This is a genomic window from Legionella nigrisilvae (assembly GCF_977063395.2).
The window spans coordinates 115344-173014 of record NZ_CDRUGZ020000020.1 but is presented as its reverse complement, the minus strand read 5'-3'; the positions used below and the strand labels follow the sequence as shown (position 1 = coordinate 173014).

The following is a 57671-nucleotide window of genomic DNA, read 5'->3' as shown; positions in this document are numbered from 1 at the left end:
TTGTTTTTTTTTAAAATCCGAAAAAGAGTACCATTTGATCTCCTAATTTACAATGGACACGTTTGGATTTAATAATGGACATCAAGGGGTCAATTTGAACATAAATTGATTTGATTTTTATATATCAAGTAATAATTTGGTTTTATAATCCAAAATTGAGTCAGCAAAGTATTGAGAAAAATCATGTCTTGTTTGGTGATTGGTACGTACGTTTAAGAATGTACTATTCTTGTCCGCAGCCTGTTTTAAGGCTAATGTTTCGTTAAGAGGGTTATAAATTTCTAAAATCGTGTCATACCATGGTTTGTCTTTTTTAAAGCTTAAAATTTGAGGCAAAGAAGGGACTGCAAATTGTGGTAGACTTAACCCCGCGATGTGGTGCAAAGCCGAACTAACCATTGCAACTGCAGCATATTTCGCCTCCAGGCTATGACCTGCAATATGGGGTGTACAGATAGTCGATTTATCGATAATTCGTTTGTTAATCTTCGGTTCATTAAGGTATACATCAGTGCAATAAATAAATGGTTTTGTAGAATGGAGAAGTTCTTCCTCATTAACAATTCCGCCTCGTGCCGCATTAATAATAACGCAACCTGATTTTAATTGATTGAGAAAATTCTGATTTATTAAATTAGTACTAGGATAGGGATGAGTATTATGTAATTCAGCGTGGATACATAGCAGATCCACTTGGTACAATTCCTCCAAACTGCAACTTTGAAAAGCAGCAGGTTCACGCTCTGCTTTGAGAGGATCATAAGTGATGGTTTTAAAATCGGCTGCTTGTAAACGTGCGGCGACTTTGGTTCCCACTTTCCCAAGTCCAATAATGCCTGCTTTATCCCCATGCATAAGATGCTGTTGTTCCAACAAAGCAAGACAGGCTACCACATAATCAGCAACCGCTTGGGCATTGGAGCCTTTTGCATCAATTATTTTGATATTTTGAGAATCTAACCAAATATGATCCAGGTGATCAGTACCACTACTGGCAGTAGCAACATATTGTAAACAATGATTTTTTAATAAAGATTGATTGACTTTGAGAGTAGAACGACACAGGAGAACATCTTGTCCGGGAAGTAACTTAGTTATTTCATCGTGGTGATGATATTTCGTTAAGTTGAACGGATTAGGGAAAGCCTGGTCCAATCCAGGAAGTGAGGCATCAGCAAGAATATTCATAGTGATATTTTTTCCACATCAAAATAGGCACTAAAATTTTGTGTTGAACGATCAAAACGTCACCATTCATATTTTAAAAATGGAGCTTAGTGCAATAAGCCCTAGATTGATTAACGGGGTCAGTATCATGCCTAGAACACCTGTGAATACTAAAATAAGTAAAATAAAAAAGCCATAGGGTTCTATTTTTTCGTAGGCCATAGCTTGTTTAGGGGGTAAAAGGCTACTGACTACTCGACTTCCATCTAGAGGGGGAATTGGGAGTAAATTTAATGCGGCCAAAATTAAATTAATAAATATACCTGCTTGAGCTGTCGCGTAAAGAAAAAGCACCGCCATGGAAGTATTAGGATTTAAGATGAGTGCAATTTTATCACAGGCAGCCCATATAAACGCCATAATAATATTTGCAAAGGGTCCAGCAAGGGTTACCAAAATCATATCACGTCGGGGGTGTCGAAATTGGTTCCAGTTAATAGGGACAGGTTTTGCATAGCCAATGACAAAATTAAATTGAGTTAAAACACCAACTAATAAAGGAATGAGGACAGTACCAATCGGATCAATATGACGTAGAGGATTTAAACTTAATCGGCCAAACATTTTGGCGGTGGTATCGCCGCAACGATATGCAACGTAGGCATGCGCTGCTTCATGTAAGGTGATGGCAAATAATATGGGGATGGCCCAAATACATATTTTTTGAATTAAAGTAAATTCTATCATTAAAAAACTGACCCCTAATCAATGTATTCTGATTCTATCGAATAGTGGCTTCTAATAACAAGTAAAAAGGAGCTAAAGTATCCTTTCCTCATGAGGTCTTTCAATTTTAAAACTATTTTTTTTTTATATATGCAAAATGAACTTCAAGCTATTGATTAAATTGAAGGCACTAAGTTGATTGGTTGATCTATGCGTGATACTATTCTGGCCGAAAATTAACTAGTCTAGGAGACAAAATGCCAATATTAAAAAAATTAGAGCCGGAACTTGTTAAGGCATTGGGCAAAACAAAAAATCTTGAAGAGCAATACGAAACATTGCGTGTTAAGGGCAAAGATGAGTCGCTTAGAGATAATCAAGACGCTATTAAATACGTTGATGACGTAATTAAAAGATATAAATTAATCAAAGGCACATCTCCTAGCTCTTTAGATTTACAAGTACAAAGAGAATCTTATCTTAAGTTATTGAAAGAACATGCCGCTGAAGTCACCGTGCTCTCCTTCTCTAAGCCAGAAGAGGTGGCTTCTCGACTCAAAGAACTAGATTTTGCTCCCGAAACAATTGACTCAATGATTAAAGGTATGGAACAAGCGGGAACTAATGAGGATACATGCATAGCAATTTTGGTATCAATAATCACAAGTGAAATTACACTCGAAAGCTGCGGAAGAAATGAACATGGACATCCTAGCGTAATTCATTTCTAATTTAGGCTTTAGGAATCCGTTATGTTAGTGATGAAGGATTGTGCTATTGAACCAGGGGATATTTTATTTGTAGTCTCAAATAGCGGTAAACCTTGGGTGCGCTTAAAACAGGCGGCCCAATCACTAACTACGGCGGGCAATAAACATGGACATAAAGAAGTAGTTACGGTTTTTGTTTGTACCGGTAAAAATAAATATGGAGTCATCTGTCATAATTATGAACGACAGCTTACCGTATCAACAGCAGAATTCATTAAAAATCTTAAAGAAAGCACTATAGAAGAACTGACCTCATTACTTCTACATTACTGCCAAAAAGAATTCAATGAACCTCAAATAAAGAGAGCCTTAGAACATGGTGCTCAGTGGATGAAGCGATTAGCTGCTTCAATGACTGGAAATGAGGATTCAGAGGAATTAATTGAGCGATTTCTTACTGCAACAAAAGAGCGAAAAGCAAAACTAATTCAGTTACTCGTTACCTTCTGGCGGGCTTCAGGAGAAGCTGAAGTTCTTCCCGCGGTTCATTCAAGCCTATTGGTGTTTAAACATACGGATAGTAAACAAAGAGAGAAATTTCTTAAAGCCTATCTACAGCAAGTTGAAGTGACTGCACAATTACGTAAACAAGGAAAAAGTCGAACCAGTTTTTGGGCTGTGATTAAATCTCTTTTTCAATGGTCGAATCAGCAGGATAAAAAAGACAGAGACAGAATTGCTCCCTCTGATGCAACATTTTGTTCAAAGAACGTGATGCAAGTTTTAAATCAAGTGGACCCTAATCTCGTAAACAGAGGAAGATATGTGCTTCCTAAAACCCTGGAGGCAGGTCTTCGTGAAGCAACACAAAGTAAAAAACAATCAGCAGTAAATCAGGAACAGTTTGACGATTTTGAAGCGATGATTACAGCGCAAGAGCAACTTCTTCCTCCCTTTAGACTGCAAATTTTACCTGCAACTGGGACAGAGCTAATGAGTACATTATTAGCAGTGGTTGATAATGAAATTGAGCGTATTGAAAATAAACGCTGGGGTAATGAAGAGGATAGAAAAAAAGCAACTGAGTTGAAACAATATCTTTTGCCCTTTCGAGCCTCAAAATATCAAAAGTATCCCATAAATTTGCAGGTTGATACTGCTTTAAAGCTTATAGCAACCTTATTACCCATCCTAAAGAGGAAAACAGGTTGGTTGGGCGAGTGGTTTCCCGCAACTTCCTACGCCAATGTGAGGGCATTTGCCCGCACCCAAGGTATTTTTGACGGAGACATTCGTCAAGCTTTAGAAAAGTTAAAGAGCGATGCTTCAATTGAAGGGGATATGCAAGAAGGGGTTGATGATCTTGAACAAACCTCTACGCTTGATCTACAAGGGGACGTGCAAGACGAAGAGATTGACAATGATCTTGAACAAACCCCTACGGGTCAAATTTATATTCTTTCTGATTGGTCATTTTCGAGTTGGTCAACGAATAAACGTAAGCTGATTTTAGAGCATATGCTTGGATTGCTTGCTGAAGGACATCAATTATATACCTGGGAAAATGGACAACTAATCCAAAAGAATAAACAGTCTCTAAAAAATGCCATCAATGGAAATGATTTTAATGATTTGCTGGCTCCCAAATTAAAACCCGCAAATCAGGGTACAATACTTGCGCAAGCTCAATATCAACACTTCGATACAACAAAAATCCATTTTCTTGATTATAAAGTCTGTCGAGAGTTAGCAGATGATCGGGAATCTTTTGAGACACATCTAGATCAGGTTGCTGCAATATTTTCACCAAAACTGGATGTGAATAATTTAAATCAGACCAAAGAAACAATTATCGATGTAGAGCTTGCAAATTCTGCATATGATCAAAAAGTACGATTAGAAATGCTGATCTTAAAAAAAGAAATCGCTACTCGAAACGCAATAAAACAAAAAACATACCAAAGTGGTATTGATACCCGGGCTTTCGTGTCCCAATCCTCCTATAGAGCACCTATATTTAAACCTGTTGATTTACTGACTAAAACCCCATCCCCCAAATACTACCGAAATGAAGTATATTCTGAGCTAGTAATTCATAAAGATCCCTCATCTCCATTCCAATATTTTGAGTTAGTGGGAATGAATGCCACCGAAAATTTGGTAAATATTAAATATGAGTTTCATCCTGAAGGAATAACAGAAAAGCTAATTAATAAAAGAAAAAAAGAATCAAAACTAATTTTATTTGAAGGCCAGAAAAAATTAAGTTTGACAGAAAATTGGCAGGCCTTGCCCTCTTTACATCCAGGCGAGATCTTATTGGATATCGCAATTAAAGGATTAAAAAAAGACGATTTTGAAATAAAGTACTCTAAGGAAAATCGGTTGCATTATATTCGCTTACTTAAACCCACGGCTGAGCCGCAAGAAGTTCTTACAAATTTATTGCTTCGCATGCCCAAGCAGTATCGAGTAAATCCTATTTTTAATACGCTATCTAACTTATCTTCTGAGCATCAACAGATTCATCGCTTACTTATGAAATATCTTAAGTTTGGTAGAGATCATGGAAAACTACGTAATGCCATTGGCGTCACGGTACATAACGGTAATGAATATCTTGAGGAAGCAAGAAAATTAGGTGTGGCAAGTTGCCGGTTGAGAGCTATTGCTTTTAAGGAAGAAATGCAACGTTTATATCCCGAGATTCCTGTATGTATTGACGCTAATCCTGATCATTGTTTTATTGAGATGGAGATTGATGGTCAATGGGAGAGATATTGCCTGGGAGGGTATAGAGACACTCCAAGTTTAGTGGACTCAGCTATGGAGGATACTTTTGCCTCGCTACACTTTAATCCTAAACCACAATATTTCTTTACCCAAAAAACGAAGCGGCAACCACAAATTGTGGATGATGAGATGTTTATTAACAATTTTGCTTAGTAAGAACAGCCTAGGTTAATATTTTCAATGAAGTAAAAGTGTCAACAACCAAGAGAAGGATATCTAATAAAGTGGGGTATAATGAGTAACCTATTCGATGCGCATTTACATATTATTGATTTTCGTTTTCCTTTAGTTGCAAATCAATCGTATTTACCTAATGAGTTTACAGTTGATGATTATCTCAATATGGTAAAACCATTGCGCATTATAGGTGGAGCAGTGGTTTCAGGATCTTTTCAAGCATTTGATCAAACGTATTTGATAAATGCTTTAAACGCATTGGGCCCAAACTTTGTTGGAGTAACTCAATTACCTGCCACAGTAAGTGATAAAAAAATCATTGAATTGAATTCTCAAGGTATACGAGGTATTCGGTTTAATCTGAAAAGAGGTGGTTCAGAACAATTAATCCATTTAAGTGCAATGGCACACCGAGTATATGAGATCGCCAAATGGCATGTAGAGTTGTATGTTGATCCTTCGGAATATATTGAGTTAGCCGATTTATTGCTGAGCTTACCTGCTGTGAGCATAGACCATCTGGGGTTATCTAAAAATGGGCTTTCAATATTGTTCAATCTCGTTGAACACGGAGTAAAGGTCAAGGCATCAGGATTTGGCAGGGTTGATTTTGATGTAGCAAAGGCACTCAAAACAATCGCCTCAATTAATCCCGATGCTTTAATGTTCGGAACAGATCTTCCTTCAACACGCGCGCCATACCCTTTCAAAAAAGAAGACATTACTCTTATTAGGGATAGTTTTGATCCGTGGATGGCAAACAAAATTCTATTGACGAATGCAGTTAATTTTTATCGTTTACAGCTTAAATATTAAAATGTTCCTGGGCTACCGTTGCCCCTTCACCCAGGTTCTATTTGTAGCATTTCTCACCTGCTTTTACCCTATATTAAATTTCGTCTTTATTAAGATTTATTGAATGGTTACAATGGTTAAAAATTTTTAGGTATAGGGACATGCCATTATTAGATAGAATTTTGGGAAAACCTCTTTCTTTAAGATCCAAGAAAAAACAAGCATTGTCTATAGCAACTGGAGTTCCTGCGCTTGGATTAGACTCCTTATCTTCAACGGCTTATGGCCCAGAGGCTATGCTAACTGCATTACTACCCGCAGGACTCATAGGATTACATTATTTTTTTACACTGAGTTTATTAGTAGTTTTTGTTCTTATGTTTTTGTATTTTTCCTATTTACAAACCGCCGCAGCGTATCCAGAAAAAGGGGGGGCATATGTAGTTGCAAGCGATAATTTAGGAAAGAAATATGGTTTAGGTGCAGCAATTTCGTTAATATTGGATTATCTATTGAACGTAACCGTAGGAATCTCAGCTGGAGTAGCGGCTATATTATCAGCTATTCCTTCATTACATCCTTACACACTTACTTTATGTCTTGTTATTTTACTGATGATTACCCTATTTAATTTGCGAGGTATTCGGGAAACAGGAACGCTTTTTTTGATCCCTGTCGTTATTTTTATCTTAAGCCTTTTCACTGCTTTGGCCATTGGTTTAGGAGATGTCTGGATTAGTGGAGCACAACCTCAGCCTCTACATCACCTAGAAAAATTACAAACGAGCTCTAATGAAACAATATCGTTTTGGATGTTATTAACTGCTTTTGCTTATGGATTGACTGCAATGACGGGCGTAGAAGCCGTGAGTAATGCAGTATCTTTATTTCGCAAACCCACAGTTCGAAATGCACAATGGACATTGACTATTATTGTAGGTGCCCTTGCTCTATTTTTAATACTCATTGGTTATCTTTGTCCCGCATATCATATTTTAGCGATGAATCAGAATGAGTCAGGCTATCAAACTATACTGTCCCAAATAGTTGAAGCAACCACTGGGAAAGGTGTTTTTTATTATATTTCCATTACTAGTATTTTTTTTGTCCTTGCCTATTCGGCACAAACTAGTTTCTCGGGTTTCCCTAGAATCTGTCGTTTACTAGCTGAAGATAATTATTTACCTCATTTTTTTGCTGAACGTGGACGACGCTTAGTCTTCTCAGCTGGAATAATTATCTTGGCCCTTTTTTCTGCCGTCATCCTGATTGTTTTTAAAGGAATCACGAATAATTTGATTCCTTTATTCGCTGTGGGTTCGTTTAGTGCCTTTCTCTTTTCTCAAGTCGGCATGGTCGTATATTGGTTTCGTAAGGAAAACCGACATGTTCGATATAAATTAATAATCAATGCAGTGGGCGCAGTGGTAACTGGAATTGCACTTGTTCTTGTTATTATTACAAAATTTATTGAAGGAGCCTGGATAATCGTTATTCTTGCACCCACATTAGCATTTTTAATGCATCGTATTAAACATCACTACGAACGAATTGCTCAGGAAATTGAAAATCCCATACAAATTGACCCTTTGAAACTGACACCCCCGATAGTCATTATTCCAATACATGGTTTGGATTTGATTGCCGAAAAAGCAGTTCAATTTGGAATGCTTCTTTCTGATGATATAACGGCCGTTTTTATTGATGCAGGATATGGAGGTGTTGAGGGCTTGCAGGAACTTTGGCATGAAAAAATTGAAATACCCGCCAAAAAAGCAGGTAAAGAAATTCCTAGACTGGAAATTATTAAATCCCCCTATCGTCGTATTTATAGACCTTTATTAAATTTTGTAAGTAAAGTGAGAAAAGAGAAGAAAAATCGCCTCGTTGCTCTTATTATACCTGAGTTAGTAGAACCAAAATGGTATGAGTATTTGTTACACAACATTCATGCTCCAGGTCTACGCGCTTTGCTTTTTTTAGAAAGAGACCCCCGTACGATTGTTATTACCATTCCATGGTATTTACGTGAGAACTAAAGAGAAGGACTTAATTGATGACACAATTTGAAAAGTTGTTTAATTTTATGAAAAAACCTTGGGTTATTATTTTTTATGCAATTTTGGTTTTTTTAGCCTATTATTTTGTAGATCGGTCTGTGGCAACTTATTTCCACCAATTGGATTTAGAAACCAAGTTACCCATTTTGGGGATACTTACTGCCTTAGGCAAATGGGTTGCTTATATTGTTTTGTTTTTTGTTGCAGGATTATATTTTCGATACATACAAGTTAATCCTGTTTATGAACAACGATCGTGGTATTTGCTCGGTTGTGTACTTTTAGCTAATTTAGTTTGTTTGATTTTGAAAGTTGTTTTGAGCCGTGCTCGTCCTGAATTATTGTTTGCAAGTAATGAATTTGGCTTTTATTGGTTTCAACTGAGTTCCAAGTACTGGTCTTTTCCTTCAGGGCATACCACAACAGTCATCAGTTTGGCTGCAGGGTTTGGAGCACTTTTTCCTCGATATTTTTATAGTTTACTTGTTATTGCCCTATTAGTTGCTGCATCAAGAATCTTATTATGCTTTCATTATTTGAGTGATGTGATGAGTGCATTTTATATTAGCTTATTAGTTGTTGGCTTTTTTACTGAATATGTTAAACGGAAGAATTGGTTCAAGAAAATCGCTGGTACTGTGCAATAACTAGGTCAGGGAGTGTACCAGAGTAGCAGTATCGATTTATTGCCAATCTAGGGAGGGATTTATGATTGAATTAAAAACTCTGGTTACTATCTATGCGAGTTACGACGAAGAAAAAAAATGTTATACCAGCGAGTTGAATCAAGAAGCGCTTTTAAGGCTGGATGCAGATTTCATTAAATTAATTAATCAATTGTTGCTTAAAGACGGTCCAGATAAAGATAGAATTAAAAAAAATTATAAGAGGTTATCTTTAAATTTTCATCCAGACCTCTTCGAGAAATTTTCTCCAGAAGCTAAATGGATTGAGAAAAATTTATCTGAAGCCCGCAATGATGGAGCTTGTTTTAAAACGTTAAGCCTGTGTTATGAAAAACTAACTTCACCTCAGGATTTTAAACCCATTAAATTTGATGAGATTAATAGTCGGGAAGATTTGAAAAAATGGATGGAAAACCTAAGAAATAGCTCTCGAACCTTTACTGAACGCCATTTTTATACAAGCCTATTAAGATTACTCGATGAATCAACGGGTTACTTAGACGAAGTTGGAAAAATAAAACCGAAGGGAATTCGCGCTTTAATTTCATTTCTTCCAATGGTTTTTATTAGTTTCGGTACTTTTGTTTTTGCAGAAGAATTATTTGCCGTTTATGCGCTTTATTTCGCTTTATTAAAAAGTGGGCAATACATTGAATCGAGTAATTCGAAAGAACTACAGAAACTTGGCAGCACCTTGCAAAAAATTACAATGGTTTCTGCGATCGCAACCACTACTTTATTGGTTCGTTTACTTGAAATGACGTTTTGGGCATCAAGACATTGTTATGATATGAGTCTTCAAATTGGTTCAACTATTTTAACGCCATTAATTTCTTCCTCTCCTGAAAAGTTTGATGACGGAACATCCGAGGAAAATTTATGCCGCGAATTAATTCTTGCAAGTCAAAATCCAAGTATTAGTGAAAATTTTAAAACTCCACAATTAAAGATGATTGCGGCACCAATCGAATCATATCTTGGATTATTAGAACAGCAGTTTTTCAGAAACTGGCGTGCTGGAGGGGGAAAGTATCGTGCGTTAGACGCATTTTTATTAAGAATGCGTGTAATAGATAAAGATGATGAACTTAAAGTTGAAGAGAAAATTGATCAAGCTTTTGAGGCGTTAAAATTAGTGAAAAAGAATTCCAATGTGTATACTGAGGGAGGAAAAACCGCCTTAGCCGTTGATCGCGCTGAACGAGTAATAAATCTCCTAAAAGATGAGTCCGATATGCAACTTTCTTTATTAGGTAAATCTTAGTTTTTGGAAAAAAAAAGGGGGATATTGAAGCAAGATAACTTGTTTCATACTCAATTTAAGGCATTATATCTAGTGAAGATACCGGCGGTAAATTCAGGCTAAATAAAAAGAAACCCTTGAATTCGGCACGGTATCTCTGGCAAGATGCGTTTGTTTTGATTATCCAGTGAGGAATTATGAAAATTCTCGTGGCAGTGAAGCGTGTAATCGATCCCTATGTCAAAATTCGGGTCAAATCGGACCATTCCGGAGTTGAAACACAAAATATTAAGATGGCAATGAATCCGTTTGATGAAATTGCTGTAGAAGAAGCATTACGTTTACGCGAAAATAATTGGGCTACTGAAGTAATTGCTGTCAGCATTGGCGGAGAAAGTTCGCAAGAAACATTACGGCATGCTTTGGCATTAGGTGCTGATAGAGCAATTTTGGTACAAACTGAAGAAGCATTAGAAAGTCTAAATATCGCTAAAATATTAAAAAAGATTATTGATGATGAAAAGCCAGATTTAGTATTAATGGGCAAACAAGCTATTGATGGAGATAATAATCAAACGCCACAAATGTTGGCTTCTATATTGAATTGGCCGCAAGCTACTTATGCTTCCAAAATAGATGCAACCCCAGAACATTTTCAAGTTACTCGTGAAATTGATGGAGGCCTTGAAACAATAAGTGTGAATTTGCCAGCGGTAATAAGTACTGATTTACGATTAAATGAGCCACGATACGCAAGTCTGCCCAATATCATGAAAGCCAAAAAGAAACCTTTGGATATCAGGCCACTTGATAGCCTGGGATTGGAACTAAAAAAACATATTGAGGTATTGCAGGTTACTGCTCCTCCCACCCGTAGTGGGGGAGTGAAGGTTGACTCAGTAACTGAATTATTGGATAAATTACAGCATGAAGCCAAAGTGCTTTGATAAGGGGGAGTGATGAGCACTTTAGTACTCGTTGAACATAATAATCAAACCTTACACCCATCTACTCGTAATGCTTTAGCTGCAGCATTGGAGTTAGATAATCAACCGACTTTACTGGTTGTAGGTCATCAATGCAAGGCGGTTGCAGAACAGGCTGCGACTCTTGCAGGAGCACATGCTGTTTGGTACATTGATAAACCTTGTTATGAACATCCTTTAGCAGAGCAAATAACCGATTTGATCCTTTCTTTTGCGCATTCTTTTCAAGCATTCATCGCACCTGCGAGCACTTTTGGTAAAAACATTGCTCCACGTATTGCGGCGCGGTTAGATGTAGCTCAAGTGTCCGATGTCAGTAAAATTATTGATAAAGATACATTCGAACATCCAATATACGCGGGTAATGCAATTGAAACGGTACGAGTTCTTGATTCTATAAAAGTGTTAACCATTAGAGCAACAGCTTTTAATCCAATAACTGCAAGTCAGACTAGTTGTTTAATCGAGCAAATTGACAAAGAGTTTATCGCAAAAGAGAGTCAATTTATTAAGCATGAATTAAGTAAGTCTGAACGACCTGATTTAGGAAGTGCTAAAATAGTTGTTTCTGGTGGAAGAGGATTGCAAAGTGCTGAGAAGTTTCAGTTGATCGAAGAGTTAGCTGATGAACTTGGTGCTGCTGTAGGGGCGTCCCGTGCTGCTGTGGATGCAGGGTTTGTTCCTAATGATTATCAAGTGGGGCAAACCGGAAGGATAGTTGCACCAATGCTTTATATTGCTGTGGGAATTTCTGGAGCAGTACAGCATTTGGCAGGGATGAAAGATTCCAAGATTATTGTTGCAATTAATAAGGATGAAGATGCCCCTATTTTTCAAATCGCCGACTATGGTTTGGTTGGTGATTTATTTGAGCTTGTGCCACAGTTAATCGCACAATTAAAAAACCGTTAGGGGAGAAAGTATGTTAGTAGGCGTTCCAAAAGAAATTAAACCTCAAGAAAATCGTGTGGGTCTTGTTCCTTCTAGTATCAGGGAAATTATTAGAGTAGGAAGTTCTGTTATAGTAGAGAGGGGTGCTGGATTAGGAATCGGTATTTCTGATGAAGATTATCAACATGCAGGTGCTGAGGTTGTTGACAGTGCTGATGAAGTATTTTCAAGAGCAGATCTCATTGTAAAGGTTAAAGAGCCACAACCGATTGAGTGCAAGCGTCTTCGCGAAGGCCAGACTTTATTTACCTATTTGCATTTGGCCCCAGATCCTCACCAAGCTCGTATGCTTAAAGAATCTGGAGTTACCGCTATTGCTTATGAAACAGTAACGGAAGAAGGCGGTGGTTTACCCTTATTGGCTCCTATGTCCCAAGTGGCAGGACGTATGTCTATTCAGGCCGGGGCTCATTGTCTGGAAATGGCTCAAGGTGGCAGTGGTATTTTACTAGGTGGAGTGCCTGGGGTCGCTGCGGCAAATGTCGTAGTTATTGGTGGAGGAGTAGTTGGTACTAATGCAGTGCGTATGGCGATGGGGATGGAAGCGCGAGTGACCGTACTGGATCGTTCTTTGCAACGTTTGAATGAATTGGATTTCCAATTTGGTTCTAAGATCAATACGGTTTATTCCACCGCTGATGCGATAGAACGATATGCTGCTAGTGCTGATTTGGTAATTGGTGCCGTTTTAGTACCCGGTGCAGCAGCTCCAAAATTAGTAACTCGGGCCATGCTTAAATCAATGCGTCCTGGCTCAGTACTCGTCGATGTAGCTATCGATCAAGGGGGATGTTTTGAAACTAGTCGTCCCACAACACACCAAGAACCCACATATGTTGTTGACAATGTCGTTCATTATTGTGTTGCGAATATGCCTGGTGCTGTCCCAAGAACATCAACTTTTGCTTTAAATAATGCAACCCTACCTTTTGTTTTAAGTATTGTAACTAAAGGTGTTAAGCTGGCTTTATTAAATGATAAACATTTACTTAATGGCTTAAACGTTCATGAAGGCAAGATTACCTTTGAGGCAGTTGCACGTGATTTAGGATATGAGTTCACACCTGCAGCTATAGCATTGGCTGGTCGATAGCATTTTGTTGTTTCTGATTTAAGTTGTACCCCGGGTTTATGGTGGATCCGTAGCCCGGGATTTAAGATACTTATTTATGCAGTAAATTCGTTTTCACAGCATTTCTGCCTTTTGCACTACAATTATTTTCTTTATTACACTAATATTCAATTCAAATTCAGATTCTTTTCTATCCATGAGGGCGATGTGAGAGTACTTATTTCCGGAGCAGGGGTGGCAGGATTGACTGTTGCGTATTGGTTGAGGCGCTATGGTTTTACCACGACAATCGTAGAGCGTGCAAACTCCTTGCTGACGGGGGGTTATAAAATCGATGTACGAGGTTCGGCCTTACACGTTCTGCGGAGGATGGGTATTTATGAAACCATTGCCAACGCAAGTACTGATATGCAAGGTGCCTTGCTTGTCGATAAAAATGGAAAAGTGATTCAACAAATGAGCGGTGATGAATTCGGCCATCGTGTTGGTGATGATGTAGAAATTATTCGCGGTGTTTTGTGTCAAATTCTAATGGATCAAGTCCATGGTGCAGAGTTCATTTTTGGAGATAGCATTGAAGGGATATCCCAAAATTCTGATCGAGTAGAGGTCAAGTTTCAAAGTACTAAAGTTCGAGAATTCGATCTGGTAATAGGTGCGGATGGGCTTCATTCAAATGTAAGACAAATTGTGTTTGGTGATGAGTCACTTTTTTCTCAGCACTTGGGCTTATATCTCTGTGTGTTTACAGTTCCAAACTATTTGAATTTAGATCGAATGGAGATGCAATACTCGGAATTAGGTAGAGTTGCATCGGTGTGGAGCGCTTCAGGAGAACCTCAGGCTAAAGCATGTTTTGGATTTACAACGCCACTACCCATTGATTTACGAGATGTAGAACAACAACAGCAAATAGTGAAGAGAGTCTATGAAGGGATTGGTTGGGAGATCCCCAAATTTTTGCAAATGATGCCTAATTCTCCTGACTTTTATTTTGATACTGCTGCTCAGATTCATATGGATCATTGGTCGCAGGGGAGAGTGATTTTATTAGGGGATGCTGCCTATTGTGCTTCGCCCATGTCAGGCCAAGGTACTAGTCTTGCTATCATAGGTGCTTATGTACTTGCTGGAGAGCTAGCTTCAGCCAATGCAAACCATAAGATTGCTTTCAAGGAATATGAACAACAAATGCGCCCTTTTGTTCGACTCAATCAGGAGTTAGGAATTAAAGCAGCGCAAGTGATGCGCTCTCAGGAGAAGAATAATGTACTTTCCTGGGTGCTTCAAAAGCTCATGGAAATGGCACCAAGTTATCTAATCAAATTTTTTATTAATCGCTCCACGAGACGTATTAATAAAGCAGCGCATTCGATTAAACTAAAGGATTATTAATATTCTTTGGATATCGCACCAAAAGCGCGAGACAAAAGGTTTATAATTATCGCTTGGGTATTAGGAGACGGGACACAAGGAATTAGAACAGTTCACCGCATCGCGGCAGCAGATAAGTTATTTTATCTTGAGTAGGGCAATCCCTAGTCGTGCAGCGGAATCTACTAGTTTTGATATCAGATTTTTTCCGCTGCATTTTAGTACGCTATATTTGATTCTAAAATAAACTATCTACGCTTGTTGAAAGTTGTTGTTGATCATTACTCGCATTATAAATGGGCGTGGGATCTTCTTCCGATGGAACTTCTTTATTGCGAAAATACTCGATAATGCCATTGGCCTGATTCGGATGCGCCAATAAACCGCTGTGAGGATCAATGCGGACAGCAACTATATCGTCAGGTTGTTTTATTTCCCCCTCAGGTTTTCCTTTTAACGCAACTTTCATAAAGTCGATCCATAAGGGCAAGGCGAGTCCTGCAGCATATTCATGTAAGGATTTAGGATTATCAAAACCAACCCAGGTTGTTACTACCAGGTCAGAGTTAAAACCAGCAAACCAGGAATCTACTTGATCATTAGTTGTTCCGGTTTTACCTGCTATATCCTGACGATTAAGCACTCTAGCTGCACGAGCAGTACCATGTTGAATCACATCTTTTAAAGCGGTATACATTAAAAAGTTAATATCTTCAGGAATAACTCGGGGTGCTAAAGTTGAATGATCGACATTATTGTCACAATTGTTACACACAACAGTGGGTTTGGCTTGTAATAAAATCTTTCCATCTTTGTCAGTAATATGGTCGATGAGATAAGGTTCGATTTTATAACCACCATTAGCGAAGACAGCATAAGCTGCAGCCAGATCCATAGGACTAACTGACAAACTGCCTAAAGCCAAAGATAAACCTCTAGGAAGCGTTTTCTTATTAAATCCAAAACGAGTTAGGAAATCGATAGTATAATTAATACCAATATCATCAAGGATACGTATAGAGACTAGGTTTTTAGATTGGACCAGAGCTTGTTTTAAACGTGTGGGCCCATTGAATTTAAGATTCACATTATGAGGACGCCATAAGTTTGGTTGACTTGGATCATCAACGACTATAGGCGCATCATTAATTAATGTTGCCAAGGTATAACCATTGTTTAAGGCTGCGGCATAGACAAAAGGTTTAAAACTGGACCCCGGTTGTCTACTGGATTGAGTTGCACGATTAAATTTGCTTTTTTGGAAATTGAATCCACCAACCAGGACTTCTATAGCACCGTTTTTAGGATTGAGTGCTACCATTGCGGACTCAGCTTCCGGAATTTGTGCTAACTCCCAATGATCCTTGGTTGAATGAACATAAATAATATCTCCAACGGCAACCACTTGCATGGCTTTTGATGGAGACTTTCCTACCCAGCCATTTTTAAGTGCTGGTCTAGCCCAGGATAAACCCGCCCAAGGAATAATAACAGTGCGACCACTCTGTAACGTGGCTGTAGCCTCCTTTTCTCGGACTTCGGTAACGACTGCTGGAGTAAGATGATTCAGTTGAGGATATTTTTCCAGATTTTTTTGAATGGAATGTAAGGATTTGCTGTCCTGTTCACCAATAGTAGCAACAGGTCCTCGATAACCATGTCGGTGGTCATAGGCTATTAAATTTTTTTCGACGACATCATTGGCGGTATTTTGTAATTTCCCATCAATAGTTGTATACACTTTGTAGCCCTTCGTGTAAGCATCAGGGCCGAAATTGTCATATAACGATTGACGAATCATTTCCGCAACGTAGGGCGCCTTGACTTCAATAGGAGTACCATGATACTTAGCTGTAATGGGCTGATTGATAGCATTTTGATACTGTTCTTCATTGATATAATGTTCTTCGAGTAAGCGTTCCAATACATGATCCCGACGTTTTTTAGCTGCAAGGGGATTTGCAATGGGGTTTTGTGTTGAAGGGGCTTGTGGAAGTCCTGCAATCATTGCCAATTCGGATAGATTTAGTTCTTTGAGCGGCTTTCCAAAATAAACCATTGCTGCTGCACCAACTCCATAAGCGCGGTTACCTAAATAGATTCGATTAAGATATAGTTCGAGAATTTTTTCCTTGCTCAACTCTCTGTCTATCTTTATGGCGAGCATAATTTCATTAAATTTACGCAAAAAGGTTTTTTTACGACTTAAGAAAAAATTACGCGCAACCTGCATGGTAATGGTACTACCACCTTGAGATTTTGTCCCGGTTTTTACCATACGAACTGCCGCACGGCCCAGGCCTAGTACATCTACACCAGGGTGTTCAAAAAAGCGTTGATCCTCAGTGGCAATTAAAGCATGGATCAGCATAGGGGGTATTTCATCATAAGTAACGGGAATTCGTTTTTTCTCGCCATACTCCTGAATAAGCAGACCTTCCTTGCTGAAAATTTGTAAAGGTACTTGTAATTGTACAGTTTTCAACGAGTCTACGTTGGGAAGTTGACTTTCAAGATAGAGGTACAACAGACAGCCTGCTACTATTAAAACAAAAGACAGGCTCATCAGCGCCCATAGACCTTTACGCCAGAAGTATGCCATTTTCATAGAGTCATGTGATTTTAATGAAATTTGGCGGGTATTATACAGTGATTCTCAATAAGATTGCGAGTTTTGTGCAAAAAAGAGGGTAATTTTATACTAATTTTTAATGTTTCATTGAATTTTGCAAGAAAACTCAATGAAACATAATGAGGGTAGTTAATAAATGTCGAGCTTTACTCAATCGTTACCCTGGGAAGACTTTCTTCAAAATCATCTAGTGTTGGTAAAGTTTGCGATGATGTGGGCGGGGTTTGCATTGTTGGAGAAAAAAATCGAGAAGAATTTCCTCCTTGTCTTTGCAGCATAGGAAGTCCAGCGAGACCATACCCATATAAAGGAGGGTATACCTGAAAACGTCTGGTTGGTGCTTCTTCGGTTTGTTTCTTTAAGCTCTCGTACTCTGCCTGAATTTTTTCTAATTTTAATGTTAATTCATCGATAGTAGTAAGTTGTTGTTTCTCTTTTTCGCTTAACTCAACTATCTTGTTCTCAAACTCGGATTGTTGGGTTGCCATTAATAATTTTAGTTGTTCTAGCTCTAATTTTTCCGCTTCTCTATCTGATTCTTTTGTTGATTTTTTTGATGCTTCACTTTGCCATTGTAATAAAGTTTGCTGTTCTAAACATATGTTTGCAGCAATATCTTTAAGTTCTTCATTAGAATCATCAGGCGTCATATGAAGTACGAAAAGAACTTCTTCGATAAGTAGTTGTCCTGAATTACAGTATTTACTTCCTATGTATCGATCATTCAATAGGCCAGCTAATTCTTTGACTCGAGAGTCTTGGAGTGTTACCGGATGCTTTACTCCTTTTTTTATATTTAATAATTTTCGAAAATCAATGAATAGTTGAGTTAATTGTTCTTGAAATGCCCTTAACTCATGCTCCTTAAATGGAGTTTTAATATCGAGCTGCTCTTTTAAAAAACAAATTTTATTTAAAAGGAACAAAAGGAATTCTTCCCTTCCATGGTAACCTTTTGTACATGCGATAATCTTTCCTTCCAAGTACGAAGCAAAACTAACGTTTTGAATTATTTCTACTGCACGGTCATGAGATTTTTTTCTGTGTATTGTAGGATCAACTGCAGTAACTAGTTTATCTTTAGCCTCGATATTGTCTTGGCTGTCATGATAACGAACTATAACGGTTGCCAATGCATAAATTAACTCTTCTAACCTAGTCATGAAAATCTCCTTTTTCAAAGCATAATTGCGAAATCCCATTACAAGTTGGTCTTTCACTATATTAAATGTTTTTGGGGAGTGCAAGTTGTTTTAACTTAATGGCAAAAATGCCAACAGGTCCACCTTGACTGAATTTCATGAGATAGAAAACAGTGTAATTTTTTAATAGGTTACGTTAACATCATCATATAAACCCAAAGGAGTATTTTTTGAATGCATGGAAGACTCAAGGGAATAGGAAGTATGCTCAGACTGTTTCAACCCAAGCATCGTTCCATTCTCGGAATCGATATAACATCAACAGCTGTTAAAATCTTAGAAATTTCAGGCCAGGGCGATGAGTTGGTTGTCGAACACTATGGCCGTGAAGTGCTGCCTGCAAATGCAATGGATGGGAACACTATTAAAGATATTGATGCAGTCTCTCAGTGCATAAAAAAAATAATTGACCGTCTAAATACCTCATGTAAGCAAGCTGCTCTAGCGGTTCCTGATTCCTCAATCATTAACAAAGTAATCCAAATTAATGAGGGTTTAAGTGACGCAGAGATGGAGGAGTTGATTGTTACAGAAGCAGATAAATATATTCCTTATCCGATAGATGAAATCAATCTTGACTTTGAAATTTTAGGTCACTCTGAAAAAAATCAGAATATGCTTGACGTGCTAATTGTTGCTTCACGAGCAGAAATTGTGAATCAACGTGTAGATATTGCCGTCCACTCGGGTTTGGAGGTAACAGTGGTTGACGTCGAATCTTATGCCGTAGAACGCGCAGCGCAGCAACTTGCTAAAGATTTACCTGCCTCTGGACAAGATAAAACCATTGCCATCATCGATATTGGTGCAAGTTACACGCATTTGTTTGTATTACAAGGAATGAAATTAGTTTACTCAAGAGAAGAAAAATTTGGCGGAAAGCAATTAATAGACTCGACTGCGGAACACTATAAAATGACTTTAGAACAAGTCATGTTGGCTAAGGATAATGGGACATTACCTGAGGATTATGAAAAGGAAGTATTAGAACCGTTTAAAGAGGATATTTTGTTGCAAATCAAGCGTACCTTGCAGTTTTTTTATTCCACAAGTCAGGATGGCGATGTAGATCATATTTTATTGGCAGGAGGATTAGCCAAGTTGCCAGGTTTGGTGGCGTTGGTTCAAGAGCGATTGGGGATGAGTACGACAATTGCCAATCCATTGTCACATATGACTCCAGGTAAGATGGTGAATTTAGATTCTATAAATAATGATGCTCCAGGACTAATGGTAGCTTGTGGATTGGCTCTAAGGGAAGTTAAGTGAGAGTATATGACGCAAATTAATCTTCTTCCATGGCGAGAGCTCAAGCGGGAGCAGGAGAAAAAGTTGTTCATGACTATGCTGCTTTCATGCATTGTGCTCGCGGCGTTTATTGTTTTTTTAATTAATTCTTATGCATCAGGGTTGGTAAGTAATCAAACCACACGCAACGAAATGCTCCAGAAAGAAATTAATGATATGGATGCGCAAATAAAGGAAATAAAAAATTTAAAAAAAACAAAAGAATTGCTGATTTCCAGAATGTCTATAGTACAGCATTTACAATCTACGCGAACACTAATGGTTCATTTATTTGATGAATTGATTAATGTAATCCCGGCTGGTGTCTATTTTACTCAGATAAATGGAAAAAATGATGTTATAACCGTTATTGGCTATGCGGAATCGAATACTTTTGTTTCAATATTAATGAGGAATATAGAAAATAATGAGTGGCTCCATGATCCTGTCCTAAGTCAAATTAAAAGAGAGGATCAAGATAATGATAAAAATAAAGACAATAACAAACAAGAATCTGCAGAGAATGAGTTTAAGTTAACTTTTGTGCTTGCGCCTCAGTTCCAGATCGGGATAAGACTATGAACGGTATTAACCTGAATGAATTGAAAATGGAAAATTTGGGACAATGGCCGTTAGTGGTTAAGATTTGTGTTCTTGCTGGGGTTAGTATTTTGATTATTGCTCTGGGGTATTGGTTAATCATACAAGATAATTTTACCCAATATGATCAACTTCAAGCTCAGGAGGTTACATTAAAAACAGATTTTGAAGGTAAGCAACGTCAGTTAATTAATTTGCCAGCTTATCGCCAACAACTGCAGATTATGACGGAGCGTTTTACCCAAATGCTGAAACAGCTTCCAGAAAAAAATCAGATGCCCGGTTTATTGGAATCCATTTCCAAAACAGGTGTTGCATCAGGCTTAAGATTTGAGTTATTTGCGCCCCAAGCTGAAGTAATGCACGATTTCTACATTGAGTTACCTATAAAAATTTCAGTAGTAGGTACTTATTTTCAGCTCGCCATGTTTATAAGTCGTGTTGCAGAAATGGATCGTATTGTAACATTACATGACTTTAGTATTGAAAGGGTGTCTTCCAAAGATAAAGATAAAGATAAAGTAGTTTCGGGAGATGAATTGATAATGAGCATAACTGCCAAAATATATCGATATCGCACACAATGATGAGACGAAAACTAGAGATTAGTTCTATCTTTTTTTTATCGTTACTATTGGTTGCTTGTTCCAATAGTAACGATGATTTGGTGCGATACATTCATGATGTAAAATTAAGAAAAACACGGGATATTGAACCAATTCCTTCATTTGCACCTTTACCAACTTTTAAATTTCCTGATAATAGTAATAGACGAAACCCATTTATGCCAACGACTCAAAAAAAGACAGAAGTTGATGTAAATGCTCCCGATAAAAATAGGCCCAAGGAACCCTTGGAAGCTTATCCTTTAGACGCATTAAAATTTGTAGGTACTTTAACGCAAGGAAATGAAATATGGGCATTGATTAAACTACCTAATAAAGATATTACTCATGTCCGGGTAGGTAATTATATGGGACAAAATTATGGCCGTATTGTTTCAATTAAGAATGGCGCAATTGAATTACTAGAAACAACACAAACTTCAGGAAAGTGGGAAAAGCACTCTACCACGCTTGAATTAAATACTGGGAAGTAGGAGTAAAAGTGCGGAAAATAGCTACTTTATTCATTTTATTTTGCATGAGCGTGGGTATGACTTTTGCCCAGAATAATCCTTTGATATCCGTCAAAGTAATTCCTTTGCCAGAGGAAAAGTTACGTATGGATTTCGAATTTGCAAACCCCATAAAACAAGAACCTGCAAGTTTTGTTACTCAAAGCCCAGCACGCATAGTCCTTGATTTTATTGACTCCAATTTGCAGTTGCCTCGAAAACAAAAAGCCAATGTAATTAAATTGGGCTCGCTGAATCGGTACTCGGTTGTTGCGGTGGGTTCACGTGTTCGGGCTGTTTTGGAGTTAAATTATTCAGTGCCTTATTCAGGAACAATATCTGGAAGGGTTTATACTGTTATTTTGAATGGCAAAAGTAATGAATTATTCCAACCCCCTCAAGCACTGATAATTACCAATCGCCCTGCCAAGACAAATTATGTAATCAATCATTTTGATTTTCGAGGAATTGAACGACAGGGTGGTCGAGCAATAGTGAATGTTTCTAGTACGAGTGTTCCCACCGAAGTTGAGGAGCATGGGAAAGAAATTCTAATTAAATTTTTAAATACTAAAGTTCCATCGAACTTACGGAAGCGATTCGATGTTTCGGATTTCCACAGCCCAGTGCAAATGGTTACTTTTCAGCAAGTGGGAAAAAATACCCATATGACTCTATTCAACAAAGGAGGATTTGGCCAAAATGTCTATCAGGTTAATCAACAATTTATGATTGACGTAATTCCTTTAACACCAGAAGAGGAACAACAGGCCAAATTGAAAAAGAAAGTATTTTCGGGGAAAAGACTTTCCTTAAATTTCCAAAGCATCAGTATTCGAGCCGTATTACAGTTACTTGCTGATTTTACGGGGATTAATATCGTAGTGAATGATCAGGTTCAAGGTGATATTACACTAAGATTAAATAATGTTCCTTGGGATCAAGCATTAGATATTATTTTAACCACTCAAGGACTTGACAAGCGGCAATCAGGTAATGTGATTTTAGTTGATAAAAAAGGTGTCTTTGAAAAAATGGAGGCAGAACAACTCAAAAATCAACAAACCATCCAAAAAAATGAGCCTGTACGTTCTGAGTTAATACAAATTAATTATGCCAAAGCAACCGAACTCGCAGTTTTGATTAAAGACAAACAAAACTCCCTTTTATCAGAAAAAGGTAGCGTGAGTGTTGATACACGTACCAATACCATCTGGATTCAAGATATTGGGGGCAGAATTGATGAAGTTAGAGAGTTGATTAAACAGTTGGATGTACCTGTCAAACAAGTGCTTATTGAGGCACGGATCGTCGAAGTAACAAAGGATTTTGCTCAAGACCTTGGAATTCGTTGGGGGGTTTCCAAACCGACCCATCTCAGTGGTACTTTAGAAGGGGCGAATCAATTAGCGCAGGGAGTCGCTCCGGCAAACGTCAAGCCCTTTACGGACCGATTAAACCTGGATTTAGTTGCTGCCCCATTGACAGGAGCTACACCAGCTTCTGTAGGTATTGCATTGGCACAGCTTGGCGATAATATCCTGCTTGATCTTGAACTCTCTGCTTTGGAAAGTGAGGGACTTGCTGAATTAATTTCTAGTCCTAGGCTCATCACAGCCAATCAACAGGCTGCAGAAATTCAATCGGGTCAGGAAATTCCCTATCAGGAAGCCACTTCGAGTGGGGCAACAGCAGTAGCTTTCAAAAAGGCGGTATTAAGTTTAAATGTAAAACCGCAAATTACTCCAGACAACAAGATACTGATGGAATTGAAGATTAATCAGGATAGGGCATTGCCAAACTTGACATTTAATGGGGTGCCAGCAATTGCAACTAAAGAAATTCAGACGAATGTTCTTGTCAGTAATGGACAAACTATAGTGTTGGGTGGGATTTATCAGCAAGATAAGAGTAAGACCATTACGAGGGTACCATTTTTTGGTCAGTTACCGGTGGTTGGAAATTTATTCAAAAACACACAAGTGGGGATTCGAAATGATGAGTTGCTTATTTTCATAACCCCCAAAATAATAACAAACTCACTATCAATTACGGCAATTGAGGGGAGAAAAGCAGTTCGTTTTGATGAAAAATAAAATTTTTCAGATGAGAGAAATTGCTATGAGCTCAGCCAAATTAAGGCTTGCTTTACGCATAACTTGTTTTTAACAGGGCATTATTTTATTAATGAAGTGATATAATATAAATGAATAAGATAAACAGTTATAAAATATGCTCATTTGTTGTAGAATAATGGGCGGGAATTTCTAACTGCGAAAAATACAGTTAGGGTTGAGCCCCAAATATCCCCCACTTTTGGCTTTGAATCATATTTTAGTCTAATGCTAAAATGGGAAGTTATTTCGGACTCGATCTTTAATTAATGACATTTCAGTTAAAGAGGTATGTGATAAAAAATGAGCATAGTTAAAGTACGAAATATTTTTCTCATCGGACCCATGGGTGCAGGTAAAAGCACTATAGGTCGTGCTTTGGCAAAGGAGCTCAAATTAGAATTTTTTGATTCGGATGAAGTAATTGAAGAGCGTGCTGGCGCGGATATCTCTTGGATTTTTGATATTGAAGGAGAAGAGGGTTTCAGGCGCCGCGAACAAAAAGTTATTGAAGAACTAACTCAAAAAACCAACATTGTTTTGGCTACAGGTGGTGGGGTGGTGATTACCCCTGAGAACAGAAATGCATTAGCAGGACGTGGCACCGTAATCTATCTTAAAACCTCCTTACAACAACAATTTGAAAGAACTAAGCGAGATACCAAGCGTCCTTTGTTGCAAACCACTGATCTAGAAGGCAGATTGGAATTGTTGAGAGATGAGAGGGAACCATTCTATACTGAGCTAGCTGATGTTAGTTTTGAAACAGATAAATTAACGGTCAAAGCTGTTGCAAACAATATAATAAAATATATTTATGGCGAACTTTGAGATATATGATCAGGTTGATGTTTCTTTAACGGAACATCAATATCCTATTATTATTTGCCGTAATGGTTTGCAAAAACCAGATTTCCTGCAAACTCTAGTAACTTCATCGCAAATTTTAATTGTTACCAACCAAACAATAGCTCCTTTTTATTTAAACTACGTGAAAGCCGCTTTTTCCAAAGCTCAGTGTGACGTGTTGATTTTGGAAGATGGTGAACAATATAAAAATCAACAAAGCTTGTTTGCGATTTATGATGTATTAATCCAAAAAAAACATCACAGAGATACCACTCTTATAGCCTTAGGGGGTGGAGTAATTGGCGATATGACTGGATTTGCAGCTTCAACATATCAGCGTGGGGTAAAACTTATTCAAATTCCTACAACTTTATTAGCGCAAATTGACGCTTCAGTAGGTGGAAAAACAGGAATTAATCATGCTTTGGGCAAAAATATGATTGGTAGTTTTTACCAACCCCAAGCAGTAGTTATTGATTTAAATACATTAAATACTCTCCCTGAAAGAGAATTCCGTGCTGGATTGGCGGAAATGATAAAATATGCTTTGCTTGCCGGGAATGACTTTTTTAAACTGCTTAGTGACGCACTCCGACAAGGATTAACTGCTAAGAGTCCCCAGTTGCCTCAATTAATAGCAGAATGTTGCCGTATTAAAGCTCAATTTGTAGAAACTGATGAAAAGGAAGCTGGACAGCGAGCTTTACTGAACCTTGGCCATACTTTTGCCCATGCACTGGAAACATATACCCATTACCAACAATGGTTACATGGCGAGGCAGTAGCAATTGGCTTATATTGTGCAGCTGTCTTGTCGCATAAAATGAATTTAATTAATGAACAATTGGTCGAACAAGTTGAGCAAATTCTACAACTTGCAGGTCTACCACATAAAATTCCAACGCATATTAATTTAGAAAAACTCAAAGATTTAATGCAATCGGATAAAAAAATTAAAAATAATCGATTACGCTTTGTACTGATAAAAAAACCAGGCGATTGTTATCTTGAATCTGGAGTAACAGAGGATTGTTTGTATAATGCACTTGTTGCGGCTGTAAGAGGAGAATAAAAATGAAAGAGGGAATGATTCAGTCTGATGTAACGGCTGTAATTCAACCAAGAGTGTTATTTAAGCCAGGATCTTGGCTTGCTAAGATTGATTTCATTAACCATCTAGTTCTTTTTAATAATGTGCTTATTACGGTTTTATCCGAAAAGGAAGGGGGTAAAACTTCCTTTGGTACTTTGTTGCAAGGCAATTTAGATCAACAGATCAAATCAATTTCTATGACAGTGAAGCCTCCTTGTCATCGCGAAAGCATTATTCAACAAATTGCCACCCAGCTGCATCTTAATTGCGATGAACATACCGATATTAGTTCGTTGGTAGCTCAAATAAATGAGCGTAAAGCACATGTGTTGTTACTGATTGATGATGCGCAACATTTGCCAGAATCATTTATTAAAGAAGCAATGTTAGCTATAAAGAGCCAAGAGAATTTTAGTTTTTTCCATCTTTGTCTTATATCGGACTATTCAATTGTTGCAACGCTTAATAATTTAGTCGCTTCATTTTTTGAGAATTTGGTACACACTATTGAATTGGGCTCATTGAATGAAAGTGAAACTAGAACCTATGTATTACAACGTGCTATGGCTGCCCATTTGATCAGTAAACCTTTAACTGATGCGCAGTTTAAGCAGTTCTATCAATTAACCAAAGGAAATGTAGCCAAGATTAACGGCAATCTAGAAACATTTGTATTTAAATGTACTACCCAAAAGAAAAAGGAACCTTTAAAATTGGTGAAAACAACAAGTATTGCTGCTAGTGTGGCTTTTGTTGCCGGTCTCGTCGGTTTTTATTTTGCTCAGAATTATGATCTTTCAACATTTTATCATTCAATTACTGAGTCTCACCGTGATAAAAATATAGAGGATATAGCATTAAAGCAACAGAAACAACCTGAAGTGCTTGAGAGCCAAATTGCTTCTTGGCAGGATTCTTCAATGCGACAATTAGTATACTCTTCCTTACCCAAAAAACAGATTTTGGATGAACTTAACGAGGAGATACTTAGTGAGCCCCCAGTAGCTATTATTGATAAGGTCGTGGTGATTCCTAAACTACAAATGCAAAATCTTGCAGAACAAGCACCCAGAATTCCTGAATCTGAGTTTCAACGTGAAAATCCAGAGTCAGATCTCAAACGTGAGTCAAAACTAGTTGAAGTTCCAACCCCACCAGAGAAGAAAGATAAAAAAGATCAATCTTCCAGTAATAATACAACTATGAATTTGTATACCATTCAAGTGGCTGCAAGTCATAATAAAACAGATATAGAACGTTTTCAGAAAAATAATAAGCTACTTGCAGGAAATGCTAAAATAAGACATTTTACTAATGCTAAAGGTGTTTGGTTTGTGCTGACGGTGGGAGAGTATGAAACTAGGGCCGAAGCACAACGCAGCATAAGTAAGTTACCATCAACTATAACTAAACTAAACCCTTGGGTTAGACCCGTATCAAGTTTGGGTTAAGCTGCTCAGGCTTAGAACAACTAATAATATAGAATTGTAGCCTGGGTGAAGCGTAGCCTAACCCGGGCACTTTAAGAAAATTTCTGAGCTACACCTTACTAAAAAACCTTATTCTCGACTGTTTAAAGATTGGGTTATTTGCTCAATTCGTTCTTCTGCAGCTTCATAGATCTGTTTAAAGAGATCAAAAAAATCAGCAAAGGACAGTTTCTCCAAAGAGTGGGCGGTTACACCCTGAGGTGTACTTACCCCGGCACGCAATTGAGAAAAAGAACGCCCTGATTTTTTTGCTAACTCTGCAGCACCAACCACTGATTCCAAAGCAATTTTTTCTGAGATTTCTTCTGGAATCCCGCGACTTATTGCCGCTTTTTGTAGCGCTTCGAGAAATAGAAAAACATAGGCTGGTGCACAACCAATCGGGGCTGTAAGTGTGTCGAGCAGGGATTCTTGCTCAACCCAAAAACTGTATCCTACTTCATTAAAAAGAGCTTCAATTAATTGCTTTTGTTCCAATGTAGCGAACGAGTTAGCAAATAGGGCAGATGTTCCTTTGCAAAACTCGGTTGGAGTATTGGTCATTACCCGAATAACTCCAAGGTTTTTCTTGTTGAGCCAACAAGTGATATGATCAATCTCTATTACACCTGCCAAGGAAATAATAACAGGGTCTCTTGATTGCATGATAGGGGCAATCTCCTGACATACATCCTGCATAAACTGGGGTTTTACAGCGAGAATTAGAATCTCTGCATTTTGAACTGCTTGAATGTTGTTTTCTGCTGACAGTACCCCTAGTTCCTTAACTAAACGCGCTAATTTACTGGGATCACGATTACTCAATGTTATTAAGCTTGCAGGGTGTCCACTTTTGATCAGACCACGTGCTAAAGCACTTCCTAAATGACCTGCGCCTATGATAGAAATAGTTTTGTTTTTAAACATATTGTCTTATATTTTGAATTTTTTACAAAATAGCAAGATGAATGGGGTATGTCAAGAATGGTTGAGAGCAGATCAAAATAACTATATTACATCTTAGACATTGGCTATCTTATCTAACAAAGTTAAAAAGGTATCTCCGTAATTGAAATACCTCTTCTCAAACTTTATTAATCAGGTCAGTGATACCAATTAATTTTCCAGTACCAACACCAGTGATTGGCGCTAACTAATCCAATTATTCTGTCGCACTATTTCTTTTGAGCTTTCGACCCCGGGTTGATCAAAGGAATTTATATTCCAAATTACACCTTGGACAAAAATTTTATGTTCATATAAAGAAATGAGTGAGCCAAGGGTTCGGGGAGAACAATCATTCAAGCAAAGAAGATTTAACGGGATTTCCCCAGCAATATAACTGTGCGGATTCTCGCTATGATTACCACCCTTCGTTAATACTTCTTTGTGGGCATGGCATATTTTATTAATTACACTACCATCAAACGTACGGAGATAAATTAAATCAGCTGCTATTTTGTTAGTCCCTTGACACAATAATTGATAATAACTATGTTGCGCATGATTGCCCAAACCACCCCAGATAATCGGGCCTGTCGCGTAATCAATTCTACGACCTTGTCTGTTTACTGATTTACCATTACTTTCCATATCAAGTTGTTGAAGATAGGGAACAAAATATTGTAAATCTTGTGAATAAGTCATGACGAGCAAGTTATTAATATTTAAAAAATTAATGTTCCACAATCCTATTAATCCCAAAAGAATCGGTAGGTTTTGCGTAAAATGTGCGGTACAGAAATGGTTGTCCATGTTGTTGGCTCCAACAAGGATTTCTGAGAAATGTTCGAAACCAATGGCAATACAGGAAATTAAATTAATTGCGGAGCAGAAAGAATAACGTCCCCCCACCCAATCCCATATTGGAAGAATAGTTTCAAAACCCATCTCCTCAGCTTTTTTAACATTTGCGGTGATTGCAATAAAATGCCGATTAAAATACTGTTTCTGATTGATCCAGGAGAAAGCTTTTTGAAAATGAGATAAGGTTTCAGGTGTAGTAAATGACTTCGAGGAAATAATAAATAGAGTGGTTTCCGGGTTTAATTTTGTAGTAACTCGTGCAAATGCATTGGGATCTACATCAGAAATGAAATGGAACCCTAATTGGTCAGTTACTAAATCGCTTAATGCATTGATACAAAAAAAAGGGCCAAGCATTGAACCGCCAATTCCTATGTTAACCACATCAGTAATAGGCTTCCCCGAGTAACCCAGCCATTCACCATTTCTGACTTTTGTGGAGATGAGTTTCATTGTGTTTCGAACATTGACTACATCTGGAATAATATTTCGCTCATTAACCAATAAGACCTTATTATCTGGGGCACGAAGTGCTGTATGTAAGACTGGTCTATTTTCTGTATTATTAATGGGCTTTCCATTAATCATGTCATTAATCTGTTCATGCAGATTACACTCATGGGCTAATTCAATAAGTGCATCCATAATTTGGGGATTAACGTGTTGTCCACTATAGTCTAGGGTGATGTTATCACTGGATATAGAGTAAATTTTTGTGTCTGGATTTTGATTAATATATGTTTTTGCTAATTTTTCGAGTTTTTTCCAGGAATTCATTTTTGTAAGTTGTTCCATATACATTCTCAGTCATAATTTAAGCTACAAGCCACTTGGAAAAATTTTTCCCCTCAGTAGGATGCTGTTTTCCTAAGTCTACATTCGCTTTAAGAAAACCGAGCACACTCCCACAATCATATCTTTTACCTTCATAAGGTAATGCTAAAACTGTTTCCTTTTTTACTAACTCATTAATTGCATCAGTTAATTGAATCTCTTTATGTTCTACACGCGGCAACATTTTAATGTGTTCAAAAATACTTGGGGTAAGCACATAACGACCTACAATTGCAATATTTGATGCAGCAAGGTGTGGTTTAGGTTTTTCCTCAAGATGATGTATGCTTAAGAGGTCTTTATCCCAGGGCGCCCCTTGAATAATACCATAACACTCTGTTAATTCCTGAGGAACATTTTCTACTGCAATAATACTATGACCATATTGCGCATACATTTCGGCCAATTGTTGAATAACAGGCGTTGTATTAGTCATTAAGTCATCCGCAAGAATTACAGCAAAGGCTTCATTACAAACGATTTGTTCCACGCATGAAACGGCATGGCCTAAACCCAGGGGTTTTGCCTGACGTACATAAAAACACTCCATATCCTCAGGAGTTACCGATTTAACTATAGATAAAAGTTCATTTTTGTTATGAAGTTCCAGTTCTTTTTCAAGTTGATAAGCATGGTCAAAATGATCTTCAATGGCGCGTTTATTGTGACACGTTACAAAGATCATTTGACGTATTCCGGCCGCATAAGCTTCTTCAACTGCGTACTGAATCAAAGGTTTATTTACAACAGTTAACATTTCTTTGGGTGCTGCTTTAGTTGCGGGTAAAAATCGTGTCCCTAAACCCGCCACTGGAAATACCGCTTTTCGTATTCGTGGAAATGTTGCATTCATTTGCTAGTCTATCCATTTAGTAACAATTAATATAAATGTGCAGTTTTTTTTAAGTATGCACTTAAATTTTTTTGATTTATATAGTTTTTTATCAAATTTTGGTAAAAGGTAAAGTAAATTTTTCGTAAGGGTGGTGAATGTATTCTTTAGACTGGGCATATGTTAATGGGCTACCAAAGTCCACTTCATGTTTTAAATGCACTCCAGAAGATTTTCAGGTGAATGAGTTTTTTGATAGTCCTTTTTCTGGAGAAGGAGAACATATTGTTCTGAAAATAGAAAAAAAGGGCTTAACCACTAATGAATTAGTTAAGTCTTTAGCAAAATTAGTGCATAAACCCGAAAAATCCATTGGTTATGCAGGTTTAAAAGATAGACAAGCCCTTACTACTCAATGGTTGAGCATTCATGCTCCAGGGGAGCAGATACCAGAGATAGCAAAACTTGCAGCACCTGGATGGCGCATTTTAGAACATACGCGCCATCATAAAAAATTGAAACCAGGATTTTTAACTGGCAATCACTTTATTGTCCATTTGCGTGAAATCTCTCATCAAGAGGATTTGCTCAATCGCATTGAGCGCATTAAAAAGGATGGTGTCCCTAACTATTTTGGAGAGCAGCGCTTTGGTCGCAATGCCGGTAATTTGCTGAAAGCAGAGGAAATGTTCGTTCGAGGGAGGAAAGTAAAAGATCGATTCCTACGGGGCATGTATCTTTCCGCCGCACGCTCATGGATCTTCAATTTGATTTTATCACATCGTGTTAGGGAGCAAAGCTGGAATATTCCACTACCTGGTGATGTGATGAAACTGCAAGGATCAAACAGTATTTTTATTATTAATCACGTCGATAACGAATTACTTCAAAGGATTCGAGACAAAGATATCTCTCCAGCGAGCCCGTTACCAGGTAAAAGTAAATTCAAACTCCAAGATAAAGCGTTATCATTGATTAATAAAATCTATCTTGATTGGCAACCTTGGTTAACAAGTTTGGAACTTTATGGTTTAGAAGAAGATTGGCGCGCTAATATTTTGCATGTCGAGGAGTTGAGCTGCGTAATTAAAGGTAATGATGCTGAGTTATCTTTTAGTTTGCCGGCTGGAGGTTATGCCACAGCAATATTACGTGAATTGACCTTTTATCAAAATGGATAATTCCTAGGTTAAAAATAGCTTTTTTGCATATGTGACGCTTTTCACATTATTTGATGCAGGACGAACTATACTTTCATTAATAGAATGAGAGATTAGGATATTATTTAATGGGAAAAGTAGAGCTTCTCAAAGCGGCGCTAAAACAGGGAAATTTTGCTCAGTTTCAATGGCATATGTCAGGTGTTTATGAAGATAACTTTCAAATGACTGATGAAAACGGTAATACCCTTATGCATCTAGCAGCAATATACGATCAGCCTGAAATTTTGAAAGTATTAATGAGAAAAGCTGAGGATTTCCATAGTTCAATACTTGAAATTCCCAATGACGATGGATTTACCCCTCTGGAATGTTGTCACTTGTATTCATCATCAAAGACGATGCCATTTTTAAAATCTGCCCCCCAGTTAAGTCCTTCTGCACAGATAGTTCTCTCGCAACAATACGATAAAATGAAAGGCTTACCTCCCACTGGCTTGCAAAGAAAGGGGCTCGAGAAAATTGCCCTGGTTGCGAGTGCCTTAGGTGATGTAACGGCATTAGAGATCCTTTTAAATAGGGCACGGAATAAAGAATTGTTACTTCGTCATCAAACTAAAAATGGATGGTCTGGAGCGCATTTCGCTGCATTAAATGATCGATTGGATGTAATTAAATTATTTCCTGAAGAATTCGCCGCAAAAGTAGAAGATAAACAGGGAAATACTCCATTAATGGTTGCTGCGGGAAGAGGAAGTTTAAAAATTATTGGATACTTGCTTGAAAAAGGCGCAGACCTAAATAAAAAAAATAGTCATGGGGAAAATGCAGTCATTTTGGCTGCTGAAAATGGGCATTTAGATACCCTGCAATTTTTACATGAAAAAGGTGCTGATCTGACCATGGTGAATAAAAATGGTGAAAATGCTTTGCTGGTAGCTGCAAGAAATGGGCATTTAGCGTGTGTCACCTATTTATTAGGGAGTGGTCTATCAGCTGAGTTGAAAAACAACCAAGGAAAAACAGCTTTTCAACTTGCGTTAGAGGCATCTCAACTTGAGATTGCTAATTCTCTAGTGACTCTAAGTACGGCAAATGAAAGAAATCAAGCTTTAATTGATGCTGTAAAAAGAGGTGATCTAGTCGCTGTACAATGGTTAGTAGAACAAGGGGCTTCTTTATCGGCTATGGATGAATTTCAAATGACCCCTCTGCTCATTGCGGCACATTTTGGTAAAACAAAAATAGTCGATTATTTTCTCAGTTTAGATCCATCCCCTATCCAGGATAAGGATGTTGAAAATGACAATGTATTGTTTGTTGCCATAAAAAGTGGCCAAACTCAGCTTGTTGATCATTTAATTTCTAGTGGTCATTTTTCAATCCACGATAGAAACTCTAAAGGAAAAACTCCATTACTAGTAGCTGCAGAGATTAATTCAGCGGAGCTTGTAAAGCTTTTGCACGATAAAGGTAGTTCATTGGAGGAGCGAGATGGAGAAGGCAATACAGCGTTTCATTTGCTGCTCGCCAAAGGAAATTATGGGGATGCTGCAGGTTATATTCATACTCATAATCCTGATTTACTCCTGAAAAAAAATAATAAAGGTGAACCAGCGATACATAAAGCAATTATGAATAAGCACAGTGATGCATTAAGGAACGTACTCAGTTTAGTCTATGGAGAACCTGAGAAAAGAGCTCAGTTGATTGAGCTAAGAGATGCTCAAGGCAATACTGCATTATTGTCAGCCGTCGAATCTCATAATATCGATGCTATATCATTGTTGCTAGAAGCGGAAGCGGATGTCTTAGCTAAAAATGATAAAGATCAATCGGTTATTACGATTACCCCGTTAAATACTTTTCCTCTGGAAATGATTAAAAAGTTTTTTGATAAGTATAAGATTGATTATAGTGAATACTATGCCAGACGGAGACTTTACTTTATTTTTGGCGGAGAAAAGTTGAATGAGGTTCTTAAATTTCCTAATGCAGATGTTAAATATGGTTCGGGATTATTCGATGAAGGGGTTAAGATTCTAAATGGCTATTTAAGTGATTTTATTCGCGAAAAACACCCAGAATATGCTTCCCAATTCGAACCCTTATTAATGGCCTTGAATACACTTCAATCGGATACAACAGTTGAAGATATATTAAGACGTTTAGACAGGGAAGGCATCGCCTTTCAGGCCACAGGTTTTACCGGCCACGCCGTTCTTGCTACTTTAAAAAAATTATCCGAAGAACATACGAAACTCTCACTTGCTGAACGAGGTGCCCGGGTAGGTGGCGCTCCATTTTTAAATGATGAAAATAAAAAATTTGCAGCAATTCGATCGCTTGTTGTTCCTAAAGAAAAACGCCAACACGTGATTGAACTATTGCATCAAGCAAGAAATGCCTCCCAGGAAGAGGGCGTGGATATTTTGTTTAGTCAAATACCGAAGGTGGTGGGGGAAGACTATAAATTTTCTTCGATATATCAGAAAAAATTTACGGATATTTGTTTTTACAGTAATCCCAAAACAGGTTTATTTGACCAATTTATTGAAATTCTTGGCGATGAGAAGGGAAGGGGCTTTTACAAGGAGTTTGAGCTCTATATGCGAGAACAGGAGTTAGAACACTATAAAGAACTTTGTAAACGAATACACCCAGGGGAACTCCTACACGATAATCCAATCGTTGTTAAAGCGGAAGACCTCATCGAAAAAAGGCATGAAGTATTAAGTTCTTCACCCAAGCCAGACTAATACAGTTCATATTCTGAGGCATTATTAATTCCTTGTTTTCAAGACTAAGTTAGAGGATTTGGTGAGCTATTTTTTGTATTTTATTTGAGATTGGTGAAAAAATTGCTGGAACCTCTTCATGCTGAGCAACGAATATTATCGTCTTTCATCATTGAATCTTATCAGTTAGAATGGATTATTTAATGGCTCTGTATATATATATCGTGCTTTAAAATGAATAACCAAATCAATTTCTATTAGAGAATAGTTGGATTAACTAAAATAAGGATATTTTCTATGAGTTGATAGTTTTTAATAAATTTTTAACAAACCGACTTCAACTTTAAGAAATGAAATATAGATGAAACTCATTGGTTATTTAAAAACACCATTTTTAGGCTTATTAACTTGTGCTACTTTATTACTCACACATAATGCTATTGCATTCAACACGCCTTCTTCTACTAATGATAACTTAACATCTGAGAATAATTCTTTAAATATTAAAAACCTGCTGTTAGAAAAAGCTCTTTTTGAAGAAATAAATAATAAATATGGTTTAATGAAACAAACCCTTGAGCGTTTAGAACTAATAGCACCCAACGATCCTGATGTTATCTCAGCCCAGATTAGGCTAGCAGTACAACAGGGGAATCCAACCCAGGCACAAATACTTTTAAAAAAATTAAAGGGGCTTGTTCCTGATACACTTCTTTACAGAAATGCTCTAACAATTATTACTCTGACTCAACCTGCCGAAAATCAAAAATTACAAAAAGCCCGTCTATTAGTTGTATCGAAGCAATACGTTCAAGCGAAACAAAAATATGATGAACTATTTCACAATAATATTCCCACACCCCAATTAACTGCTGAATATTGGATGGCAGTATCACAAATTCCAGAATATGAAGATACTGCATGGAGGCAATTAAACACTTTATACTTATATTTACAGACCCATCATATTATTTCACCTGGTGTTCAAACAGCTCATTGGATCACTCTGATGAAAAATCGATTATCCCAATTATTCGTTTCCCAGGGAGATAAATTGTTAAAATCGGGTAAATTTGATGAGGCTGAAAATAAATTTCTTCAAGCTCAGCACCTTGATAATCAAAACAAAAAAGCATGGTCTGGGTTGGGAGATGTAGCTACTGAAAAAAATAATTTTAAAGAAGCAGAAGCGAATTATAAACGCGCTTTATCAATCGATCCCACGTTTCTAGATGCTATTTCGGGTATGGCAAGTATGTATAAACGCCAATCACCCCAAAAAGCGATCACTTACTTGAAAAGTAAGCCCCCGGAAGTGCAAGGAAAACTTCAATATATCGAAAATGATTTAGAAGGCTCAATAGTTCAGAAAGAAGCAGAGCAATATGCTGAACGTAACCAATGGTCAGAGGCTGTAAAAAAATATCAACAAGCTAAAAAACTTTCTCCTGATGATGTATGGTTAAACTTTCATCTGGGTATCGCTTTATATAAGTCAGGTAGAATAAAAGAAGCCGATGCCCTTTTTAGCCAACTTCAGGCAAAACAGCCTACAAATCCAGATCAAATTTTTGCTTATGCGCTTTATCTAAGTAATATAAGAAAAGAAGACATTCTCGCTTTGAAAAAAATGAATACACTTCCAAAAGAAAAATGGACTTCAGGAATGCTGAAATTTGTACATGGATTGCAAAGTTCAGTGACGCAGAAAGAAGGGGAATACTATGCAGAACATAATCAATTATTAAAAGCGGTAGAAAAATATCGTCAGGCGCAAAAGTTAGATCCAGACAATGTATGGCTAAATTTTCATTTAGGACAAATTTTATATAAATTATCAAAAGAAAAAGAAGCAAATACTTTATTTAAAGAATTAGAAGCCAGACAGCCTTCTAATCCAGAGCAAATCTATGCCTACGCACTTTACTTAAGTATGAAAAATCAAGATGCGCTCGCTTTAAAAAAGATGAACACCCTGCCCAAAAAGAAATGGAATGCAGACATGCGTCAATTTGTACTACGTTTACAAATCGATATAATCTTGTCTTATGCACAAAAGTTGCGCGATAGAGGAGATAAGGCTGGCGCAACAGCTTATCTAAAAAAAGTGGCAAACAATGATATAGTGTTGTCTAAATTGGCTGATTGGGCTAAAGAGGATGGGCAATATAATGAAGCCCTCGTCTATTATAGAAAAATAAAAAGTAGACACCCTAATGATATAAATGCTCTTTTAGGTGAAATCGAGGTATTAATTGCAGTGGGGCAAGTAAATACAGCACGTTCTCTTTTAGAAAATCAATATTTAAAGCGTCAAACAGACTTAAACACCAGTAGAAGAATTGCAAATAGTTGGGCCAATATTGGTGAACTTAAAAAGGCCTACTCACAATTTCAACAATTAAAAAAACGGGTAGTCAAGAACAAGCCAAATCAAGAAAATGCTTTAATATTTCAAGATGCTGGGAGGTTGGAAGTTAAAGTCAATGCTTTAAAAGAAGCACAAAACGATTATCGGGAAGCTATGGTTCAAAGTCAGATTACCTCAACATTCCCTGAAGATAATATTACCTATACTTATTTAACTCGTACCAACCCTCAAGATAATTGGATTAAAAGCAGTATTCGAAGTGAAGCTGCTGCACTGTATCATGTATTAGAGGACACTCTTACAGTCGATTACGATTATTGGAGTTTAGTTGGAGCTCCAGGTACTGTACAAATAAATGCTCAAGATGAAGTAGTTCATGCGGCTACATCTTTTTTCGGCGGACAGCTTTTTGTAAGAAATGATTTTGTTACTTTTGACGCAGGATCATTCCGCACTACTAATGGGGTATTTTTTGATAGTTTTGGGACCTGTAACACAGGCTGTGTAAGTGGTATATCCCAAAAAGCTCAGGGAGACAGTGTTGCCGCGGGCTGGAAAAATGAGCATTGGACAATGGATGTTGGGGAAACACCGATTGGCTTTTATGTAGTAAATCCTGTTGGCAGCCTAAGTTATCGAGATATCTTTCATAATATAGGTTGGCAATTGACTATGGCTCGGCGTCCGGTCACTAGTTCACTCTTATCTTTTGCAGGAGCCAAAGATCCTAATACTGGGATAATTTGGGGCGGTGTTGTTTCCAATAATGTCAATTTATCCTTAGGTTATGATCGAGGAAAGTCGTATGGACTTTGGTCTTATGTCAATGCAGGCATCTTAACTGGTAAAAATGTACCATCCAATCAACGATTACTCGTATTGGAGGGATATTATTACAGGTTTATTAATAGAGTGAATCGAGTTGCTACTATTGGTCTTATGAATATGAACTGGTTTTCTCAGAAAAATCTTAATTTCTTTTCATTGGGTCAAGGAGGATATTACAGCCCCAAGAGCTTTATAGGATTATTTATTCCCCTTGCATATCGTCAACGAACACAAAATTGGTCGTTTGAAATAGGCGGCTCCGGTTCTTGGTCGGCTGCTACAGTAGCCTCAAGTCCATACTATCCTATCCCTGAACTTGTCCCAAATTTAGGCACTCAAACTGATTATGTCGGCAACAGTATTTCCAGTTTTGGATACTCCATAAATACTTTAATTGAATATCGGCTAAGTAATCATTTTATTTTGGGTGCAAATTTGGATTATCAACAATCTACAGATTATGCGCCAAGCCATGCATCAATTTATCTACGATATTCATTTGAGGGTTGGCAAGGGGATATGAATATGCCAATTAATCCAATGTTACGTTATGCAGAATTTAGATAATAAGAAGCTTAATTAGATATTCTTTTCAAGGGAAGTGTACTAATGGAAAAAGGGTCATATTCAGAGCAGATTTTATGAACATAACTAATTCAGGTTTCAAGAAAAAGCGAAATCATATCATCATTTGCCTTTCGCTTTTGATAACAACTTATTACATAGTTTGGCGGGCGACCACCTTTAATCCTGATGCTTTGGTATTTTCGGTATTGCTTTATGCCGCCGAGGTATACGGTTGGCTTGCTGCGCTTCTCTTTTATTTTAGTATTTGGAATCCAACTAATAGACAATCCATTCCACCTAAACCCGGCCTCAAAGTAGATGTCTTTATCCCCACATTAAATGAGTCTACAGAAATATTAAGAAAAACTATCCTGGGATGTATCAACATAGCCTATCCTCATAAAACATATTTATTGGATGATGGGAATCGAGCAGAAGTTAAAGCATTGGCCGATGAAATGGGGTGTAACTATATCGCCAGGCCTCATCATACTCATGCTAAAGCGGGTAATCTTAACTATGCACTTACTCAGACTGAAGGAGATTTTATTGCCATATTTGATGCTGATCATGTACCACAAATGAATTTTTTAGATAAATTACTTGGATATTTTAATGATGATCAGGTTGCTTTTGTTCAATCTCCCCAAGATTTTTACAATATCGATTCATTTTCTCATAGGATTATGAAGAATGATAAATTGTGGTCAGAACAAGCCTTATTTCATCATGTAATTCAGCCTGGAAAAGACCATTGGAATGCCGCTTTTTTTTGTGGAACTTGCGGTATTATGAGAAGAGCTGCCCTAATGGAGATAGGGGGGTTCGCGACTGAAACAGTTACCGAAGATTTACATACTTCCATGAAATTGCATTCAAGAAAATGGAAATCTGTATACCATAATGAAAGCCTAGCCTACGGCATAGCCCCATCTACGTTAGGACCGTACTTAAAACAATGGACGCGATGGGGACAGGGGGCTATGCAAATCTATCGTTTAGAAAACCCTCTGTTTAATAACCAATTGACCATAAGCCAAAGAATCGCCTATTTGCCCAGCATGCTCACCTACATGACTGGCTTGCAAAAATTAATTTTTTATTTCGCGCCTATCGTCGTTTTATTTACGGGCATAGCACCCATAAAAGCCATAAATGTTGAATTCCTCATGAGATTTATTCCCTATCTCGTTTTTTCACTTCTTGCGTTTAAAGTTTCATGTCCTCGCTATAGCCTATTATTACAAGAACAATATGATGTACTTAAGTATTTGGTTTTTCTCAAGTCATTGCGGGGTATTGTACGAAGAAATATTCCCTTTGTAACTACCCAAAAATCAAGCAATCAGGCAGCTAAAAGTAGTATGCTTCTAGCACAATTAATTATTCCAATTTTTAGTGTAATAAGTATTATCTATGCCGTTTTAAATTTAGAGGGTGTTTTTGCTAGAAGCCCATTAATTCTATATACTGCTATATTTTGGACCTGTTACAATAGTTTTCTTTCCTTAACAGCTACTAAATTTGCCCTATCAAAAAGTGAGAAAAGAGAAAATTTCAGATTTCCTACCATAACTCCTGCGTTAGTATCTAATAAACCTTCTAGAAGAGACATAGCCATTTTAACTGACCTACATGAAATGGGAGCATCTATGTTTTATTTTGCAGAACTGGATAAAGACCAAATCCTAAAGTTAAGAGTTTTCTTAGGTAAGGAATATGTTGATATAAAAATACAGATTATGAATAAAGAACACTACGATTTAACTGAGACAAAAATATATAGTTATGGAGTGAAATTTATATCTGAAACGAATGCAGACAAGAACAAGATCATCGCTTATAATTTTCTCTACAATATACAGGCGATGTTTGAAAACCCACGCTTATCTAAAAAATACGATAATCTCAATTACTTATTTAGTAAGCCTTTAAACTTAATTTCATTTAATCTATTTGGTTTTTACAGTTTTCATGAAAACGATATGAGGCCTTTTTATATTGTTAAAATCGAAGACAATAATAAAATGCAATTATTTATTTATCAGCCCTATGAACATTCCAAAGCGATATTTCAATTTTTTACTAATCACGGCATAATATTATATACTGGCAAAATTATCAGTAAAGAACCTAAGTTGTTGAATAATCACAATGGATTTTTAATTTCGGTTGTTTTAGAGACTTAGACGTTAAACAGATCAATCCATTCTTAAGAGCGGTTAAAAAGGAAGTTAATATGTTTCGGAGAATGATGTTATTAGTGTTATTAGGTAGCGCCTTCCTAGTAGAAGCTAGTCCTCTTTTGCCTGCACAATCTAATCCAATAAAACCTTCTTTTGCTACGCCTTCCTCCGAAATACGAAAGATTTTTTTAAAAAATGCAGCAACCCCAAAAAATACTATTGCGCTCAAAGGAATGCAACCAATCCAATCCGTTTTTTTTACGTTACGAAAGGATAAAATCGTTACTGGGGCAGTATTAAAACTACACTTTACTCCTTCACCTTCATTAATTCCGATACAGTCTCAATTAAAAATTTATCTTAATGACGAATTAGCGGGTTTGATTACCATTACTGCCAATCATTTAGGAAAATCTAATTATGTAGAAATTCCATTAGATCCCCGTTATTTTGCTGATCATAACCAATTAAAATTTGAATTTATCGGCCATTATCAGGCGGTATGTGAGTATCTCGGAAGCACTACGTTATGGTTAGATCTCAGTCATTCCAGCTTTCTTGAACTCACACTAAAGACACTACAATTAGATAATGACTTGTCTCATTTCCCTATACCATTTTTTGATCCGCTTGATGAAGATCCTTTAAGATTACCCATTGTATTTGCCAACCAACCCAGTTTAGTGCAACAACGTGCTGCGGCTATTTTGACCTCATGGTTTGGTAGTTTATCGCTTTGGCGTGGGCAGTCTTTTTCTGTACTTTTAAATCAATTACCTCAGCAAAATGCCATTGTACTTGCAACAAATAATGAACATCCAGATTTTCTAAAGAGTCATGCTCCAGTGAATGCCCCAACTATAGAAATGATGAGCCATCCAGATAATCCAGCCATAAAGCTATTACTTATACTAGGTCGTGATGATAACGATTTAATAAAGGCAGTTAAAGGGATAGCCCAAGGTAATGTATTATTTCATGGTACGAGTGTGACTATTGATAAAGTAGAAACAGTAAATGCTCGGAAACCTTACGATGCACCAAATTGGGTGCGCACAGACAAACCAGTTACCTTCACCGAACTTCAACAATATAAAGGACAACTTCAAGCATCTGGATTTTCTTTGTCTCCAATTCTGATCAATTTTAATATCCCTCCAGATTTATATATACCCCCTAATTCAGGGATTCCATTAGAATTAAAATATCAATATACACCGGCACCTGCTGTGGGGAACTCCCATCTCACCATTAGCGTGAATGATATGTTTGTTAAAAGTTATCCCTTATCCAAAACAGGTAAGCAAGAGTCACAAAATGCGCAACTATCCAATCTATTTGGGCTAATACATACCGATACAAAATTTGACATCCCCTTATATGCGTTAAAAGTGAATAATCAAATGAGTTTCTTTTTTGACTATGCGGCCTCTATAGGGGGAGGAACAATGAGCGGGCATTGTGAGTCGCATAACATAGTTACTAATAATGCAATAATTAGAGAAACCTCAAATATAGATTTGTCACATTTTTATCATTATATTGAGATGCCTAATTTAAATGTTTTTATTAATGGGGGTTTTCCATTTAGCCGTTTAGCTGATTTGTCGGAATCCTGGATACTTATCGATAAAAATCCACAAGCTTCAGAAATAGCTACTTTACTCAATGCATTAGGACTTATTGGCTCAAGAACTGGTTATCCAGCTTTATATTTCAATCTAGTTGATGATGGGTCTCTTGTACAAAATAGAGACGTGGATATTCTGATTATTGGAAAAATTCCTAAAGAAGTTCTTCAGGAAAGCGAACTGAATTTGCTTATAGATAAGACAAAAAGCTTTATTAAGGAACCTTTTCGACCAAGTGATTCGCCCGATATTCCCTTAGAAGATTCGAATACTGCAGTGAATAGTATGACAGCCATCAGTGCAAATAACTCTATAGCTGGCATAGTTGGAGCTCAATCACCATACTTCAAGCAACGCAGTATTATTGCTTTATTAGCCGATAATTCGCATGGTTTTGATTTACTAAATTATGCTTTAACCAACAAGAAAAAACAGTCCCAAATATTTGGTTCCGTAGCGGTAATTCGCGATTCAGGGGTGAACAGTACACAGGTTGGAGCAATTTATACTGTGGGCAAGTTATCCTGGTGGTTAAGTATGAAACTATTTTTTAAAAATCATTTGGTTTTTTTAGCAATTCTTACCATATTAGCCGTGCTAACAGTTACCTTGCAGTTATGGGATGCGCTTCCGTTTTTTAGAAAGAAGAAGCGAGAATAGCTTCTGTGGTCTTAAATTATTTTTTTGGACTACTCCGGATGAATAAAGAAATAAAAATTATTTTGGGTATGTTCTTTTTAGGATGGGGTAGTACTTATTCAAAAGCAGTGGATATTATTGAGAATCAAAAGTCGCCGGTGTTATTGGATAAAAAAATATTGTGTCCAAATCAAGATCGAAAAGGAGATTGTGAGCCTGCTATGGCTCAGAGAGTTGTAAATTGCAAACAACCTTTATTTTTTTCGAATTTACCATGGTGCGCTCGAGATGGTTTTGGGACCCCAGGTCCAAATTTATGGTCGAGTAATAATGTATGGGTTGATTCAAAGGGCTGGTTGCATTTAAAGATTATACATAATAAGGGTAAATGGAGTTGTGCTGAATTATACACCACAACTTCTTTGGGTTTCGGAGAATATTGGTTTTATATTGTAGGACAAGTTGACCAATTAGATCCTAATGTAATTTTTGGATTATTCAATTATCCACCAAAAGATACTGAACCTACTGGAACTAATGAAATTGATATTGAATTTTCCAAATGGGGAATAAAAAGTACTGCTGCGTCCAATAGTTCTTATACGGTTTGGCCTTCCATAGCTGAACTCAATAAAACCACATTAAGCTATACATTGAAATTAAATGGAAATTATTCAACTCATGGCTTTATATGGAGCAAGAATAGGATTTATTATCAAAGTGGTAACGGTCACTATGAAGATTACCGTTACCCAATACAAAATTGGGTCTTCTCACCACCGGATCCAACAAAGTATATTCCTCAAAAACCTTTACCAGTACATATTAATTTATGGCTAAATAATGGGGAACCTCCCACAAATGGAAAAGAAGTCGAACTGATTGTGAAAGAGTTTTGTTATAAATCCATAGATGGACTAACGAATTGTAAAAATAATAATCAATAAAATAAAAATATCTTATTCCTTATATCCATTTAATGCTTTAAGGAACTGACTTCCATAATGAGCCAACTTATGTTGACCCACACCGGGTACTGCGAGTAGCTGTTCTAGGTTTTTAGGTCTTATTTCTGTCATTGCGTGCAAGGTTGCATCACTGAAGATCATAAATGGTGGCTTGTTTTCTTCATCGGCTAATTCACGTCGTAATGAACGCAGCAATTCAAATAGAGGACTCTTTGTGACTTGAATAGAACGTCGTTCTTTGGCTTTCTTTTTACTGCCCTGAAAATCATTATTAGGGATGGTTAGTGATATTTTTTCTTCGCCTTTAAGTAAAGGAATAGCCTTGGGTGTTAATTTAAGAACTTGAAACTGATTTATATCTTGTAGGCAATATTCTTTATGGATGAGTTGCCAGGCTAATTGTTTCCAGTAGTGGGCTGATTTATCTTTACCAATGCCAAAAGTACTAAGCTGCTCATGACCATTTTGTTTAATTTTATCTGAAGAACTACCACGCAATACATCTATCGTATAGGTTAAACCATAATTTTGTCGTAATCGATAAATACAGGATAAAAATTTTTGCGCATCTTCTGTAGCATCAGCAGTTATTGGTGGATTATCACAAACATCACAATACCGACATTCAGTGTCACAGAGCTCATCAAAATAGTGTAATAAAATTTGGCGACGGCAATGAGATGCTTCAGCAAAAGCAAGCATATGGTTAAGCTTATTGGTTTCAACTCGTTTTTGTTCGTCAAGTGGGTTATTCATGATCCAGGAACGCAGTCTAGCGCTATCCGCTGCGTCATAGAGTAAAAGTGCTTGAGCGGGTAAACCATCACGCCCAGCCCGTCCCGTTTCTTGATAATACCCTTCAATATTTTTAGGTAGATCGTGATGCACTACGAAACGAACATTAGGCTTATCGATACCCATCCCAAAAGCGAGGGTAGCAACAACGATATCGATGCGATCATATCGGAATAAAGTTTGTACTTCCCGACGTTCATTATGAGTAAGTCCTGCATGGTATGCTCGGGCTTTGAATCCCATTTTTTGTAGTTTTTGAGCCAGCTGTTCTACCCCGGTACGTGTGCCACAATAAATAATTCCAGATTGTTGTTCTACAGTCTGTAAAAATTCATTTAATTGTTTCGCCGCATTAGTCTTAGGAATAACCTTGTAATGGATATTAGGTCGGTTAAATGAAGCAATGTATTTTTTGGGGGAATAATTTAACCTATCTACAATATCTTTGCGTGTTTGTTTATCTGCTGTCGCAGTTAAGGCAATAATTGGAATATTAGGAAAATGGTTTTTTAAAATACCTAAAGCAGAATATTCGGGCCGAAAATCATGCCCCCATTGAGAGATGCAATGGGCTTCATCAATGGCAAAAAGTGCGATACGGCAATCACTTAATCGCTCGAGAAATGAGGAGCTAATCAAGCGCTCAGGAGCAATGTACAGTAAATCCAATTCATCTTGGTGTAATTGAGTTAATACGTTTTTTGCTTCTACACTGGTTAAAGAGGAATTATAATAAGCGGCACGAATTCCCTGTAATCTGAGCGCAGTGACCTGATCTTCCATTAACGCAATTAATGGAGAAACAACAATGCCTACGCCCGGTCTTACTAGGGCAGGTATCTGATAACACAGAGATTTCCCCCCGCCGGTAGGCATTAAAACAAGCACGTCTTGGCCAGCAATAACATCATTAATAATGTCTTCTTGTGGTGTTCTGAACGTGTCAAAACCAAAGTATTCTTTGAGTACAGCAAGTGGATTTTTATTGCGAGTTACAGGTGCTGCAAGAGTTTCCATTGTTTATTCTTATTTTTTTCAAGGATGCAGAAAATTTGCCATCATATCATTATCCTTCAAAAAGCTGTAGGCTTCATTTTTAACCTGAAGTTTAAAGCTTTTCTATGGATTAAGGCTTGGATATAAAAGCATTATCTTTGATATAAAAGCGTAGTAATTTTTCTGCCCAATCTTTTGCATAGTGGACTCCAATTCTTGGTTTTTCTACAATAATAAATGGCTCTTGATTCTCTGCTTTGGCGATGTAGAAGGTATCACTGGTTAGATCCTGCTGGTTGAGGTGTTTATCTATATGCATTGCCCTTGAAAGTAACCCAGGGCCTTGAGTTCGACCTTGGATGTTTTTGATGGGTTCGATTGCGCGCAACAATATTGCCGACCCAATTCCTTCAGCTTCAGTAACGATATTAGTGCAGTAATACATGCCATAAATTAAGTAGATGTAAGCGTAACCAGCAGGCCCATACATGACTTTTGTTCTTTGCGTAATACCCTTAGAAGAGTGAGAGGCCAGATCGTGTTCCCCAAGGTATGCTTCAACCTCAACGATCCTTCCGACGTATTCCACTCCTGCATGATTGTGAATAATGTATTTGCCTAAAAGTTCTTTGGCAACAATAATAGTATCTCGTTCATAAAATGTTTTGGGTAATTTTCGAAACATATATCTTTCACGGAAGATAAAAATTCGCAATAATAACAATATATTTGAATAAATTCTCTAAGGACAGTTTATGGATTTTGAATTCACAGCAGAGCATTTAGCTTTTCGGGAAATGGCAGCTGACTTTGCACGCGACAAATTAGCTCCTATGGCCGACAATTGGGATGAGCATCATTATTTTCCCGTTGAGGTCTTACGTGAAGCCGCCAAATTAGGAATGGCAGGGATGATGGCACGTGAGGATATTGGTGGATCTCAATTGACGCGTTTGGACTCGGCATTATTGTTCGAACAATTAGCAACAGGATGTATTAGTACCAGTGCTTACCTTTCTATTCATAACATGGTTACCTCTTTAGTTGATCGATATGCCGATTCTGAGTTAAGAAAAAAATGGGGACCTAAATTAACCTCTATGGAAGTTATTGGCAGTTATTGTTTGACTGAACCTGAATCAGGTTCTGATGCGGCTTCTTTAAAGACTAAAGCTGTAAAGGATGGGGATCATTACATTCTTAATGGTTCTAAGGCTTTTATTTCAGGAGGTTCAGTCAGTGATGTTTATTTATGTATGGTCCGAACAGGTGATGAATCGCATCATGGAATAAGTTGCTTGTTGATTGAAAAAAACACTTCTGGATTGAGCTTTGGTAAATTAGAACAAAAAATGGGTTGGAATAGTCAACCTACTTGCATGGTATATTTTGAAAATTGTCGGGTACCTGTCGCCAATCGTGTTGGTGACGAAGGAATGGGATTTAAAATTGCTTTGAATGCTTTAAATGGAGGGCGGATTAATATTGCTTCATGTTCTTTAGGAGGGGCACTTGCCTGTTTACGGTTAACGCAAAGCTATATGCAGGAGCGTAAACAATTTGGTAAGCCACTTACCGAGATGCAAGCATTGCGATTTTATTTTGCTGATATGTTGACAGATTATGAAGCGGCACGCTTGATGGTTTATCGAGCAGCCAGTGCCATGGATAAAAATGATCCTCAAGTTCCTATATATTGTGCTATGGCCAAACGATTGGCTACGGATGTGGCATTTCGCATTTGTGACAAGGCAATGCAAATTCATGGTGGCTATGGCTATTTACGTGATTATAAGATAGAGCGAATATTCAGGGATTTAAGAGTGCACCAGATTCTTGAAGGGACGAACGAAATTATGCGGGAAATTGTAGCCAAGGCAACTTTGGATGAGGAGCACATTTTGTGCTGATTGTGTGGTAGTAATTTGGCTGCGTTATGTTCAATAGCAAGGAGTAAATAAATGAATTTAATTGAACAAGATTTGGATAGTCAGGGAATTTTAACGTTAACTTTAAACCGACCTGAGAAGTTAAATGCTTTAAGTTCCGAAGTATTAGATGCTTTAGAAGAATTATTTCATTATGCAAAAACAAATCCCAAAGTTAAGGCATTGATGATCACGGGTAATGGTAAAGCATTTTGTGCGGGTGCAGATATTAACCGCTTGGCTGAATGTACCGCTCAAACAGGATATGAATTTGCATGTCGAGGACAAGAAGTGTTTCGACTTTTGGAAACTTTGGGTAAACCTTCATTGGCAGCGGTAAATGGCTTTTCATTCGGTGGGGGCTGCGAATTAGCTATTTCTGCAACATTAAGAATTGCTTCCACAAAAGCCCAATTTGGTCAGCCTGAAGTAAAGCTGGGGGTGATTCCTGGTTATGGGGGCACGCAACGATTAGCGCGTTTAATTGGTAAGGGACGTGCGCTCGACTTATGTTTAACTGGGCGATTTATTAATGCAGAAACGGCGCTCCATTGGGGATTGGTTAGTGAGGTTGTTGAACCAGAAGCTTTGTTAGAACGCGGTAAAATATTATTGCAGGGAATATTGAGTATGGCGCCGCTTGCTGTAGCGAGCATAATTGAAGTTATTGATCACGGTTATGATTTGTCTTTAACTGATGCTTTACATCTAGAAGCAATACATTTCGCAAAAGTATGTGCTTCTGAAGACAAGCGAGAGGGAGTTGCGGCATTTCTAGATAAACGAGTTGCTCAGTTCAAAGGAAAATAATCATGACTGATGAAGTACTTTTTAATCAAGAGGGTTCATTAGGAGTCATTACATTAAATAGACCCAACGCTTTGAATGCATTGACTTTAAATATGATTCTTAATATCCAAAGACAATTGAGTTTGTGGAAGGAAGATGACGCTATCCATGCAGTCGTAGTGCGAGCAGTTCCTGGGAATGCTTTTTGTGCGGGAGGTGATATCCGCTCACTTTATTTTTCCGGGCAAGTTAATGATGCGGAACAAATGCAATTTTTTTGGCACGAATACCGTTTAAATCATTTTATTCATCATTTAGGTAAACCGTATATTTCGTTAATTGATGGGATGGTGATGGGTGGGGGAGTAGGTATTTCCATGCATGGGAGCCACCCTATAGCCAGTGAGCGATTCGTATTCGCTATGCCGGAGACTGGCATTGGTTTCTTTCCCGATATTGGTGCAAGTTATTTATTAACTCGATGCCCCGGATCTTTGGGTATTTATTTGGGGTTAACGGGTAATCGCTTGAGCTCGCATGATGCCATGAAAGCAGGATTAGTTAAAAAAATAATATCTTCGGAACAAATGCCTGCTTTGTATGATGCATTAATGAATGAAGATTTATCAAAAGATCCTATGGAGCAAGTCAATCGGTGTATGGAAGCTTTCACGAGTACATCTTCTACGGAGGAGGTAAGCCAAATTAAACCTTCGATTGATGTCTGTTTTGCGCATCCAACAGTTGAAATGATCCGCGAGTCATTACAAAGTGCTAATACAGTATGGGCAGAGTCAGTTGATAATACTTTGGCACAGAAATCTCCTTTGAGTCTTAAAGTGACGCTAGCGCAATTACACAAAGCGAGGGGAATGTCTTTAGCACAATGTTTAAAAATGGATTATGATATCGTCAGTCATTTTATGCATGGCCATGATTTTTATGAAGGAGTTAGAGCTTTACTAATAGATAAAGATAAGAGTCCTCAATGGCATCCGACCCGTTTGGATTTGGTTTCAGAGCAAATGGTTCAGAACTATTTTGAACGCTCTCATCCTGGTTTGGAATTAATATAGAACTTACTGTTTATGTTTGAAATTGGTGTTGTAATTGAAATTGACAACACCATCTTTGAGTTATTCATTAAAATAAGTATGAGGATATGGAATCAAAAATGCATTTTTGTAGTACTTGAGGAATGTTCTTGCTCTAGGGAGACAGATTTATTTTCTTGACTTTCTTTGTTTTTATCATTCATCGTGGTGAGTTTATAAACTGAAGAACCAACCGCTGCGGCTGCAATAGAATAGCCTGTAGTTTCAAAAGCGGCTTTAACTGGCGCAACAAAAAATCGTGACATCATTTTCAATCCTTTTAATAACGTTAAATGCTGTAGAATGCCCTAAAATTGCACACTACAGCATTTATCATACACTATTTTTGCACATAACAAACCATTTTTTGAAAATTAAATGATTGTTATGTAATAGATGCGCTCATTAATTTAATTTAGAACCTTTGTTTTCCTCTTTTTCATTGGTTTGCTCTTCAACGACTTCTTCAATTCGAGGAGTTGATCCCTTGGTCGCAAACATAGTATGTCTTGATTTTCCAGGTGATGGTTGGTAATCCTCAGGAACCACTTTTGTCAAGGGTTCAGGTCCCATAATTTCACCTACACCAGAAACAATACCAAATATGGCGGCAGTTAAGCACATGCGCATCGGTACTTGTTTCAAAGCCATGGATCCAAAGGATTTCAATGAAGTTTTTGGATCGTTTAAGAAGCAATAAAATAGTTCTTTAGTTATTTTAAAGGTGCTCGCATTGTGGAGGCGTCCATCAGGAGTAACCTTAGATTGCAGGAGTAAGTAATCTTTATATACTGTTGGGACATATGCACAACCGCCTGCAACGGCCCCAGCGGCTGCTCCGCTTATAAGATGTCCCTTACCACCTTCAAATTGTAGTTTTTTGGCAATTTTGTCTTCAAGAACACATAAAGCCGTAAAGTTAATCAACCCCGATCCATATCTTGGTATAAAGCCTCCCGTCATTAAACTCCACGCGTTATGAGGGGTTTTCCATTTAAAGTTTTCAGGAAGAATGTTACCTTTTCTCAACGTAGATAAAGACTCGGATATTTGGGTAACCAGAAGCTCGCCAAGTGCCATAGGCCCAATATAACGCCAAGTCGCTCCTGAATATTTTTTCCCCTCTTCTTGGAGAGCTCCCTCATCTTTTAGAAGATTTTCTTCTATAGGCTTGCTGCCCCCTTTAGCACCGGAAACATAGCCACTTCGAATTACTGAGCCCGAAAGAGAAGCTGAAGTGCCTGCATACATTGCATTGAAGAATCCCAGAACTCCGCCTTGGTAAGGAGGAATCATCGTACCGTTCTTGGTTAAGCTAACTAACATTGTTTTTATCGGACTTTGAACAAATACAATACTAAAACTGGTGAACAATGCAACAGTAGAGAAATTCAGTCCATTCCAAACTTGTGTGTGGATCTGATCCATGGAGGGCATCCATTTTGGAAAATCAGGCCCTTTTTTCCCTGGAGGTGGAACCATGGGAGATGCAACAACTGGTGTTGAAACAACTGGTGTGGTTGTGTGCGTAGATGTTTTCGCGGTTTTGGTTTGTAAATTATACTTTACTACATCCATTGGGGTAGTAAACCATGTAGTGGGATATAGGGTTGAGAACCATTTTGCGGTAATCATTTGTCCGGATTTTGAAGCTTTTATTTGTTCTCTTATAAAATTCATTGGTGTTGGAAACCAGGAATAATTCCCCATATTTGGGAGATTCCATACTGGTGTAAACGCAGGTGCTTTCCCATTTTTTACGTCTTGCATTCTTTGCTTTATCAAATCCATTGGGGTCAACGTACTCCATATAGATGGAACTATGGTTTGCCTAGATTTTGTATTTGAAGTTTCTCTTTTAGTCTGCATAGCTATATCTTATATTAATTGTTGAATTTGAATTCGTATTATACGGATCAAAAATTAACTGAACCTTAACAAAATTGATTAATTAGAATAAAATCAATTCTCAGGGTTCATTTTGTGGGCACACGGGTATTTGAATGAAACAAAACCTCCCGTAAATCGTTTTTTTTATAAGAAAAAATTGTATATTTACAGGAGGTTACTAAGAGGTTACTAAGATAGATATCGGTTAGTGCCGAAGAAAAGCACAATGTGATGATAGAAAAAAAATTACTATTTAAATTTCTAAATTTTTAAAAATTCAAACGAACAATTAGAAACATGGAGTTATTTTAGCCAATCACCAAGAATATCAATGATTTTTTGTGCTTGTTCGGCGCTGGAAATATTAAATTTAGATTTTTGCCAGTATTGATTATTACGTTTTTGATAACGGCGAATTGAAAATTTTACAGGGCCGAAGTCATTTTGAGCATTATCCCAATCTTGATACTTAAACATAATCGTAGTCCAAGCCCCACGAGTTAGTATTTTCTTATCCAATTCTTTAACTGTTTCTGTCCCATTTTCGCCATAAGCAATAGTAATTTCATCTATACTTGCCGTCATTTCTTGGTTTACCTCAATGAATATTTAAAAAACAAAGAACGTATCACTAATAAGTGCTTCTCTGCGCTAAAATTTTGAGAGTTTAGCTTATTTCTTTAACTTACCATAGAGTTGAATGGTGATTCGCTCAAAAAATAGAAATCAATGAAAAAAATAAACGCTTTATTGGATGGATTGTAGTTTACCGTTAACAAAAGTCATGGATACAGTAGGTTGATACTCACCAGGCTGATAGATCCAAACTACAGGTTTGGTTGCTGTGGGTACAATTTCATTGATAAAGGAATTATTTACAATAGAAGGGCTTCCGCAAGCGTAATAGACTTTTTGTACCGGATCCCCGGCTTGAATATTAGCCCCCTGGCAAACAGAAACTGCATTGCTATCAGAACCATTCATTTTGATGGAGCGTACTTTTTGATTCACAATGTCTATTTCAAGCTGTACTCCGCCACTACCTGTAGGCAAATTCCATACTCCATAAAAAGCGGTACTCGTTCCCATATTATTGTAAATGAGTTGTTGTACTGGAATTTTTTGCATCAAAGGTTGATTGGATTCCTGCTGGCTTACGGGTTGTCCACAAGCTGCAATCACTTCATCAGGAGTCATCCCTACCTTAATATATCCATGGTTTTGTGGACAATAATAAGATTGGGTATCAGCAAATAGACTAAAAGGTACAAGAAGCAATCCTAAGCCAGTGCTACTGAGGAGCGTCAATTTCATAAGTTAATCCTGATAATCCTCTGCTTAAAATTAAGTATAGTCGCTTTTATAATAATCTCCAGGGTAGGCTTGCATTGATAAATAAAGTAATAATTTTCAATAAAACCAGAATGATAAAGGGGGAAAAATCAAAACCTGAAATATCGGGAACAATCTTTCTACCAAGCTTTAACAAGGGTTCTGTTAACATACGTAAAAAGTCGGCAATTGGTCCTTGCCAGTTGGGATTAATAAAACTCATGATAACGCGCACGAGTATGGCATAAAATAAAATATCACAAGGTTGGATAATTAAGTCCGCAATGATGTACATCACTATGAATCCAATAGGAATTAATCCACCTAAGGCAAGAAGGCTGATACAGAGAATTTTCAATAGCTCAACCAGAACCAAAGTAATGAAAGCGGGCACATCATATTTTTGTCCGGGTTTATAGGGTTGTTTTGTTATCAGTTGGATAGGATTGACTATAGGGTTAGTTACTTTATAAATAAGTTGGCTTACTGGGTGAAGGGCACTGACACGTAAATAGCGTAGGGCGATTCGAAGCCATAAACTGAAAATGGCGAGTGAAAAAAATAACGAAACCACGAAGATCAATACAACGATAATTCCAGACATATATTCCCCTGTACACGTATTTAGGCAACTAATTTTTCCAGGATTATAGCGCGTCGCTTTATTTTTGTCGCTCACCAAATAAGGCGCGTCCAACACGCACAATAGTGGCACCTGCTTTAATAGCTGGGACTAAATCATCACTCATTCCCATAGATAAGGTATCCATGTTTAGACCAAGTTCACGATTGAGTGAATGCATCAATTGATTAAGTTGCTTAAAGATTTCATATTGACTTTGCATATCCTGTTGGGGGGGCGGAATAGTCATTAAGCCTCTTAGTTTGAGGTAAGGTAGTTGATTCACAGCTAAGGCTAATTCGGCTGCATGTTCTGGGGGTATTCCTGATTTGGTTTTTTCCTCAACCAAATTAATTTGTAAACAAATATTGAGTGGGTCTAAATGGCGTGGACGGTATTCATTGAGATGCTGGGCGATTTTAAATCGACTAATACTATGCACCCAGTTAAAGGAAGTGGCAATCCCTTTGGTTTTATTACTTTGAATGGGGCCGATAAAATGCCAGCATATAGGACTATTTTTAAATGCATCTATTTTTTTTTGTGCTTCTTGGAAGTAACTTTCACCGAAGTTAGTAATTCCAAGCTGAAATAATTGATTAATGGCCTCGATGCTTTGTTGTTTGCTGACAGCGAGCAAAAGGACACTTCCAGGTTTTCTGTCGCATTCAAGTTCAGTTTGTCTGATTAATTCTTTTATTTGCTTTAAATTGTTATAAAAATTCATGATTTTTAGATACACCCTTGAAAATCTCAACAATAACAAAAGAAACAATATTTGCCGAGTACCACTTCGTGAGCTAATCTAATAGCATTAGATTGAGATTGATTTTAAGGTCCAATCTATTATTGATTCAATCGGGATGATTAAGCAATGGACATAGCGGAACTATTGGCGTTTTCAGTAAAAAATAAATCCTCAGACTTACATCTTTCTGCAGGTTTGCCTCCAATGATTCGAGTTGATGGGGATTTACGTAAAATCAATTTACCCGCCCTGGAGCATAAAGAGGTAATGAAAATTGTCTATGATGTAATGAATGACAGGCAGAGAAAAGAATTTGAAGAATATTTAGAGGTTGATTTTTCTTTTGAAATCTCAAATCTAGCCCGTTTTAGGGTGAATGTGTTTAATCAATTACGTGGCGCCGCGGCAGTTTTTCGTACCATCCCTTCCGAAATTTTAGGCATGGATGATCTAGGACTACCTCCTATTTTTGAAGAAATGGCTAGTTATCCTAAGGGATTAGTATTGATAACTGGTCCTACAGGCTCAGGTAAAAGTACTACATTGGCTGCGATCATCGATTACATTAATGCAAATCGTTACGATCATATTTTAACAGTTGAAGATCCTATAGAGTTTGTACATCAAAGTAAGAAATGTTTGTTAAACCAACGGGAAGTTCATCGTGATACGCTGAGTTTTAATGCGGCTTTACGTTCGGCACTTCGCGAGGATCCGGATGTGATTCTAGTCGGGGAATTGCGGGATTTGGAGACAATCCGCTTGGCAATGACTGCTGCGGAAACCGGACATCTTGTATTTGGGACCTTACATACCAATTCAGCAACCAAAACCATCAATAGAATTATTGATGTGTTTCCTGCTGAAGAAAAATCGATGGTGCGTTCTATGTTATCCGAATCTTTGCAAGCCGTAGTAGCACAAACTTTATTGAAAAAAAATGGTGGGGGACGGGTTGCTGCTTTGGAAATTATGATTTGTACCGGTGCGATACGAAACTTAATTCGTGAAGATAAAGTGGCACAAATGTACTCTTCAATCCAAACAGGTCAAGGCAAAGGAATGCAAACTTTGGATCAGCATTTAACTGAGCTGGTGAAGAAAAATATTATCTCTATTTATACAGCACGTGAAGTGGCTATTGATAAAAATTTATTTTAAAGGGTTTCCCGAAGGTCTATGTAATGCAGCCATTCAATTCAGTTGGACTCTTTGATTTGTCATCTTTCGATTTGGATTCTATTCTGGTACCTCTTAGAGGGCGAAGCTCCTGTTTGCAGTGCTGAAGATCCCATAAAACTCAATTCCCGCTTTCGCGGGAATGACAAATGAATAACTTTAATGACATGAAAGCCGGAGCTATTTAAAGCTTAAGCATTTTTCTGCAATTCAATCAATTGAGGAATACCAATTTCGGCAAGTGCCAGCATGTTGTTCAATTCATCGCGATTAAAATGTCTGTCTTCGGCAGTGCCTTGAATCTCTATGAAATGTCCTGCTTCGTTCATTACTACATTCATGTCTGTTTCAGCAAGTACGTCTTCGGCATAATCTAAATCAAGTACCGGTTGACCCCGATAGAGGCCCACAGAAACTGCGGCAATGTAATGAAATGCAGGCATTTTACGTATTTTTTCGCGTTCGACCATCCAAGTTACCGCATCCCTCATTGCGACGCAGGCACCGGTAATAGCGGCAGTTCTTGTACCCCCATCAGCCTGAATTACATCACAATCTAATGTTATTGTATTCTCCCCTAAAACTTTTAAATCAACACAGGCTCTAAGAGAACGGCCGATTAGACGTTGAATTTCCATGGTTCTGCCGCCTTGCTTTCCCTTGCTTGCTTCGCGTTCAGTACGGCTATGAGTTGCGCGGGGAAGCATTCCATATTCAGCAGTAACCCAGCCCTGGTTTTTACCTTTAATAAAACGAGGAACTCCATCAGTAACCGAAGCATTACATAATACTTTAGTTTGTCCGAATTCAACCAGGACGGAACCTTCAGCGTGTTTGGTGTAGTTTCTGGTGATTTTAACAGAACGTAGTTGATTTGCTTCTCGATTACTTGGGCGCATGGAATAATCCTCGTTAAAAATTAGGAATTATAACGCTTAACTCCCTGAGTTGCATCCTAAAGTATATACGACGCAATAAAACAAATACCATTTGGATTAACAGTGATTCATTCAGCCAGGAATAACTTGAATATTAGGGAACAGAAATGCTAAAGAATAATTCACCCAAAATTATGAAAATTTTTTTATATTCATATTGATTAATATTGATTCATCATGTTATTTTCAATTCTATCTATAAAAAAAGTGTCCATTATGTGTCATCGCAGTCATGAATACAGTGTTGCATTATCTGCAGATTTATCTGCAAGCTCTCTGTTTGTCTGCGATTTAGTTGTTTCCCAAAGTCATTCTTCTTTATTAGTGATTCTTGTCTTACCCGATTTTCCCTAGGGCGGTTTTTTTCCATTATCCGCACCTCTCTAGGGAGGAAGCGAGCGGGTAATGAATTAAATTTGACATCACTTTTGGAGAATATTATGACTCAAACTAAAAATGAGGCGCATAAAGACAAGACGCGCCCTAAAGAAAAGAAAAACAATCTTAGTGTAGTTCAAAGCATCATCTCGGGAAGTATCACTGGGGCTTTTGAAGTGTTCGTGGATCATCCTTTGTGGTCTATAAAAACACGAATGCAAAAAAAAGAACCCTTTACTCTAAATCCACAAGTATTGTATCGAGGCATATTGCCAAATGCTGCGAGTATGGTCCCAATAACTGCGGTTCAAGTTGGTTTAAATCGTTTTTTCCAAAATTGGTTTTTTGGGAATAAATATGAATTGTCTAATAGCCAAAAGCTAATTAGTGCATTTGCTGCTGGAGTTGGTTCTGCTGCAATTAGTTGTCCAACTGAGATGATCATGACCCACCAAAAGCACAGTTTTTTTGCGGCGGGCTCCTATCTGGTGAGGCAGGGAGGATGGTCTCATCTTTATACGGGGATGTTGTCAACGATGCTTCGAGAGGGTATGTTTTCTACATTTTTTTTGGCGGTGACACCTGCATTAAAAGTCAGAATAATGGAATATTGCCCTAATGATTTTGCTGCTTCTTCCTTTGCTGGTATATTGGCAGGAATTGGAGCAACATTAGCGTCACAAAAGTTTGATGTAATAAAGACAGTACAACAGGCTTCTATTTCTAAAAATTCTTCTGGTTTTTTCCAAGCGACTCGGAAGATTCATGCAGAGCATGGCATTTATGGTTTTTTTAATGGTGGGCTTCCCCGAGGTCTACGAGTGATGTCTGCGGTTACACTGATGAGTTGGATGAATGAGAAGTTAAGTGAACTATGGTCGCATCATCAGTCGCCACCAAAATCCGGGCCTGGTTCTTCGCTAAGCAAATAATTCTTTAATCCCGGGTTTTCAATCCGGGATATACCTTAATATGTTTTCATAAGTAGATCTTTAATTAATCGTCAGATTGTTTTAAAATTGATCATTGTGGTTGCTATGCTGAGGTGCATATCAAGAGGTTTGTATCTGTGCAATTGCTTTAAATTGGGGTATATTCGCGCAAGGTTTATTCATTGGTATTCTATATGCTTCAAAGTATGACGGCTTTCTCGCGAGTGCAAAAGCAAATCGAAGAGGGGCATTTTTGTTGGGAAATTAAGTCAGTTAATCATCGATATCTGGATGTTTCATTTCGTTTACCTGAATCATTCCGATTTATAGAACCTCAATTGCGTCATGTGTTGCGAGATGTAATCAATCGCGGCAAATTAGAGTGTC

The 57671-nt window shown here is 37.5% G+C and carries 47 protein-coding genes (1 of these 47 only partly in view); 31 read left to right on the top strand and 16 right to left on the bottom strand.

Features of this window, described 5'->3' with window-relative positions:
* Positions 1–117: 117 nt before the first annotated feature.
* Together ACWTE2_RS09505 and ACWTE2_RS09500 are read right to left on the bottom strand one after the other, a co-directional pair.
* Positions 118–1188 carry an NAD(P)-dependent oxidoreductase gene (locus tag ACWTE2_RS09505; protein ID WP_454785159.1) on the bottom strand — a complete coding sequence of 357 codons (1071 nt, stop codon included), beginning with the start codon at positions 1186–1188 and terminating at the stop codon, positions 118–120.
* A 66-nt stretch (positions 1189–1254) separates the two neighbouring features.
* Positions 1255–1914, bottom strand: coding sequence for a site-2 protease family protein (locus ACWTE2_RS09500; protein ID WP_454785158.1), 660 nt, complete (start codon positions 1912–1914; stop codon positions 1255–1257).
* Between the two features lie 236 nt (positions 1915–2150).
* Between ACWTE2_RS09500 and ACWTE2_RS09495 the strand changes: the two genes are divergently transcribed.
* The 10 genes from ACWTE2_RS09495 to ACWTE2_RS09450 all read left to right on the top strand — a co-directional run bounded on the left by ACWTE2_RS09495 (position 2151) and on the right by ACWTE2_RS09450 (position 14761).
* Positions 2151–2624: a coiled coil protein gene (locus ACWTE2_RS09495; protein ID WP_454785157.1), complete on the top strand. Its 474-nt coding sequence runs from the start codon at positions 2151–2153 to the stop codon at positions 2622–2624.
* A 21-nt stretch (positions 2625–2645) separates the two neighbouring features.
* Positions 2646–5549 carry a hypothetical protein gene (locus ACWTE2_RS09490; protein WP_454785156.1) on the top strand — a complete coding sequence of 968 codons (2904 nt, stop codon included), beginning with the start codon at positions 2646–2648 and terminating at the stop codon, positions 5547–5549.
* Between the two features lie 81 nt (positions 5550–5630).
* Positions 5631–6389 (top strand): amidohydrolase family protein, encoded by a 759-nt coding sequence (locus tag ACWTE2_RS09485; RefSeq protein ID WP_454785155.1) that lies wholly within the window; start codon positions 5631–5633, stop codon positions 6387–6389.
* A gap of 140 nt (positions 6390–6529) precedes the next feature.
* Complete coding sequence (locus ACWTE2_RS09480) at positions 6530–8407, top strand: APC family permease (protein WP_454785154.1); 1878 nt, start codon at positions 6530–6532, stop codon at positions 8405–8407.
* Between the two features lie 17 nt (positions 8408–8424).
* A complete protein-coding gene (locus tag ACWTE2_RS09475; RefSeq protein ID WP_454785153.1) occupies positions 8425–9075 on the top strand; it encodes a phosphatase PAP2 family protein in 651 nt (216 codons plus the stop codon).
* A gap of 61 nt (positions 9076–9136) precedes the next feature.
* Positions 9137–10378: a J domain-containing protein gene (locus tag ACWTE2_RS09470; RefSeq protein WP_182392971.1), complete on the top strand. Its 1242-nt coding sequence runs from the start codon at positions 9137–9139 to the stop codon at positions 10376–10378.
* Positions 10379–10554: 176 nt separating this feature from the next.
* Entirely contained in the window at positions 10555–11304 is a 750-nt protein-coding gene (locus tag ACWTE2_RS09465; RefSeq protein WP_454785152.1) for an electron transfer flavoprotein subunit beta/FixA family protein, read from the top strand.
* A gap of 12 nt (positions 11305–11316) precedes the next feature.
* Positions 11317–12255 (top strand): electron transfer flavoprotein subunit alpha/FixB family protein, encoded by a 939-nt coding sequence (locus tag ACWTE2_RS09460; protein ID WP_454785151.1) that lies wholly within the window; start codon positions 11317–11319, stop codon positions 12253–12255.
* 10 nt (positions 12256–12265) lie between these two features.
* Entirely contained in the window at positions 12266–13387 is a 1122-nt protein-coding gene (gene ald / locus ACWTE2_RS09455; protein ID WP_454785150.1) for an alanine dehydrogenase, read from the top strand.
* 186 nt (positions 13388–13573) lie between these two features.
* On the top strand, positions 13574–14761 hold the full coding sequence (locus ACWTE2_RS09450; RefSeq protein WP_182392975.1) for an FAD-dependent monooxygenase: 1188 nt from the start codon (positions 13574–13576) through the stop codon (positions 14759–14761).
* A 217-nt stretch (positions 14762–14978) separates the two neighbouring features.
* Here the strand turns inward: ACWTE2_RS09450 and ACWTE2_RS09445 are convergent, their stop codons facing one another.
* Both ACWTE2_RS09445 and ACWTE2_RS09440 read right to left on the bottom strand, forming a co-directional pair.
* Complete coding sequence (locus ACWTE2_RS09445) at positions 14979–17348, bottom strand: penicillin-binding protein 1A (protein WP_454785149.1); 2370 nt, start codon at positions 17346–17348, stop codon at positions 14979–14981.
* 170 nt (positions 17349–17518) lie between these two features.
* The gene (locus tag ACWTE2_RS09440; RefSeq protein WP_454785148.1) at positions 17519–18535 is read right to left on the bottom strand and encodes a hypothetical protein; all 1017 of its coding nucleotides are present in this window, start codon (positions 18533–18535) and stop codon (positions 17519–17521) included.
* 243 nt (positions 18536–18778) lie between these two features.
* Between ACWTE2_RS09440 and pilM the strand changes: the two genes are divergently transcribed.
* The 8 genes from pilM (at position 18779) to ACWTE2_RS09400 (ending at position 27085) form a co-directional block, all read left to right on the top strand.
* Positions 18779–19843: a type IV pilus assembly protein PilM gene (gene pilM, locus ACWTE2_RS09435; protein WP_454785147.1), complete on the top strand. Its 1065-nt coding sequence runs from the start codon at positions 18779–18781 to the stop codon at positions 19841–19843.
* Between the two features lie 6 nt (positions 19844–19849).
* Positions 19850–20443 (top strand): PilN domain-containing protein, encoded by a 594-nt coding sequence (locus ACWTE2_RS09430; RefSeq protein WP_454785146.1) that lies wholly within the window; start codon positions 19850–19852, stop codon positions 20441–20443.
* Positions 20440–21048, top strand: a complete 609-nt coding sequence (locus tag ACWTE2_RS09425) for a type IV pilus inner membrane component PilO (protein ID WP_454785145.1) — start codon at positions 20440–20442, stop codon at positions 21046–21048. The genes ACWTE2_RS09430 and ACWTE2_RS09425 overlap by 4 nt, the downstream gene beginning before the upstream one ends.
* Positions 21045–21560 (top strand): pilus assembly protein PilP, encoded by a 516-nt coding sequence (locus ACWTE2_RS09420; RefSeq protein WP_454785144.1) that lies wholly within the window; start codon positions 21045–21047, stop codon positions 21558–21560. Before ACWTE2_RS09425 ends, ACWTE2_RS09420 begins: the two co-directional genes overlap by 4 nt.
* Before the next feature lie 8 nt (positions 21561–21568).
* Positions 21569–23674, top strand: coding sequence for a type IV pilus secretin PilQ (locus ACWTE2_RS09415; protein WP_454785143.1), 2106 nt, complete (start codon positions 21569–21571; stop codon positions 23672–23674).
* A gap of 321 nt (positions 23675–23995) precedes the next feature.
* On the top strand, positions 23996–24523 hold the full coding sequence (gene aroK, locus ACWTE2_RS09410; protein WP_220471005.1) for a shikimate kinase AroK: 528 nt from the start codon (positions 23996–23998) through the stop codon (positions 24521–24523).
* On the top strand, positions 24510–25613 hold the full coding sequence (gene aroB, locus ACWTE2_RS09405; RefSeq protein ID WP_454785142.1) for a 3-dehydroquinate synthase: 1104 nt from the start codon (positions 24510–24512) through the stop codon (positions 25611–25613). The genes aroK and aroB overlap by 14 nt, the downstream gene beginning before the upstream one ends.
* A gap of 2 nt (positions 25614–25615) precedes the next feature.
* Positions 25616–27085 (top strand): SPOR domain-containing protein, encoded by a 1470-nt coding sequence (locus ACWTE2_RS09400; RefSeq protein ID WP_454785141.1) that lies wholly within the window; start codon positions 25616–25618, stop codon positions 27083–27085.
* Positions 27086–27193: 108 nt separating this feature from the next.
* Here ACWTE2_RS09400 and proC read toward each other — a convergent pair whose 3' ends face one another.
* The 3 genes from proC to galU all read right to left on the bottom strand — a co-directional run bounded on the left by proC (position 27194) and on the right by galU (position 30596).
* The gene (gene proC / locus ACWTE2_RS09395) at positions 27194–28030 is read right to left on the bottom strand and encodes a pyrroline-5-carboxylate reductase (protein WP_454785140.1); all 837 of its coding nucleotides are present in this window, start codon (positions 28028–28030) and stop codon (positions 27194–27196) included.
* Between the two features lie 222 nt (positions 28031–28252).
* The gene (gene pgi, locus ACWTE2_RS09390) at positions 28253–29704 is read right to left on the bottom strand and encodes a glucose-6-phosphate isomerase (RefSeq protein WP_454785139.1); all 1452 of its coding nucleotides are present in this window, start codon (positions 29702–29704) and stop codon (positions 28253–28255) included.
* A gap of 19 nt (positions 29705–29723) precedes the next feature.
* A complete protein-coding gene (gene galU, locus ACWTE2_RS09385) occupies positions 29724–30596 on the bottom strand; it encodes a UTP--glucose-1-phosphate uridylyltransferase GalU (RefSeq protein WP_182392987.1) in 873 nt (290 codons plus the stop codon).
* Positions 30597–30733: 137 nt separating this feature from the next.
* Between galU and truD the strand changes: the two genes are divergently transcribed.
* The 6 genes from truD (at position 30734) to ACWTE2_RS09355 (ending at position 43642) form a co-directional block, all read left to right on the top strand.
* A complete protein-coding gene (gene truD, locus ACWTE2_RS09380; RefSeq protein WP_454785138.1) occupies positions 30734–31756 on the top strand; it encodes a tRNA pseudouridine(13) synthase TruD in 1023 nt (340 codons plus the stop codon).
* Positions 31757–31863: 107 nt separating this feature from the next.
* On the top strand, positions 31864–34494 hold the full coding sequence (locus tag ACWTE2_RS09375; protein WP_454785137.1) for an ankyrin repeat domain-containing protein: 2631 nt from the start codon (positions 31864–31866) through the stop codon (positions 34492–34494).
* 340 nt (positions 34495–34834) lie between these two features.
* On the top strand, positions 34835–38239 hold the full coding sequence (locus ACWTE2_RS09370; RefSeq protein WP_454785136.1) for a cellulose synthase subunit BcsC-related outer membrane protein: 3405 nt from the start codon (positions 34835–34837) through the stop codon (positions 38237–38239).
* Between the two features lie 74 nt (positions 38240–38313).
* Positions 38314–40428 carry a glycosyltransferase gene (locus ACWTE2_RS09365; protein ID WP_454785135.1) on the top strand — a complete coding sequence of 705 codons (2115 nt, stop codon included), beginning with the start codon at positions 38314–38316 and terminating at the stop codon, positions 40426–40428.
* A gap of 50 nt (positions 40429–40478) precedes the next feature.
* On the top strand, positions 40479–42716 hold the full coding sequence (gene bcsB, locus ACWTE2_RS09360) for a cellulose biosynthesis cyclic di-GMP-binding regulatory protein BcsB (protein WP_454785134.1): 2238 nt from the start codon (positions 40479–40481) through the stop codon (positions 42714–42716).
* Positions 42717–42754: 38 nt separating this feature from the next.
* Positions 42755–43642 carry a glycoside hydrolase family 16 protein gene (locus ACWTE2_RS09355; protein ID WP_454785133.1) on the top strand — a complete coding sequence of 296 codons (888 nt, stop codon included), beginning with the start codon at positions 42755–42757 and terminating at the stop codon, positions 43640–43642.
* Positions 43643–43654: 12 nt separating this feature from the next.
* Here the strand turns inward: ACWTE2_RS09355 and recQ are convergent, their stop codons facing one another.
* Both recQ and ACWTE2_RS09345 read right to left on the bottom strand, forming a co-directional pair.
* The gene (recQ, locus tag ACWTE2_RS09350; RefSeq protein WP_454785132.1) at positions 43655–45475 is read right to left on the bottom strand and encodes a DNA helicase RecQ; all 1821 of its coding nucleotides are present in this window, start codon (positions 45473–45475) and stop codon (positions 43655–43657) included.
* Positions 45476–45584: 109 nt separating this feature from the next.
* Positions 45585–46139: a DNA-3-methyladenine glycosylase gene (locus ACWTE2_RS09345; RefSeq protein WP_454785131.1), complete on the bottom strand. Its 555-nt coding sequence runs from the start codon at positions 46137–46139 to the stop codon at positions 45585–45587.
* 70 nt (positions 46140–46209) lie between these two features.
* Between ACWTE2_RS09345 and ACWTE2_RS09340 the strand changes: the two genes are divergently transcribed.
* Genes ACWTE2_RS09340 through ACWTE2_RS09330 form a run of 3 tightly spaced genes read left to right on the top strand, consistent with a single transcriptional unit; the run spans position 46210 to position 49247 of the window.
* On the top strand, positions 46210–47364 hold the full coding sequence (locus tag ACWTE2_RS09340; protein ID WP_182392997.1) for an acyl-CoA dehydrogenase family protein: 1155 nt from the start codon (positions 46210–46212) through the stop codon (positions 47362–47364).
* A 51-nt stretch (positions 47365–47415) separates the two neighbouring features.
* A complete protein-coding gene (locus ACWTE2_RS09335) occupies positions 47416–48192 on the top strand; it encodes an enoyl-CoA hydratase/isomerase family protein (protein WP_454785130.1) in 777 nt (258 codons plus the stop codon).
* Between the two features lie 2 nt (positions 48193–48194).
* Positions 48195–49247, top strand: coding sequence for an enoyl-CoA hydratase/isomerase family protein (locus ACWTE2_RS09330; protein ID WP_454785129.1), 1053 nt, complete (start codon positions 48195–48197; stop codon positions 49245–49247).
* Between the two features lie 92 nt (positions 49248–49339).
* Here ACWTE2_RS09330 and ACWTE2_RS09325 read toward each other — a convergent pair whose 3' ends face one another.
* The 6 genes from ACWTE2_RS09325 to ACWTE2_RS09300 all read right to left on the bottom strand — a co-directional run bounded on the left by ACWTE2_RS09325 (position 49340) and on the right by ACWTE2_RS09300 (position 53836).
* The gene (locus ACWTE2_RS09325; protein WP_454785128.1) at positions 49340–49534 is read right to left on the bottom strand and encodes a hypothetical protein; all 195 of its coding nucleotides are present in this window, start codon (positions 49532–49534) and stop codon (positions 49340–49342) included.
* 136 nt (positions 49535–49670) lie between these two features.
* Positions 49671–51056, bottom strand: coding sequence for a hypothetical protein (locus ACWTE2_RS09320; protein WP_454785127.1), 1386 nt, complete (start codon positions 51054–51056; stop codon positions 49671–49673).
* 402 nt (positions 51057–51458) lie between these two features.
* Positions 51459–51740, bottom strand: a complete 282-nt coding sequence (locus ACWTE2_RS09315; RefSeq protein WP_182393002.1) for a hypothetical protein — start codon at positions 51738–51740, stop codon at positions 51459–51461.
* A 162-nt stretch (positions 51741–51902) separates the two neighbouring features.
* Complete coding sequence (locus ACWTE2_RS09310) at positions 51903–52469, bottom strand: DUF2845 domain-containing protein (protein WP_454785126.1); 567 nt, start codon at positions 52467–52469, stop codon at positions 51903–51905.
* 46 nt (positions 52470–52515) lie between these two features.
* Positions 52516–53091, bottom strand: coding sequence for a YggT family protein (locus tag ACWTE2_RS09305; RefSeq protein WP_182393004.1), 576 nt, complete (start codon positions 53089–53091; stop codon positions 52516–52518).
* A 58-nt stretch (positions 53092–53149) separates the two neighbouring features.
* Entirely contained in the window at positions 53150–53836 is a 687-nt protein-coding gene (locus ACWTE2_RS09300) for a YggS family pyridoxal phosphate-dependent enzyme (protein ID WP_454785125.1), read from the bottom strand.
* Between the two features lie 147 nt (positions 53837–53983).
* Here ACWTE2_RS09300 and ACWTE2_RS09295 point away from each other — a divergent pair, with 147 nt between their 5' ends.
* A complete protein-coding gene (locus ACWTE2_RS09295) occupies positions 53984–55018 on the top strand; it encodes a type IV pilus twitching motility protein PilT (protein ID WP_454785124.1) in 1035 nt (344 codons plus the stop codon).
* 209 nt (positions 55019–55227) lie between these two features.
* Here the strand turns inward: ACWTE2_RS09295 and rph are convergent, their stop codons facing one another.
* The gene (rph, locus tag ACWTE2_RS09290; RefSeq protein ID WP_182393007.1) at positions 55228–55935 is read right to left on the bottom strand and encodes a ribonuclease PH; all 708 of its coding nucleotides are present in this window, start codon (positions 55933–55935) and stop codon (positions 55228–55230) included.
* 216 nt (positions 55936–56151) lie between these two features.
* Between rph and ACWTE2_RS09285 the strand changes: the two genes are divergently transcribed.
* The 3 genes from ACWTE2_RS09285 to ACWTE2_RS09275 form a co-directional block, all read left to right on the top strand.
* The gene (locus ACWTE2_RS09285) at positions 56152–56328 is read left to right on the top strand and encodes a hypothetical protein (RefSeq protein WP_454785123.1); all 177 of its coding nucleotides are present in this window, start codon (positions 56152–56154) and stop codon (positions 56326–56328) included.
* An 86-nt stretch (positions 56329–56414) separates the two neighbouring features.
* A complete protein-coding gene (locus ACWTE2_RS09280; RefSeq protein ID WP_454785122.1) occupies positions 56415–57284 on the top strand; it encodes an MC/SLC25 family protein in 870 nt (289 codons plus the stop codon).
* 194 nt (positions 57285–57478) lie between these two features.
* Positions 57479–57671, top strand: partial view of a YicC/YloC family endoribonuclease gene (locus ACWTE2_RS09275; protein ID WP_182393010.1) — the beginning only. The gene runs 674 nt beyond the window's last position; 193 of the gene's 867 nt are visible here — the first part of the coding sequence; the start codon lies at positions 57479–57481; its stop codon lies off the right edge, out of view.

Excerpts from the sequence above, each read along its gene's own strand:
- aroB (WP_454785142.1), top strand. The coding sequence starts at position 24,510 with ATGGCGAACTTTGAGATATATGATCAGGTTGATGTTTCTTTAACGGAA.
- ACWTE2_RS09325 (WP_454785128.1), bottom strand. The coding sequence starts at position 49,534 with ATGATGTCACGATTTTTTGTTGCGCCAGTTAAAGCCGCTTTTGAAACT.
- galU (WP_182392987.1), bottom strand. The coding sequence starts at position 30,596 with ATGAATGCAACATTTCCACGAATACGAAAAGCGGTATTTCCAGTGGCG.
- ACWTE2_RS09420 (WP_454785144.1), top strand. The coding sequence starts at position 21,045 with ATGATGAGACGAAAACTAGAGATTAGTTCTATCTTTTTTTTATCGTTA.
- ACWTE2_RS09445 (WP_454785149.1), bottom strand. The coding sequence starts at position 17,348 with ATGAAAATGGCATACTTCTGGCGTAAAGGTCTATGGGCGCTGATGAGC.
- recQ (WP_454785132.1), bottom strand. The coding sequence starts at position 45,475 with ATGGAAACTCTTGCAGCACCTGTAACTCGCAATAAAAATCCACTTGCT.
- ACWTE2_RS09285 (WP_454785123.1), top strand. The coding sequence starts at position 56,152 with ATGTTATTTTCAATTCTATCTATAAAAAAAGTGTCCATTATGTGTCAT.
- proC (WP_454785140.1), bottom strand. The coding sequence starts at position 28,030 with ATGTTTAAAAACAAAACTATTTCTATCATAGGCGCAGGTCATTTAGGA.
- ACWTE2_RS09430 (WP_454785146.1), top strand. The coding sequence starts at position 19,850 with ATGACGCAAATTAATCTTCTTCCATGGCGAGAGCTCAAGCGGGAGCAG.
- ACWTE2_RS09280 (WP_454785122.1), top strand. The coding sequence starts at position 56,415 with ATGACTCAAACTAAAAATGAGGCGCATAAAGACAAGACGCGCCCTAAA.
- ACWTE2_RS09300 (WP_454785125.1), bottom strand. The coding sequence starts at position 53,836 with ATGAATTTTTATAACAATTTAAAGCAAATAAAAGAATTAATCAGACAA.
- ACWTE2_RS09505 (WP_454785159.1), bottom strand. The coding sequence starts at position 1,188 with ATGAATATTCTTGCTGATGCCTCACTTCCTGGATTGGACCAGGCTTTC.
- rph (WP_182393007.1), bottom strand. The coding sequence starts at position 55,935 with ATGCGCCCAAGTAATCGAGAAGCAAATCAACTACGTTCTGTTAAAATC.
- ACWTE2_RS09335 (WP_454785130.1), top strand. The coding sequence starts at position 47,416 with ATGAATTTAATTGAACAAGATTTGGATAGTCAGGGAATTTTAACGTTA.
- ACWTE2_RS09465 (WP_454785152.1), top strand. The coding sequence starts at position 10,555 with ATGAAAATTCTCGTGGCAGTGAAGCGTGTAATCGATCCCTATGTCAAA.
- ACWTE2_RS09425 (WP_454785145.1), top strand. The coding sequence starts at position 20,440 with ATGAACGGTATTAACCTGAATGAATTGAAAATGGAAAATTTGGGACAA.
- truD (WP_454785138.1), top strand. The coding sequence starts at position 30,734 with ATGTATTCTTTAGACTGGGCATATGTTAATGGGCTACCAAAGTCCACT.
- ACWTE2_RS09400 (WP_454785141.1), top strand. The coding sequence starts at position 25,616 with ATGAAAGAGGGAATGATTCAGTCTGATGTAACGGCTGTAATTCAACCA.
- ACWTE2_RS09485 (WP_454785155.1), top strand. The coding sequence starts at position 5,631 with ATGAGTAACCTATTCGATGCGCATTTACATATTATTGATTTTCGTTTT.
- aroK (WP_220471005.1), top strand. The coding sequence starts at position 23,996 with ATGAGCATAGTTAAAGTACGAAATATTTTTCTCATCGGACCCATGGGT.
- pilM (WP_454785147.1), top strand. The coding sequence starts at position 18,779 with ATGCTCAGACTGTTTCAACCCAAGCATCGTTCCATTCTCGGAATCGAT.
- ACWTE2_RS09490 (WP_454785156.1), top strand. The coding sequence starts at position 2,646 with ATGTTAGTGATGAAGGATTGTGCTATTGAACCAGGGGATATTTTATTT.
- ACWTE2_RS09345 (WP_454785131.1), bottom strand. The coding sequence starts at position 46,139 with ATGTTTCGAAAATTACCCAAAACATTTTATGAACGAGATACTATTATT.
- ACWTE2_RS09305 (WP_182393004.1), bottom strand. The coding sequence starts at position 53,091 with ATGTCTGGAATTATCGTTGTATTGATCTTCGTGGTTTCGTTATTTTTT.
- ald (WP_454785150.1), top strand. The coding sequence starts at position 12,266 with ATGTTAGTAGGCGTTCCAAAAGAAATTAAACCTCAAGAAAATCGTGTG.
- ACWTE2_RS09340 (WP_182392997.1), top strand. The coding sequence starts at position 46,210 with ATGGATTTTGAATTCACAGCAGAGCATTTAGCTTTTCGGGAAATGGCA.
- ACWTE2_RS09370 (WP_454785136.1), top strand. The coding sequence starts at position 34,835 with ATGAAACTCATTGGTTATTTAAAAACACCATTTTTAGGCTTATTAACT.
- ACWTE2_RS09470 (WP_182392971.1), top strand. The coding sequence starts at position 9,137 with ATGATTGAATTAAAAACTCTGGTTACTATCTATGCGAGTTACGACGAA.
- ACWTE2_RS09315 (WP_182393002.1), bottom strand. The coding sequence starts at position 51,740 with ATGACGGCAAGTATAGATGAAATTACTATTGCTTATGGCGAAAATGGG.
- ACWTE2_RS09355 (WP_454785133.1), top strand. The coding sequence starts at position 42,755 with ATGAATAAAGAAATAAAAATTATTTTGGGTATGTTCTTTTTAGGATGG.
- ACWTE2_RS09330 (WP_454785129.1), top strand. The coding sequence starts at position 48,195 with ATGACTGATGAAGTACTTTTTAATCAAGAGGGTTCATTAGGAGTCATT.
- ACWTE2_RS09460 (WP_454785151.1), top strand. The coding sequence starts at position 11,317 with ATGAGCACTTTAGTACTCGTTGAACATAATAATCAAACCTTACACCCA.
- ACWTE2_RS09375 (WP_454785137.1), top strand. The coding sequence starts at position 31,864 with ATGGGAAAAGTAGAGCTTCTCAAAGCGGCGCTAAAACAGGGAAATTTT.
- ACWTE2_RS09295 (WP_454785124.1), top strand. The coding sequence starts at position 53,984 with ATGGACATAGCGGAACTATTGGCGTTTTCAGTAAAAAATAAATCCTCA.
- pgi (WP_454785139.1), bottom strand. The coding sequence starts at position 29,704 with ATGGAACAACTTACAAAAATGAATTCCTGGAAAAAACTCGAAAAATTA.
- ACWTE2_RS09440 (WP_454785148.1), bottom strand. The coding sequence starts at position 18,535 with ATGACTAGGTTAGAAGAGTTAATTTATGCATTGGCAACCGTTATAGTT.
- bcsB (WP_454785134.1), top strand. The coding sequence starts at position 40,479 with ATGTTTCGGAGAATGATGTTATTAGTGTTATTAGGTAGCGCCTTCCTA.
- ACWTE2_RS09365 (WP_454785135.1), top strand. The coding sequence starts at position 38,314 with ATGAACATAACTAATTCAGGTTTCAAGAAAAAGCGAAATCATATCATC.
- ACWTE2_RS09475 (WP_454785153.1), top strand. The coding sequence starts at position 8,425 with ATGACACAATTTGAAAAGTTGTTTAATTTTATGAAAAAACCTTGGGTT.
- ACWTE2_RS09320 (WP_454785127.1), bottom strand. The coding sequence starts at position 51,056 with ATGGATTTGATAAAGCAAAGAATGCAAGACGTAAAAAATGGGAAAGCA.
- ACWTE2_RS09480 (WP_454785154.1), top strand. The coding sequence starts at position 6,530 with ATGCCATTATTAGATAGAATTTTGGGAAAACCTCTTTCTTTAAGATCC.
- ACWTE2_RS09500 (WP_454785158.1), bottom strand. The coding sequence starts at position 1,914 with ATGATAGAATTTACTTTAATTCAAAAAATATGTATTTGGGCCATCCCC.
- ACWTE2_RS09310 (WP_454785126.1), bottom strand. The coding sequence starts at position 52,469 with ATGAAATTGACGCTCCTCAGTAGCACTGGCTTAGGATTGCTTCTTGTA.
- ACWTE2_RS09495 (WP_454785157.1), top strand. The coding sequence starts at position 2,151 with ATGCCAATATTAAAAAAATTAGAGCCGGAACTTGTTAAGGCATTGGGC.